Source organism: Acidovorax sp. A1169, assembly GCF_030704685.1.
In the GTDB taxonomy this organism is placed as follows: domain Bacteria; phylum Pseudomonadota; class Gammaproteobacteria; order Burkholderiales; family Burkholderiaceae_C; genus Acidovorax.
The window spans coordinates 1-57671 of sequence record NZ_JAUZDX010000017.1 but is presented as its reverse complement, the minus strand read 5'-3'; the positions used below and the strand labels follow the sequence as shown (position 1 = coordinate 57671).

General features: G+C 69.7%; 41 protein-coding genes (1 of these 41 running past the window's edge). 24 read left to right on the top strand and 17 right to left on the bottom strand.

What is annotated here, in order from left to right; genetic code table 11:
• The 4 genes in view from QYL93_RS23405 to QYL93_RS23390 are tightly spaced (at most 13 nt apart) and all read left to right on the top strand, a layout consistent with a single transcriptional unit that may run on beyond the window.
• A protein-coding gene (locus QYL93_RS23405) for a class I adenylate-forming enzyme family protein (RefSeq protein WP_305745905.1) crosses the window boundary here: on the top strand, window positions 1-1018 show its 3' portion. The gene continues 470 nt to the left of window position 1, outside the view; only the last 1018 of its 1488 coding nucleotides appear in the window; the start codon falls outside the window, past its left edge; its stop codon occupies window positions 1016-1018.
• Window positions 1019-1031: 13 nt separating this feature from the next.
• Window positions 1032-1817, top strand: coding sequence for a citryl-CoA lyase (locus tag QYL93_RS23400; protein ID WP_305745904.1), 786 nt, complete (start codon window positions 1032-1034; stop codon window positions 1815-1817).
• Window positions 1814-2545: an SDR family oxidoreductase gene (locus QYL93_RS23395; RefSeq protein WP_305745903.1), complete on the top strand. Its 732-nt coding sequence runs from the start codon at window positions 1814-1816 to the stop codon at window positions 2543-2545. The genes QYL93_RS23400 and QYL93_RS23395 overlap by 4 nt, the downstream gene beginning before the upstream one ends.
• A complete protein-coding gene (locus QYL93_RS23390) occupies window positions 2542-3375 on the top strand; it encodes an SDR family NAD(P)-dependent oxidoreductase (protein WP_305745902.1) in 834 nt (277 codons plus the stop codon). Before QYL93_RS23395 ends, QYL93_RS23390 begins: the two co-directional genes overlap by 4 nt.
• 5 nt (window positions 3376-3380) lie before the next feature.
• On the opposite strand, the gene QYL93_RS23385 is transcribed toward QYL93_RS23390, so the two are convergent.
• The 3 genes from QYL93_RS23385 to QYL93_RS23375 are packed head-to-tail and all read right to left on the bottom strand — an operon-like array spanning window position 3381 to window position 6632.
• Window positions 3381-4466 (bottom strand): porin, encoded by a 1086-nt coding sequence (locus QYL93_RS23385; protein WP_305745901.1) that lies wholly within the window; start codon window positions 4464-4466, stop codon window positions 3381-3383.
• Between the two features lie 36 nt (window positions 4467-4502).
• Window positions 4503-5489, bottom strand: a complete 987-nt coding sequence (locus QYL93_RS23380) for a tripartite tricarboxylate transporter substrate binding protein (RefSeq protein ID WP_305745900.1) — start codon at window positions 5487-5489, stop codon at window positions 4503-4505.
• 48 nt (window positions 5490-5537) lie between these two features.
• Entirely contained in the window at window positions 5538-6632 is a 1095-nt protein-coding gene (locus tag QYL93_RS23375; protein WP_305745899.1) for a 4-oxalomesaconate tautomerase, read from the bottom strand.
• Between the two features lie 199 nt (window positions 6633-6831).
• Between QYL93_RS23375 and QYL93_RS23370 the strand changes: the two genes are divergently transcribed.
• From QYL93_RS23370 to QYL93_RS23340, 7 genes are all read left to right on the top strand, one after another.
• Window positions 6832-7752, top strand: coding sequence for a LysR family transcriptional regulator (locus tag QYL93_RS23370; RefSeq protein WP_305745898.1), 921 nt, complete (start codon window positions 6832-6834; stop codon window positions 7750-7752).
• A gap of 17 nt (window positions 7753-7769) precedes the next feature.
• Window positions 7770-8906 carry a tRNA 2-thiouridine(34) synthase MnmA gene (gene mnmA / locus QYL93_RS23365; protein ID WP_305745897.1) on the top strand — a complete coding sequence of 379 codons (1137 nt, stop codon included), beginning with the start codon at window positions 7770-7772 and terminating at the stop codon, window positions 8904-8906.
• A 247-nt stretch (window positions 8907-9153) separates the two neighbouring features.
• Window positions 9154-9360 carry a cellulose biosynthesis protein BcsP gene (bcsP, locus tag QYL93_RS23360; protein WP_305745896.1) on the top strand — a complete coding sequence of 69 codons (207 nt, stop codon included), beginning with the start codon at window positions 9154-9156 and terminating at the stop codon, window positions 9358-9360.
• Window positions 9357-10154, top strand: coding sequence for a cellulose biosynthesis protein BcsQ (gene bcsQ, locus QYL93_RS23355; protein ID WP_305745895.1), 798 nt, complete (start codon window positions 9357-9359; stop codon window positions 10152-10154). Before bcsP ends, bcsQ begins: the two co-directional genes overlap by 4 nt.
• A complete protein-coding gene (gene bcsA / locus QYL93_RS23350; protein WP_305745894.1) occupies window positions 10151-12376 on the top strand; it encodes a UDP-forming cellulose synthase catalytic subunit in 2226 nt (741 codons plus the stop codon). The genes bcsQ and bcsA overlap by 4 nt, the downstream gene beginning before the upstream one ends.
• A complete protein-coding gene (gene bcsB, locus QYL93_RS23345; RefSeq protein WP_305745893.1) occupies window positions 12373-14682 on the top strand; it encodes a cellulose biosynthesis cyclic di-GMP-binding regulatory protein BcsB in 2310 nt (769 codons plus the stop codon). The genes bcsA and bcsB overlap by 4 nt, the downstream gene beginning before the upstream one ends.
• Window positions 14683-14712: 30 nt before the next feature.
• Complete coding sequence (locus QYL93_RS23340; protein WP_305745892.1) at window positions 14713-18381, top strand: cellulose biosynthesis protein BcsC; 3669 nt, start codon at window positions 14713-14715, stop codon at window positions 18379-18381.
• Window positions 18382-18390: 9 nt separating this feature from the next.
• On the opposite strand, the gene QYL93_RS23335 is transcribed toward QYL93_RS23340, so the two are convergent.
• Window positions 18391-20985 carry a DUF5682 family protein gene (locus QYL93_RS23335; protein WP_305745891.1) on the bottom strand — a complete coding sequence of 865 codons (2595 nt, stop codon included), beginning with the start codon at window positions 20983-20985 and terminating at the stop codon, window positions 18391-18393.
• Window positions 20986-20987: 2 nt separating this feature from the next.
• Window positions 20988-22094, bottom strand: a complete 1107-nt coding sequence (locus tag QYL93_RS23330; protein WP_305745890.1) for an AAA family ATPase — start codon at window positions 22092-22094, stop codon at window positions 20988-20990.
• Between the two features lie 189 nt (window positions 22095-22283).
• Between QYL93_RS23330 and QYL93_RS23325 the strand changes: the two genes are divergently transcribed.
• From QYL93_RS23325 to QYL93_RS23315, 3 genes are read left to right on the top strand one after another with little or no spacing between them, the layout of a single operon-like run.
• A complete protein-coding gene (locus tag QYL93_RS23325; RefSeq protein ID WP_305745889.1) occupies window positions 22284-24710 on the top strand; it encodes a TonB-dependent hemoglobin/transferrin/lactoferrin family receptor in 2427 nt (808 codons plus the stop codon).
• A 51-nt stretch (window positions 24711-24761) separates the two neighbouring features.
• Entirely contained in the window at window positions 24762-25280 is a 519-nt protein-coding gene (locus QYL93_RS23320; protein ID WP_305745888.1) for an EF-hand domain-containing protein, read from the top strand.
• Complete coding sequence (locus QYL93_RS23315; protein WP_305745887.1) at window positions 25270-25806, top strand: DUF2271 domain-containing protein; 537 nt, start codon at window positions 25270-25272, stop codon at window positions 25804-25806. The genes QYL93_RS23320 and QYL93_RS23315 overlap by 11 nt, the downstream gene beginning before the upstream one ends.
• A gap of 102 nt (window positions 25807-25908) precedes the next feature.
• Here the strand turns inward: QYL93_RS23315 and QYL93_RS23310 are convergent, their stop codons facing one another.
• The 8 genes from QYL93_RS23310 to QYL93_RS23275 all read right to left on the bottom strand — a co-directional run bounded on the left by QYL93_RS23310 (window position 25909) and on the right by QYL93_RS23275 (window position 39576).
• Window positions 25909-26622: a Bax inhibitor-1 family protein gene (locus QYL93_RS23310; protein WP_305745886.1), complete on the bottom strand. Its 714-nt coding sequence runs from the start codon at window positions 26620-26622 to the stop codon at window positions 25909-25911.
• A gap of 85 nt (window positions 26623-26707) precedes the next feature.
• Window positions 26708-27271, bottom strand: coding sequence for a DUF3592 domain-containing protein (locus tag QYL93_RS23305; RefSeq protein ID WP_305745885.1), 564 nt, complete (start codon window positions 27269-27271; stop codon window positions 26708-26710).
• Between the two features lie 233 nt (window positions 27272-27504).
• Window positions 27505-31317 (bottom strand): DUF4132 domain-containing protein, encoded by a 3813-nt coding sequence (locus QYL93_RS23300; protein ID WP_305745884.1) that lies wholly within the window; start codon window positions 31315-31317, stop codon window positions 27505-27507.
• A gap of 134 nt (window positions 31318-31451) precedes the next feature.
• Window positions 31452-33542 (bottom strand): SWIM zinc finger family protein, encoded by a 2091-nt coding sequence (locus QYL93_RS23295; protein WP_305745883.1) that lies wholly within the window; start codon window positions 33540-33542, stop codon window positions 31452-31454.
• Window positions 33543-33544: 2 nt separating this feature from the next.
• Window positions 33545-34699 carry a VWA domain-containing protein gene (locus tag QYL93_RS23290; protein WP_305745882.1) on the bottom strand — a complete coding sequence of 385 codons (1155 nt, stop codon included), beginning with the start codon at window positions 34697-34699 and terminating at the stop codon, window positions 33545-33547.
• 125 nt (window positions 34700-34824) lie between these two features.
• Complete coding sequence (gene ssb, locus QYL93_RS23285) at window positions 34825-35397, bottom strand: single-stranded DNA-binding protein (protein WP_305745881.1); 573 nt, start codon at window positions 35395-35397, stop codon at window positions 34825-34827.
• A 133-nt stretch (window positions 35398-35530) separates the two neighbouring features.
• A complete protein-coding gene (locus tag QYL93_RS23280; protein WP_305745982.1) occupies window positions 35531-36712 on the bottom strand; it encodes an MFS transporter in 1182 nt (393 codons plus the stop codon).
• Between the two features lie 173 nt (window positions 36713-36885).
• Window positions 36886-39576 (bottom strand): sulfite reductase flavoprotein subunit alpha, encoded by a 2691-nt coding sequence (locus QYL93_RS23275; RefSeq protein WP_305745880.1) that lies wholly within the window; start codon window positions 39574-39576, stop codon window positions 36886-36888.
• 261 nt (window positions 39577-39837) lie between these two features.
• Between QYL93_RS23275 and uvrA the strand changes: the two genes are divergently transcribed.
• Complete coding sequence (gene uvrA / locus QYL93_RS23270; protein ID WP_370877027.1) at window positions 39838-42882, top strand: excinuclease ABC subunit UvrA; 3045 nt, start codon at window positions 39838-39840, stop codon at window positions 42880-42882.
• Window positions 42883-42885: 3 nt separating this feature from the next.
• Here uvrA and QYL93_RS23265 read toward each other — a convergent pair whose 3' ends face one another.
• Entirely contained in the window at window positions 42886-43854 is a 969-nt protein-coding gene (locus QYL93_RS23265; protein WP_305745879.1) for an alpha/beta hydrolase, read from the bottom strand.
• Between the two features lie 61 nt (window positions 43855-43915).
• Window positions 43916-44239, bottom strand: coding sequence for a hypothetical protein (locus QYL93_RS23260; protein ID WP_305745878.1), 324 nt, complete (start codon window positions 44237-44239; stop codon window positions 43916-43918).
• A gap of 158 nt (window positions 44240-44397) precedes the next feature.
• On the opposite strand from QYL93_RS23260, the gene ompR reads away from it, so the two are divergent.
• The 3 genes from ompR to QYL93_RS23245 all read left to right on the top strand — a co-directional run bounded on the left by ompR (window position 44398) and on the right by QYL93_RS23245 (window position 47085).
• Complete coding sequence (ompR, locus tag QYL93_RS23255) at window positions 44398-45138, top strand: two-component system response regulator OmpR (RefSeq protein ID WP_305745877.1); 741 nt, start codon at window positions 44398-44400, stop codon at window positions 45136-45138.
• Window positions 45135-46484, top strand: coding sequence for an ATP-binding protein (locus tag QYL93_RS23250; protein WP_305745876.1), 1350 nt, complete (start codon window positions 45135-45137; stop codon window positions 46482-46484). Before ompR ends, QYL93_RS23250 begins: the two co-directional genes overlap by 4 nt.
• 148 nt (window positions 46485-46632) lie before the next feature.
• Entirely contained in the window at window positions 46633-47085 is a 453-nt protein-coding gene (locus QYL93_RS23245; protein WP_057266991.1) for an acyl-CoA thioesterase, read from the top strand.
• A gap of 19 nt (window positions 47086-47104) precedes the next feature.
• On the opposite strand, the gene QYL93_RS23240 is transcribed toward QYL93_RS23245, so the two are convergent.
• The gene (locus tag QYL93_RS23240) at window positions 47105-49231 is read right to left on the bottom strand and encodes a hypothetical protein (RefSeq protein WP_305745875.1); all 2127 of its coding nucleotides are present in this window, start codon (window positions 49229-49231) and stop codon (window positions 47105-47107) included.
• A 78-nt stretch (window positions 49232-49309) separates the two neighbouring features.
• Complete coding sequence (locus tag QYL93_RS23235; protein ID WP_057200823.1) at window positions 49310-50101, bottom strand: IclR family transcriptional regulator; 792 nt, start codon at window positions 50099-50101, stop codon at window positions 49310-49312.
• A 166-nt stretch (window positions 50102-50267) separates the two neighbouring features.
• Between QYL93_RS23235 and QYL93_RS23230 the strand changes: the two genes are divergently transcribed.
• The 6 genes from QYL93_RS23230 to QYL93_RS23205 all read left to right on the top strand — a co-directional run bounded on the left by QYL93_RS23230 (window position 50268) and on the right by QYL93_RS23205 (window position 57637).
• Window positions 50268-52028, top strand: a complete 1761-nt coding sequence (locus QYL93_RS23230) for an FAD-dependent oxidoreductase (protein WP_305745874.1) — start codon at window positions 50268-50270, stop codon at window positions 52026-52028.
• 39 nt (window positions 52029-52067) lie between these two features.
• The gene (locus tag QYL93_RS23225; RefSeq protein ID WP_305745873.1) at window positions 52068-52844 is read left to right on the top strand and encodes an SDR family NAD(P)-dependent oxidoreductase; all 777 of its coding nucleotides are present in this window, start codon (window positions 52068-52070) and stop codon (window positions 52842-52844) included.
• Window positions 52845-52915: 71 nt separating this feature from the next.
• Window positions 52916-54115, top strand: coding sequence for an ABC transporter substrate-binding protein (locus QYL93_RS23220; protein ID WP_305745872.1), 1200 nt, complete (start codon window positions 52916-52918; stop codon window positions 54113-54115).
• Between the two features lie 100 nt (window positions 54116-54215).
• A complete protein-coding gene (locus tag QYL93_RS23215; RefSeq protein WP_305745871.1) occupies window positions 54216-55139 on the top strand; it encodes a branched-chain amino acid ABC transporter permease in 924 nt (307 codons plus the stop codon).
• Window positions 55136-56908, top strand: a complete 1773-nt coding sequence (locus QYL93_RS23210) for a branched-chain amino acid ABC transporter ATP-binding protein/permease (RefSeq protein WP_305745870.1) — start codon at window positions 55136-55138, stop codon at window positions 56906-56908. Before QYL93_RS23215 ends, QYL93_RS23210 begins: the two co-directional genes overlap by 4 nt.
• A gap of 15 nt (window positions 56909-56923) precedes the next feature.
• Window positions 56924-57637, top strand: coding sequence for an ABC transporter ATP-binding protein (locus QYL93_RS23205; protein ID WP_305745980.1), 714 nt, complete (start codon window positions 56924-56926; stop codon window positions 57635-57637).
• Window positions 57638-57671: the final 34 nt, after the last annotated feature.

The window sequence follows — 57671 nt, the reverse complement described above, 5'->3', positions numbered from 1 at the left end:
CGGCGCGCCCAAGGGCGTGATGCAGCCCTACCGCGCGTGGATGGCCAACATCACCAACCAGATCCACGCCTGGGGCTTCGACGAGCACGAGCGCTACATCGTCGCGGCGCCCATCACGCACGGCACCTCCACCTACCTGCTGCCCATCCTGGCGCAGGGCGGTTGCCACGTGGTGCTGGGCGGCGCGGGCGCCGAGGCGGTGCGCACGGCCTTCCGCGAGCGCGGCGGCACGGTGTGCTTCATGCCGCCCACGCTGGTCTACATGCTGATGGCGCTGCCCGGCGCCTCGCGCGCCGACTTTCCGCGCCTGCGCCGGTTGATCTATGGCGGCGCGCCCATGCCGCCCGAGAAGATCCGCCAGGTGCGCGACTTTTTCGGCCCGGTGCTGGGCACCACCTACGGCCAGACCGAGGCGCCGCAGATCCTCACCGTGATGCTGCCCGAGGACTTCGAGGACCCGCAGAACTGGGCGGCCGTGGGCCGCACCACCTGGTTCAGCGACGTGGCCATCATGGCGCCTGATGGCGGGCTGCTGCCCACCGGCGAGGTGGGCGAGGTGGTGGCGCGCGGTGACCTGCTGATGAGCGGTTACTGGCGCCTGCCCGAGAAGACCGCCGAGACCCTGGTGGACGGCTGGCTGCACACCGGCGACCGCGGGCTCATCGACGCTCGTGGCTACCTCTACCTCAAGGACCGGCTCAAGGACATGGTGATCACCGGCGGCTTCAACGTCTACCCCGTGGACGTGGAGAACGCGCTGGGCCAGCACCCGGCTGTGCACGAATGCACCGTGTTCGGCCTGCCTGACGACAAGTGGGGCGAGACCGTGCAGGCCGCCGTGCAGCTGCGCCCCGGCGAGCAGGCCAGCGAGGCCGAGCTGATCGCCTTCGTGCGCGAGCGCCTGGGGCCGGTGCAGACGCCCAAGCACATCCATTTTCACGACAGCCTGCCGCGCTCGCCCGTGGGCAAGGTGCTCAAGTCCGCCGTGCGCGATGCCGCGTTGGCAGCAACCGCCTGAAGGAACCCACTCCATGACCGCCCCATCCGCCAAGACCCCCGTCACCAGCCTGTGCACGCACACCCTCACCAGCCTGCATTACCGCGATGCGAACCTGGTGGAGGACCTGATGGGAAAGAAGACCTTTACCGAGGTGATGCTCATGCAGATCCTGGGCCGCGCGCCGCGCGGCGTGGACCTGCGCATCACTGACGTGGTGCTTATCGTGCTCATGGAGCACGGCCTCACGCCCAGCGCCATCGCCACACGGCTGATCTACATGAGCGCGCCCGAGAACCTGCAGGGCGCCGTGTCGGCCGGCCTGCTGGCCGTGGGCAGCTCCTTCGTGGGCACCATGGAGAACTGCGCCGGTCTGCTCGACCGCATCGCGGCCGCAGCCGACCCCGCTGCCGAGGCACTGGCCATCGCGCGCCACTACAAGGGCCTCAAGTCCCCCGTGCCGGGCTTTGGCCACCACCTGCACAAACCCGTGGACCCGCGCGCCTACAAGCTGCTGGAGATGGGCCGCGCCGAGGCCGAACTCAAGGGCGACAAGATCCGTGCGCTGCAGAGTCTGTCCCAGGCCGTGGACGAGGTGGCCGGCCGTCCCATCACCATCAACGCCACGGGCGCGGTGGCCGCGCTGCTGGGCGAGATCGGCGTGCCCACGGCGGTGATGCGCGGCTTTGCCGTGATATCGCGCGCGGCCGGCCTGGTGGCACACATCGTCGAAGAGCAGAACAGCCCCTCGGGCCGCTTCATCTGGGACACCATCGAGCACGCGATTCCCTTCGTCGGCGGCAAGGATGGCCAGGCATGAGCGGCGGCCAGGAAGGCACGGTGCTCGTCACCGGCGCCAGCCGCGGCATCGGCCGCGCCGTGGCCACGCGGTTGATGGCCGACGGCCTGCAGGTCGTGAACTTCGACATCGCGGCGCCGGAAAGCCTCGGCGCGCATGAAACCTTCGTGCAGGTGGATCTGGCCGACGAGGCCGCCCTGCGCGACGCGCTGGCTCGCACCGTGGCCGAGCGTGCCATCACCCGGCTGGTGAACAACGCGGGCATCGTGCGCCCGGCCGGCATCGATGCGGCCACCAGTGCCGACCTGCAGGCCGTGATGGCCGTCAACCTGGCGGCCGCCATCGCCTGCGTGCAGGCGCTGCTGCCCGCCATGCGCGCGGCGTGCTTCGGCCGCATCGTCAACATCTCCAGCCGCGCCGCACTGGGCAAGGGCGAGCGCATCGCCTACTCGGCCAGCAAGGCAGCGGTGCACGGCTTCACGCGCACCCTGGCGCTGGAGCTGGGCGCCGACGGCATCACCGCCAACGCCATCGGCCCCGGGCCGATTGCCACCGAACTCTTCGAACGCGTGAACCCGCCCGGCGCACCGGCCACGCAGCGCATCCTGGACACCATCCCCGTGCGCCGCATGGGGCAGCCCGACGAGGTGGCGCACCTCGTGGCATCGCTGCTCGATGCGCGCGCGGGCTTCATCACCGGCCAGGTGGTCTACGTGTGCGGCGGCATGACTGTGGGGCTGGCACCATGAGCGCGCAGAAGACCATTCCACCTGCCCTGCCGCTGGACCTGTCTGGCCGCGTGGTCTTCGTGGCCGGCGGTGGCTCGGCCGGCCCGGGCTGGAGCATCGGCCGGGCCGCCTGCGTGACCTATGCGCGCCTGGGTGCCAGCGTCTGCGTGGCCGACCGCGACGCGGCCTCGGCCGAAGAGACCACGGCGCTCATCAAGGCCGAGGGCGGTACGGCCGCCACCTTCGTGGGCGACGTGGCCGAGGCAGCGGACGTGAAGCGCCTGTTCTCCGAGGCGCGCGAGCGCTTCGGCGGCGCCATCGACGTGCTTCACCACAACGTGGGCATCGGCAAGACCGGCGGCCCGCTGGAGACCAGCGCCGAAGATTTCGAGCGCATCCACGGCGTGAACGTGGGCAGCCTGCTGCTGGCCTGCCAGGAGGTGCTGCCCGGCATGGTGGAGCGCGGGCGCGGCTCCATCATCACCATCTCGTCCATCGCGGGCATGCGCTACCTGGGCTACCCGCACCTGGCCTATGGGGTCACCAAGGCCGCGGTCACGCATTTCACGCGCCTGGTGGCGCAGCAGTACGCGGGCCAGGGCGTGCGCGCCAACACCGTGGTGCCGGGGCTGATCGACACGCCGCGCATCGCCAACACGGTGGCCAGGATGTTCTCGGACACCAGCCTCGACGAAGCCCGCGCCGCACGCGCCCGCCAGGTGCCCATGGGCCGCATGGGCACGGCCTGGGACGTGGCCCACGCCTGCGCCTTCCTCGCCAGCGATGCCTCGGCCTATGTGACCGGTACGGAACTGGTGGTGGACGGCGGCATCACGGGCAAGTTCGTTTAGCGGCTTCAAAAGCTGTGCGTGACCCCGGCAGAGGCGCCGGTGGCCACGCGCTTGTTGGCTGCGCCCTGGTAGCCGTTGCGCCAGCGTGTGTGGTCCAGCTCGACGTAGACCCGCGTGCGGCGCGACAGTTTGTATTCGGCGAAGGCCACCATGCGGCCATAGCCGTCGTCGGCTGCGGCGGTGCGTGTGCGGTCGATCTTGTAGTAGGTGGCCGTGAGGTCCAGCAGCGGCAGCGCCGCCCAGGTGGCGCCAGCCGAAAGCACGCGCTGTTCGGTGTGTGTGGCCGCGCCCGTCTGCGCCTTGCTGCGCCCGGCATTCGCGGCCAGGCGCACGCTGCCCCACTGCCAGGCCGCGCCGAGCGTGGCAGCATCGAGCGGGCGCAGGTTGGCGTCCTTGAAGGTCTGCCATGCGCCCGAAACGGTGAAGCCGCCATCCGCATACGCCAGGCCCAGGCCGTGCGAGGACAGGGCCGACGATTGCGATGCCACCTCGCCCACCCCCAGCATGGCCCGCGCCGTGAGGCCGCCAAAGCGGCCCGTGAGCTTGACGGCATTGTCCAGCCGGTAGGAGCCGGTATTGGCGCCCGCGCTGCCGTACTCGATGCCCAGGCCGTGCTGGCTCAGCGCCGAGACGCCGATGTTGGGGTTGAAGCTGGCGAAGCGCATGGAGAGCGGGTCCACGGGCGAGATCGCATCGGCCAGCAGCGTGGTCTGGCGGCCGAGCGCCACGGTGGCCCAGCCCGCCTGCAGGCCCACCCACGAGGCGCGGTCGAAGTATTTGGCGCTGTTGGCGGGCGCACCGGTATCGGCGTTGAGGCCGCTTTCCAGGTTGAACAGCGCACGGGCGCCGCCACCCAGGTCCTCGCTGCCGCGCACGCCCCAGCGGCTGGTGGTATGAATGCCGCTGCCCAGGCTGTGGTGCGAGCCCGGTGCGGGGGCGTTGGCGGCCGTGAGCCCGCTCGCGTGGCGCAAGCCCAGGTCCACCACGCCGTAGAGCGTGAGGCTGCTGGCGGATGGGCTGGTCGATGCGGTCTGGGCGAACGCCGGCGCGCAGGCCAGCAGGGCGCAGATGGCGCCGTTTGTCTTCTTCATGCCGTCTCCTCGGATCAAATGTTCTTGTGAGCGGGTTCAATCCGCCGTCAACTGGGCCTTCTGCACCACGCCGCGCCACTTGGCCAGTTCCTGGCGCACGGTCAGGGCCAGGGCCTCGGACGTGCTGCTGTCCACCACGGCGCCCTGTTCTTCGATGCGCCGGGCCACGTCTTTGTCAGCCAGGGCGGTGTTGAGCGCCTTGTTGAGCTGGTCCACCACGGCCTTGGGTGTCTTGCCTGGGGCGAACAGCGCGTACCACTGCGTGATCTCCACGCCCTTGATGCCGGCTTCTTCCAGCGTGGGCACATCGGGCATCAGCGAGGAGCGCTTGGGTCCGGCCAGCGCCAGCGCGCGCAGCTTGCCGTTCTTCACATGCGAAGAGGCCGAGAACAGGCTGGGGAACATCACCTGCGTCTGGTTGGCCATGGTGTCGTTCATTGCCGGGGCCGAGCCGCGGTAGGGCACATGCGCCATCTGCGCGCCGCTCTCGAGCTTGAACATCTCGGCCGAGAAGTGCGGCGCCGTGCCGTTGCCGGCCGAGGCGTAGTTGTAGGCGCTGGGGTTGGCCCGGGTCAGCGCCACGAACTCGGCCACCGTCTTCGCGGGCACCTTGGGGTTGACCACCATCAGCGTGGGCGAGTAGCAGACCATGCCGATGGGCTCGAACTGGGTGACGGGGTCGTAGCGCAGCTTTTGCAGCGCCGGGCTCATGCCGTGCGTGCCGATGTAGCCGAACAGGAGGGTGTGGCCGTCCGGCGTGGCGCGCGCCACGTACTCGGCGGCAATGGCGCCGTTGGCGCCGGCCTTGTTCTCCACGATCACCGACTGGCCCAGGAGCTGCGACATCTTCTGCGCCACCACGCGCGCCATGCCGTCGTTGCCGCCCCCGGCGGCCGTGGGCACGACCAGGGTGATGGAGCGCTCGGGAAAGGCGGCGTGCGCCACTAGAGGTGCGCCGGCCAGCGTGGCGAGGGCCAGTGCGGCGGCCAGGGTGCGGCGGCGCGATGGGGATGGGTGTGTCATGGTCTTGTCTCCTGTCATGTCGTTGTGAGTGGATGAGAAAAAGGGAAGTCAGGCGTGTTGTGCCGCGGTCTCTGCGACGAACAAGGTGCCTTCCAGGATCTTTCGGGCCGTGCGCACCAGCGCGGCCTGCACCAGCGTGGATTGACCGTCCACCAGGGCGAGTTCGACATCCACGTGGATGCGGCCGGCCGGGTGCAGCACCTCCACGCGGCGCGTGCCGGCGCTGGGTGCGCTGCGCGCGTCGCTGGCCACGGTGCCGGGCAGCACCAGGGCGGCGGCCACGCCGATGGCGCCGGTCACGGCATGCGAGCGGTGGCAGCGCCGGGGCGTGAAGTAGCGCGAGACGATGCTGCCGGGCGCCGGTCCGTCGGAGACGATCACCGGCTTGGGCAGCACGCTGCCCGAGACGTCGCCCATGCCCATGCGCAGCCCGGCCTCGCAGCGCAGGGCTTCGAGCCGGGCGAGCAGTGCGCTGTCGGCATCGAGTTCGGCGGGGCTCTCGTCGCCGCGCAGGCCCAGGTCGGCCGCACGCACCAGCACCATCACCTGGGCGGCGTCGATGCAGGTCACCGGCAGGCCCTGGATAGTGTCGATGCGCTGCCCGGTGGGGAAGATCTGCCCTGTGACGGCGCCCCAGGCGTCGAGGAAGTTCATCAGCACCGGGGCGGCCGTGCCCTGCACGCCGTCGATGCGCACATCGCCCTCGTAGTGCACGCGGCCGCCGCGGGTCTGCACCTGCACGTCGATGCGCGAGCGGGTGTTCACGTTGTAGACCCGCACCCGCGTCACGTCGCCGGTGCGGCTGGCGGGCACCAGGCCCTGTTCGATCGCGAAGGGGCCCACGCCGGCCAGCATGTTGCCGCAGTTGGGCCGCGTGTCCACGCGGGCCTCGTCCACGCTGACCTGGGCGAACAGGTAGTCCACGTCGCAGCCGGCATGCGCCGAGCGCGAGACGATGGCCACCTTGCTGGTCAGCGAGTTGCCTCCGCCCAGGCCGTCGATCTGCAGCTCGTGCGGCGAACCCAGGGCCGCGATCAACGTGCGGTCACGCTCTGCCGGGTCTTGCGGCAGCCAGTCGGCCAGGAAGAAGGGGCCCCTGGAGGTGCCGCCACGCATCAGAACGCAAGGAAGGTTGTAGCTCATGCGTCTGCATGGTGCGGCTCTCCGGTTTGTTTGTGAATTGCATTGTTGGCAACTATTGATGCATACGACGCAATAAATGCCAGGCGCTTTTACGTGCTGAAATGGGGCCTGTAAATTGCAATTTTGCGAAGCATTGATGCACGGCGCGCAACGCCCTGCGCCCCATTGCCTCCCACTTTCGTTCCTGCCAGGACATGCCATGCACAACAAGTTCGACCTTGCCGACATCCAGGCCTTTGCTGCGGTGGCCGAGCTGCACAGCTTTCGCGCTGCGGCCGAATCCATCCACCTGTCGCAACCGGCCTTCAGCCGCCGCATCGACAAGCTCGAAGAGGCCCTGGGCGTGCGCCTGCTCGACCGCACCACGCGCCGCGTGACGCTCACGGCCGTGGGCCGCGACTTCGCGCGCAAGACGCGGCTGTGGCTCGACGATCTCGACGGCATGCTCATGGGCCTGGGCGACGTGGCGGCGCGGCGCATGGGCGAGGTGACGATCGCCTGCGTGCCATCGGCCGTTTATTACTTTTTGCCGCAGGTGGTCAAGCGCTACCACGAGCGTTTTCCGAAGATCCGCGTCAAGGTGCACGACGCCAGCGCCAACGAGGTGCTGGTGGCCGTGGCCCAGGGCGACGCCGACTTTGGCCTGAATTTCATCGGCAGCCAGGAGGCCGAGATCGAGTTCAAGCCCGTGCTGGCCGAGCGCTTCGTGGCCGCCTGCCGGCGCGACCACGTGCTGGCGCGGCGCAAGAAGGTGACCTGGGCAGAGCTGGGCCAGCACGATTTCATGTCGGTGGGCAAGACCTCGGGCAACCGCCTGCTGATGGACCTGGCGCTGGCCAACGTGCCCGACCGCCCGCAGTGCCTGTACGAGGCCAAGCATGTGACCACCCTGCTCGGCCTGGTGGAGGCGGGGCTGGGCGTGGCCGCCGTGCCGCGCCTGGCCATGCCGGGCAAGGACCACCCCACGCTGGTCAGCATTCCCCTGGTGGACCCGGTGGTCACGCGGCAGATGGGGCTCATCAAGCGCCGCGGGCGCTCCCTGTCGCCGGCGGCCCAGCAGCTGTATGACCTGCTGGTGGCTACGCGTTCTTCGCGCCCGCGCAGCGTGCCCGCAGCATAAAAAATACAATCTGGGCAATGACAGCACCAACCAAGCACCGCGTCGTCGTCGGCCTATCGGGCGGCGTGGACTCGGCCGTCACCGCCCACCTGCTCAAGCAGCAGGGCCACGAGGTGGTCGGCATCTTCATGAAGAACTGGGAAGACGACGACGACAGCGAGTTCTGCTCGTCCAACATCGACTTCGTGGACGCGGCCGCCGTAGCCGACGTGCTCGGCATCGAGATCGAGCACGTGAACTTCGCGGCCGACTACAAGGACCGGGTGTTCGCCGAGTTCCTGCGCGAATACCAGGCCGGCCGCACGCCCAACCCCGATGTGCTGTGCAACGCCGAGATCAAATTCAAGGCCTTCCTCGACCACGCCATGCGCCTGGGCGCCGAGAAGATCGCCACCGGGCATTACGCACGTGTTCGCCAGAACCCGGCCTCGGGCCTGTTCGAGCTGCTCAAGGGGCTCGATCCGTCCAAGGACCAGAGCTACTTTTTGCACCGCCTGAACCAGGCGCAGCTGTCCAAGACCCTGTTCCCGGTGGGCGAGCTGCACAAGACTGAGGTGCGCCGCATCGCTGAGGAGATCGGCCTGCCCAACGCCAAGAAGAAGGACTCCACCGGCATCTGCTTCATCGGCGAACGGCCGTTCCGTGAGTTCCTGAACCGCTACATCAGCCATGCCCCCGGCCCCATCCAGGACGACCGGGGGCGCACCCTGGGCAAGCACGTGGGCCTGTCTTTCTACACCCTCGGCCAGCGCCAGGGCCTGGGCATCGGCGGCATCAAGGAAAAGGGCGCCCAGCGCGGCGGCGGCGAGCACGAGCCCTGGTTCGTGGCGCGCAAGGATCTGGCGAAGAACACGCTGCGCGTGGTGCAGGGGCACGACCACCCCTGGCTGCTGTCGCACGCGCTGACCGCGCAGGACGTGAGCTGGACGGCCGGCCACGCGCCGGCCCCGGGCGTCTATGGCTCCAAGACGCGTTACCGCCAGCAGGATGCAGCCTGCACCGTGCTCGCGGCCGACGGCGCCGGCCTGAGCCTGCAGTTCCCGGACGCGCAGTGGGCCGTCACGCCCGGCCAATCGGCCGTGCTCTACGACGGTGAGGTCTGCCTGGGCGGCGGCGTGATCGCCAGCGCGGCAGACAGCCTGGCCACGGCCTGAGCGACCCGTCTTCTGCCGCGATCTGGGTTCAAGCGCTTGTAACAGTGCACAAAGGCACGAACGTTCGTAGCTGCGAACGCTCTGCATGGGCACGCTTGTTGCGTAGGGCACACACTGAAGAGGCAAAGCCTTCTGGTTGACAATGGTTAACAAGGGGCTTTTTGTTGCAGTGCCGCATGATCGGCGCTGCAACAGGCCCGCCGTGACAGGCTGGGCACTTCCAGACCTCTCCTGACCCCCTGTGCCCATGCCCGCGTCCACCGACATCGTGAACCTGTTCCAGCAATTCGGCGGCAAGCCTGCGGGCTACCAGGAACTGGCCCGCGCCCAGGCCAGCCACCAGGCACGCGAGCGCTGGCCGCTGGTGCGTGCCCTTCGCGGGCTGGCGCAGGCCGATATCCCGCCGGTGGTGCGAGCCGTATTCCCTGACGCCGGGCCTGCCACGCCCGCATGAGGGTCATTGCCGTCGTCTCCGCCAAGGGCGGCGTGGGCAAGACCACGGTCACCGCCAACCTGGCCGCTGCGCTGGCCCAGGCGGGCGCACCGGCCGTGCTCGCGGTGGACCTCGACCCGCAGAACGCGCTGGCGCTGCACTTTGGCGCCGACCCGCACACCCTGTCGGGCGTGGCGCGCGCCAGCCTGGCGGGCAATGCCTGGCTGGGTACCCGCTTGCCCGGGGTGGTGCCAGACCATGGCGCACAGGCCCCGCAGGTGCTGCCCCACGGCCTCGTGAACGAGGAAGACCGCCTGGCTTTCGAGCAGCAGCTGGCCGCCCACCCGCAGTGGCTGGCCGGGCAGCTAAAGGGGCTCAACCTGCCGGCCGATGCCCTGGTGCTGGTCGACACGCCCCCCGGCCCCTCGGCCGCCACGCTGCAGGCGCTGGCGGCGGCCGACCACACGCTGGTGGTCACCCTGCCCGATGCGGCCTCCTACGCGGCCCTGCCCTTCATGCAGCGGCTGGCCCAGGCCTACGGGTCCTCGCATGCGGTGGCAGAAGGGCCGGTGTACCTGGTCAACCAGATGGATGGCGCGCGCGCCCTGTCGCGCGACCTCTCCCGCGTGCTGCACGAGCAGTTCGGCGAGCGCCTGGTGGGCCGCATCCACAGCGACGAATCGGTGCGCGAGGCGCTGGCCCATGGCCGCACGGTGCTCGACCACGATGCAGCCTGCGAGGCGGCGCACGACTACCGCCAGTGCGCACAGCGCCTGCTGGCCTGGCTGCAACCCTCGGCCGGGATGCCGCGGTGAGCCTGGACCACCGCCCACGCGCCGACGAGGTGGCCGATGCCGATGCGCACAGCCTCCAGGCGCGCTGGCGCTCGGTGGTGCACCGCATCACCGCCTGGGCGCTCTGGCAGCACCCCATGGCACGGGTTGCGGCGGTGCTGTGCAGTGCCGCACTGTTCGGCCTGGTGGTCAGCGTGCCGCTGGACCTGCAATCCCAGTGGCTGTTTTCGGCGGGGTCGTTCGCGGCGGCGCTGCTGCTCGGCCGCACGCCGGGGCGGCTGTCCACCCTGGCGATGATCGTGCTGTCCATCACCGCCTCCACGCGCTACATCTACTGGCGGCTGACGGACACGGTGGGCTTCGAGAACCTGCTCGACGCGTTCTTCGGCTTCGGCCTGGTGATGGCCGAGCTCTACGCCTTCCTGGTGCTGCTGATCGGCTACTTCCAGACCGCCTGGCCGCTGCAGCGCCGCCCCGTGCCGCTGCCGGCAGACAGCAGCCTGTGGCCCAGCGTGGACGTGTTCATACCTAGCTACAACGAGCCGCTGGACGTGGTCAAGCAGACCGTGTTCTCGGCCATGAGCATGGACTGGCCAGCCGACCGTCTGCATGTCTACGTGCTCGACGACGGGCGCCGCGCGGACTTTCGCGACTTCTGCGCCGGCGCCGGCGTGGGTTACCTGGTGCGCGACAACAACCACCATGCCAAGGCGGGCAACATCAACGCCGCGCTGGCGGTCACGCATTCCGAGTACGTGGCCATCTTCGACTGCGACCACATCCCCACGCGCTCCTTCCTGCAGGTCTGCATGGGCTGGTTCTTCAAGGACGAGAAGCTGGCCATGCTTCAGACGCCGCATGTCTTCTTCTCGCCCGACCCGTTCGAGCGCAACCTGGACACCTTCCACGCCATGCCCAACGAGGGCGAGCTGTTCTACGGCATCGTGCAGGACGGCAACGACCTGTGGAACGCCGCGTTCTTCTGCGGCTCGTGCGCCATCATCAAGCGCGGGCCGCTGCTGGAGGTGGGCGGCATCGCGGTGGAGACGGTGACCGAGGACGCGCACACCGCGCTCAAGCTGGCGCGCCGGGGCTACGGCACGGCCTACCTCGAAGTGCCGCAGGCCGCGGGTCTGGCGACCGAGAGCCTGTCGGGCCACGTGGGCCAGCGCATCCGCTGGGCGCGCGGCATGGCGCAGATCGCCCGGGTGGACAACCCGCTCTTCGGCCCCGGCCTGGGCCTGGGGCAGCGGCTGTGCTACCTCAACGCGATGTTGCACTTCTTCTACGGCCTGCCGCGCCTGGTGTTCCTCACCGCGCCGCTGGCCTATCTGCTGTTCGGCGCCCAGGTGTTCCAGGCCACGGCGCTCATGATCACGGCCTACGCGCTGCCGCACCTGGCGCATGCCAGCACCACCAACTCGCGCATCCAGGGGCGGTTTCGCTACTCGTTCTGGAACGAGGTGTACGAATCGGTGCTGGCCTGGTACATCATGCGGCCGGTCATCGTGGCCTTCATCAACCCGCGCCTGGGAAAGTTCAACGTCACAGCCAAGGGCGGCGTGATCGAAAAGGCGTACTTCGACTGGACCATGGCCCGGCCTTACGTTGTGCTGCTGGCCATCAACCTGGTGGGCTTCATGGTGGGCATCGCGCGCATGTTCTCGGCGACCGACGAGGCCATGACCACGCTGGTCATCAACATGGTCTGGACCACCTACAACGTCATTTTGCTGGGCGCCAGCGTGGCCGTGGCCAGCGAGACGCGCCAGATCCGCAGCACGCCGCGCGTGGCGGCCAGCCTGCCGGCGGTGATCCGCCTGGACAGCGGGCACACCCTGGTCTGCCGCACGGAAGATTTTTCCCAGCACGGCCTCGGGCTGGTGGTGCCGCCCGGCACGCAGATCCCCGTGGGCAGCACGCTGTCGGTATCGCTCTCGCGTGCCGACGAGGAAGGCGTCTTCCCCGCCGTGGTCACCTTCTGCGGCCCCGGCCGCCTGGGCTTGCGCTTCGACCAGTTGAGCCTGCCGCAGCAGGCCGAGCTGGCCGCCATGACCTTCGCACGCGCCGATGCCTGGGTCTCCACCTGGGGCACGGGGCAGCGTGACCGGCCACTGGCTTCGCTCAAGGGTGTGCTGGCCATCGGCGTGCACGGCATCGGCCTGCTGGCCTCCCATACCTTTCAGAGCCTGCGCCAGCGCCGCGCTGCCTCCCCTGTTCCTGCCGACGACCCCGCACCATGACCGCACGACACCCTTCCCTCCACACCCCCCACCGCCTGCGCCTGCTGCCTACCGTGGTGGCGCTGGTCCTGGCCAGTGCGGCCCTGCCCACCGCGCGCAACGCAGTGGCGGCGCCCGGTGTGGCCGAGCCTGCGGTCGCCCCCGTGCCAGGCGGGCGCACCTACCAGACCAGCTTCAAGCAGCTTGGTGCGCTGTTCCCGCTGCAGCTGCGCGGTGTGCAGGGCACGAGCGGCGTGGCCTTCAGCATCCGCAGCGACGAGGTCGTTACCCAGGCGCGCTTGCGGCTCAACTATGCCTACTCGCCCGCGCTGCTGGCCGACATCTCGCACATCAAGGTGGTGGTCAACGAGCAGGTGGCCGCCACCATCCCCGTGCCGCCGCAGGAGGCCGGGCGCAACCTGCAGCGCGACATCCCCATCCCCGCGCGGCTGCTGACCGAGTTCAACCGCATCAACCTGGAGCTGATCGGCCACTACACGCGCGAGTGCGAAGACCCCATGCACACCAGCCTGTGGGCCAACATTGGGAACGACAGCGCGCTGGAGCTCACCGTCGCCCCGGTGGCCCAGGCCAATGACCTAGCCCTGCTGCCCCAGCCCTTCTTCGACCGGCGCGACGTGCGCCAGCTGAACCTGCCCCTGGTGTTCGGCACCGCGCCCGAATCCGGCGCGCTGGAGGCGGCGGGCACGCTGTCGTCCTGGTTCGGCGCGCTCGCGGGCTTCCGCGGGGCGCAGTTCCCTGCCCGTGTCGGCACGCTGCCCGAGCGTGGCAATGCTGTGGTCATGGTCTCCGGCTCGCGGCAGATCCCCGGACTGTCCCTGCCCGAGGCCAAGGGCCCGACGGTGGCGCTGGTGCCGCACCCGGGCGACCCGCATGGCAAGCTGCTGCTGGTGATGGGGCGCGACGATGCCGAGCTGGCCACCGCCGCGCGCGCCCTGGCTGTGGGCGGCACGGCGCTGTCGGGCCCGCTGGCGACCATCACCGAGGTCACCGAACTCAAGCCTCGCAAGCCCTACGACGCGCCGCACTGGCTGTCGTCCGAGCGCCCGGTGAAGTTCGGCGAGCTGGCCGAGCAGCGCACGCTCAATGTGGCGGGCTACTCGCCCGACCTGATCCGCATCAACTTCGTGCTGCCGCCCGACCTGTTCGCCTGGCGCGACAAGGGCATCCCGGTGGACCTGCGCTACCGCTACACGCCCCGGCCCACGGCGGACAAGTCCACGCTCAACATCAACGCCAACCAGCAGTTCCTGCGTGCGCTGCCGCTGCGCACCGTCTCGCATGAGGAGCCCGGCGTGCTGGACCGCCTGGCAGCCGCCACCCTGCCGACGGGCGAGACGGTGCCCGCGCGCGAGCAGTTTCGCCTGCCGCTGTTCAAGCTGCCTGCGCAGACGCAGCTGCAGTTCCACTACTTCCAAGACGTGGTCAAAGTGGGGGCCTGCCGCGATGTGCCGCTGGACAACGTGCGCGGCACGGTGGAGCCCGATTCGACCATCGACATCTCGGGCTTTGCGCACTTCATCGCCATGCCGGACCTGGCGGCCTTTGGCAATGCCGGCTTTCCGTTCACGCGCATGGCCGACCTGTCGCAGACCGCCGTGGTGCTGCCCGACCAGCCCGTCGCTGGCGACTACACCGCCTACCTCTCCCTCATGGGCCTGATGGGCCGTGCCACCGGCTACCCGGCCACGGGCGTGCGCGTGGCTGCGGCCAGCCAGGTGGACATGCTGGCCGACAAGGACCTGCTGGTGCTGGCCTCGGGCAGCAACCAGCCCCTGCTCACGCGCTGGGCCGATGCCATCCCGGTGGCGCTGGGCGGCAGCGAGCGGCGCTTTCAGCTGTCGGACTTCGCCAACCGCCTGCTCACCTGGTGGGACCCGGGCCAGCACGATGGCGCCCAGCCGCGCCAGGCGCAGGTGGCCTTCAGCAGCCAGAGCACCGATGCGGTGATCGCCGGCTTCGAGTCGCCCCTGCGCAAAGGCCGCAGCGTGGTGCTGGTGGCCAGCAACCAGGCCGCCGGCCTGACCCAGGCCATCGAGGCCCTGCTCGACCCCGAGCGCCTGCAGCTCGTGCAGGGCAGCACGGCCGTGGTACGCGGCAAGCAGGTGGACAGCCTGGTGGCCGAGAAGACCTACCACGTGGGCCGGCTCAACCCCTTCCTGTTCGCGCAGTGGTACCTCTCGCGCAACCCGCTGCTGCTCACGCTGCTGGGCTTGGCCTCGGCCGTGCTGATCGCGCTGGTGGCCTACCTGTCGCTGCGCGCCCGGGCACGCTCACGCCTGCTGCTTCAGCAGAAAAAGGCCTGACCCGTGGCGGTGCGCGGCGCCCCCTCCCTCATGACTGGTGCCCTGCTGTGTGCGCTGGCCGCCCCGGGCAGCACCCTGGCGCAGGACGCGGCGGCGCAGGCGCTGGTCAACCAGGCCCGCTACTGGCAGGAGCTCGGCGATGCCGAGCGTGCGGGCGAGGCATGGCAGAAGCTGCTGCGCACCGACCCCGCGCACCCCGACGCGCTCTACGGCATGGCCCAGGCCGAGCTGGCCGCGCGCCGGCCCGAGGGCGCGCAGCGCTACCTGGCCCAGCTGCAGCGCGCCCACCCGGCGAGCCCGCTGGTGGCCCGGCTGCAGCAGGCCCTGCGTGCCGGCGGCGTTGGCGCATCGCCCATCGAGGCGGCGCGCGCCCTGGCACGCAAGGGCCAGGGCCGCGAAGCACTGGCCGCCTACCAAGTGGCCCTGGGCGGGCGGGCCCCTACCGGGCCGCTGGCCCTGGAGTACTACCAGACCCTGGGCGGCACGCCCGATGGCTGGGACGAGGCGCGCAAGGGCCTGGCATCGCTGGCCCAGGCATCACCCGGCGATTCGCGCGTGGCCCTGGCCTATGCCCAGCACCTGAGCTACCGCGACGCCACGCGGCGCGAGGGTATCGCCGGGCTGGCCCGCCTGGCCAGCCAGCCCGGCGTGGGGCCCGCCGCCACCGAGAGCTGGCGCAAGGCCCTGGGCTGGGTGGGTACCCGCCCGGCAGACGCCGGGCTGTACCGCGACTACCTGCGTGCCCACCCAGGCGAGGCCCAGGTGCAGGCCTGGCTGGTCGAGGCGCAGGGCGCGCAACGCCGGGCTGCGGCCAGCCCCGCGCGCCCCGCAGACCCCCTGCGCCAGCGCAGCGCCGCGGGCTTTCGTGCGCTGCAGGCCGACGATCTGTCCGCAGCGGACGCCGCCTTCACGCGTGTGCTGGCCGCCCGTGCGCGCGATGCCGATGCGCTGGGCGGCCTGGGCATCGTGCGCCTGCGCCAGGGGCAGTTCGCTGCTGCACGCGAACTGCTCACGCAGGCCTCGCAGGCCGGCACGCCCGCGCGCTGGGCCGAAGCCCTGGCCAGCGCCAGCTACTGGGCGCTGGTGGCGGATGCCACCGCGGCCCGCGAGCGTGGCGACAACGATGCGGCGCGCGCCACGCTGCAGCAGGCGGTGCAGTTGAAACCGGGGGAGGCGACGGCCCAGGTGGCGCTGGCGGACCTGATTTCGCAAACCGGCCAGCCCGATGCGGCCGAGGCCCTCTACCGGCAGGTCCTCGCCCGCCAGGGCGACCACCCTGACGCACTGCGCGGCCTGGTGGGCCTGCTCGAACGCGGCCAGCGCAGCGCCGAGGCCCTGGAACTCATGGAGCGGCTGCCCGCCGCTCTGCAGGACAAGCTGGGCGCCCTCGGGCGCCTGCGCGCCACACAGGCCCTGGGCCAGGCCCGCGCTGCCGTGGCGCGGGGCGACGAGGCCGCGGTCCGTGCGGCGCTCGACAACGCCCTGGCCAGCGATCCGGCCAACCCCTGGGTGCGGCTGGACCTGGCGCGCCTGGCGCTGCGCGTGGGCAGTGCGGCCGAGGCCCGGGCCGTCATGCAGGGCCTGCTGCAGGCGGCCGGCAATCCGCCCCCGCCCGAAGCCCTGTATGCCAGCGCCTTGCTGGCCTCCGAAGCCACCGACTGGCAGGCCGCTCTCGATCTGCTGGCCCGCATCCCTGCGCCGCAGCGCACGGCCGACATGGCTGCTCTGCAGCAGCGGGCCGCCCTGCAGTTGCAGGTGGATGCTGCCGTGGCCCTGGCTGCTGCCGGCCGTGCAGACGATGCGCGCGCTTCGCTGGCCCAGGCTGCGCCAATGGCCGGCCAGAACCCCGTGCTGCTGGGCGTACTGGCCCAGGGCCATGCCGATGCCGGCGACACGGTGCGCGCGCTGGAACTGGCACGCCAGATGGTGGCCCTGAGCCCCCGGCCCGATGCGGCCATGCAATTGCAATACGCCCTGGTGCTGTTCGCAGCGCGCGAGGATGCCGCGTTGCAGGACACCCTAGGCGCCCTGCACAGCAGGCCCTTGGCGGCGCGCGAGCGTGCCAGCCTGGCCGACATCGAACGCGCCTTCACCGTCCGCCGGGCCGACGCCTTGCGCGAGGCCGGCGACCGGGCGGGCGCCCTGGCCCTGCTGGCCCCCTTGCTGCAGGCCCAGCCCGGCGAGCCGCAGCTACTGGCCGCGCAGGCACGCTTGCTGGCGGCCAGCGGCGACTACGCCGGGGCGCGGGCTTTGTACGGGCGCCTGCTGCAGGCCTGGCCGGGCGACGTGCCGCTGCTGGTACAGGCGCTCGACGCCGCCACCGATGCGCGCGACGACGCGCATGCCGACACCCTTGCCAGCAGGGCCCTGGCCGCCGCGCCGGCCGATACCCAGGTGCTGGCTGCCGCAGGCCGGCTGGCCCGCGTGCAGGGCCGCACCCAGCGCGCGTTGGAGCTGCTGGCCGCTGCCCAGGCCACAGGGCGTGCGCCTGCCGCTGCGCGCGATGCCCTGCGCGACATCCGTGAAAGCCGTGCCACGGCCTTCACGGTCGGCGTGGTCGGGCGGGTGCGCACCGGCGAGGCCGGGTTGAACCAGTTGACCGAGGTCGAGGCCCCGATCCAGGTGCAGTGGGCCGCGGGCGATGGCCTGCTGTCGCTGCGCATCACCCCGGCCGATGCGCGCGCCGGCACCGTCGGCAGCGGCTATGGCAGCGCAAGCCGCTTCGGTGGCGGGCCGGTGGCCGCGCTGGAAGGTACGGGTGTCCGCACGCCCGGCCGCCAGGGTGACACCGGCGTGGGCGTGGGTGTGGCCTATGAGGTGGGCGGCCTGCGCCTGGACCTGGGCACCGCGCCGCTGCGCCTGGGGCATGTAGACCTGACCGGCGGTGTGCGCTACCGCACGCCGCTGGATTCGCGCGGCCTGCTCGGCCCGCACTGGACGGCCACGGTGGAGGCATCGCGCCGCGTGGTCACCGAGAGCCTGCTGTCCCTGGCCGGCGCCCGCGATGCCCGCACCGGCGAGCGCTGGGGCGGCGTGCTCGCCACTGGCCTGCGCGCGCAGCTGGGCTGGGACGACGGTCGGCGCGGCGGCTACGGCTACGGTGCCTGGCACACCCTGACAGGCGAGGGCGTGCGCAGCAACACCCGCACCGAACTCGGCGGTGGCCTGTACTGGCACCTGCACCGCACGCCCGACGCCGACCTCACGGCCGGGGTGAGCGCCACGCTGCTCGCCTACGAGCACAACCTGCGCTACCACACGGCCGGCCACGGTGGCTACTTCAGTCCGCAGCGCTTTGCATCGCTGGCCCTGCCGGTCGAGTGGATGGAGCGCAGCGGCCGCCTGTCCTACCAGCTGCGCGGCTCTCTGGGCGTGCAGAACTTCAGCGAAGACGCCGCGCCCTACTTCCCGGGCAACGGGGTGCGCCAAGCCCAGGCGGCACTGGCCGCATCGGGCCAGGGCGCCACCGCCAGCTACGCCGGCCAGTCGCGCACCGGCCTGGGTTACAGCCTGGGCGGCGCCTTTGAGTACCAGTGGCAGCCCCAGGTCTTCGTCGGTGCCCACCTGGCGGTGGACAACGCACGCAACTTCCGCGAGGTGGCGGGCGGGCTGTATGTGCGCTATGCGCTGCAGCCCATCACCGGCCCCATTGCGCTGCCGGTGCAGCCGCTGCGCTCGCCGTACAGCCCGCCTTACTGAGCCAGCCCGTCAGCGTATCCAGTGCGCCAGCCCGTCGCGCTGCAGGCTGGCTTCCAGCAAGGCCTGCAGGCGCAGGCCGGCGTGCAGATCCTCTTCGGTGGTCTCGTAGTGCATGCCGGCGAGCGTCGCAGCCGTGGCCTCGTCCGTTGCGTGCAGCTGCGCCACCTTGGTGGCCAGGTCCGCCGTTTCCTGTGGGCGCAGCCCGGTGAAGGCCTGGCGCAGGTCCGGCAGGTGGGCCACGAAGGCCTCGTCGTCCCACTGGCGCACCAGCGTGTCCAGCCCCTGCAGCAGGGCCGGCAGGCGCAGCAGCAGCTCGGGCGCTGCGGTCATCATGCCGTTCAGGAACTGCACCGCCTCCTGCGGCTGTGCGCCGGGGCCGAAGCGCTGGCGCACCACGGCGTCCAGCGCCGCATCGTCCCAGTGGCCATCCAGGTAGAGCAGCGCCGTTGCGGCGCCGGCCACGCCCGGTGCAACGCCGGCACCGGTGGCAAAACGTTGCAGGTGCTCCGTGAGCAGGCTGGCATCGATGGCACTGGCGTCTTCTCTTTCGTCCAGGCTGGCGAGCAGGCGCCCCAGTTCGCGCAGTGAGAGCAGCAGGCGCACGGCCTGCTCCTGCCCGTCCGCTGGCGTCTGCGCCAGCGGCGGAAGCAGGTACAGGGCGGCGGGCCACACGCGCTGCAGCAGGCCCGCCAGCTGCGGGTTCTGCTGCACGCCCAGCGGCTCGCGCGCCCGCCACAGGGTGACCAGGCGATGTCCGCATTCCACGACGGAGCCGAGCGAGGCGTCCTCGTCGAGGTGGGCCGAGAGCATGGCCAGCAGCTGTGGCAGCCGCGCGTGCAGGCCCACCAGGCAGGCGCGCTGCAGCAAGGCCACGGCGGCGCTGGCGCTGCGCCCGCGGCCCTGTTCCGACAGGGCCGCCTCTTCGCGCAGGAGGCGCGCCAGGCACACCGCCTCCACGCTCGCGCCGTCACCGGCCAGCGCGATCAGGCGCGCCTCGACCATGGGCGACCAGGCGGCGCGCCATTCCTCGAACAGCATGTTCAGCCGGCTGCCGGCAATGAAATCGGGCCCAGCCACCCACTGCGCCAGGTCCGCATCGAGGTAGGCCATGGCATGCAGGAAGCGGCTGCGCTCGCGGTGCGAGGGCTTGCGGTACAGGTCCAGCCGCACCGTGCGCGAGGTGCTGTCGTCCAGGCGCACGCCAGCGGCGCGGGCCAGGCGGCGCGCGTCCTCGATCAGCGGCGGCGAGCCGGCCGAGGGCGGCACATCCCCGATGCGCGTGCCGCCCAGGAAGGCGCGCAGGTCGGCGGTGAAGCCGCGCGTGCCCTCGTCCATCGCGCCCTTGACAAAGCACGAGCGGATCGCGTCCAGCAGGTCCTGCCGGCCCGGCCCGGCATTGCCACGCAGCTCGGCCAGGCGCACCGCCTGCAGCGCGGCGGCCTGCACCAGCGCGGTGGAAACGGCGTCGGCCTGGTCCTGTGCGCGCGTCTGCTGCGCAAAGCGGGTCAGCAGGTCCAGCGCCACCACCGTGAGGGGGTGTACCGCCGCGGCTGCGGGGGCGTCGCGCTGTGGCCGGGCTTCCAATGCCTCCCACACCTGCTGGTAGTAGCCCGGCGAGGGCATGCCGGCGCCATAGCCGTTGAGCGCATCGAGCTGCTCGAAACTGTAGCGGATCAGCCAGGCATCGGGCTCGGTGGCCTTGCCTTTTTTCGTCGAAGCCTTGGCGGGCGCCGCCATGGGCGGGGCGGTCTTCCAGCTGCGCAGCAGCTCGGCGGTGTGAAAGCCCCCGGTCACCACCACGATGGGGCCGCTCACCGCGCTGCGCCAGCGGCGGATGTGCGCGGCCATGTGGCGCTCGCGCGGCAGGCTCAGCTCGGCTTCCAGCACCTCGGGCTCGTAGTCCTGCCGGGCCATGGCGCACCAGCTGAACACGTCGGCGAACAGCGTGCGCCAGTCGGCCAGCGCCTCGGGCGTGCGCAGCTCGAAGAGACGGTCCCACAGGTCGTGGTGGTCCACGCAGCCGAGCTGGCGCGCCATGGCGTTCAGGTAGCGGCTGTGGGCGAAGTGGCGCTCCTCCATCTGGCTGCGTGCGGTGTCGGGGGCCTGCGTTTCCTCCCCGTCGTCGCCGCCGCCGTAGCGGCGCTCCCAGGCCTTGAGGCGCCAGGGCAGGTCGATGAGTGCGACCTGCGCGCCGAGGGCCGCACCCTCGCGCACGGCGATCCATTCGGGGCTGTAGTCGCACAGGGGGTAGAAGGAGCTGCTGGTCACGGTGCGCGGCCCGGTGGGCTCTGGTTCGGCCTCGGCGCCTTCCTCGCCGGGGTCAGGCGGCTCGGCCTTGGCCTCTCGCGTGGCCTGGCACAGCCAGGCCACCGGGGTGCGGGTCAGCGGGTCCTGCAGCAGGGGCAGCAGGGCGTCGAGGTCATCCGGGCCCTCGATCAGCACGGCCGCCGGGCGCATCTCGCGCAGCAGGTGGCGCAGCGCCCAGGCGCAGGCCGGGCTGTGGTGGCGCACGGGCACGAAGAAGATGCCCTCGTCACCGAGCAGCTGAGGCAGCAGGGCCGCGATCTCCGGCGGCAGGCCCGGGGGCTGCGGTACAGCGCTCATCGCTATTGCCACAGCGAGCGGGCCGCGTCGTGAAACGCCTTCCACTGCGGGTCGCGCCGCGCGCGCTCGCGCACCACGGTGTCGAAGTAGTGGCGCACGCGCTTGGCATCCTCGGTGCTGTCCTTGAGCACCACGCCCTGCAGCTGGCCGGCGATTTCGCGTGGCGTCAGCTCGCCGTCGTTGAAGTGGCGCGCCTGCAGTGCGGCCGCATAGGCCACGTTCACCGCCTCGGCGGTGGACATCACGGCATCAAGCCCCTTGATGGCCGTGCCCTCCTGCGTCTGGCCCGCGCGCAGCTCCTGGAAGGTGGTGACCAGCAGCGACACCACGTCGCGTGGTACGTTCACCGGCGCCTCGCTGCCTGCCAGCTCGCGCGTGAGCTGGGCCATCACCAGGTCTACCTCGAACTGGTGGTCGCGGATCGGGCGCACGGTCTCGAAGTTGAAGCGGCGTTTCAGCGCCGACGACATCTCGTGCACGCCCCGGTCGCGCAGGTTGGCCGTGGCAATGATGTTGAAGCCGCGCTGGGCGAAGAGCCGCGCGTCGTCGCCGAGCTCGGGGATCATCAGCTGCTTGTCACTCATCAGCGAGATCAGCACGTCCTGGATCTCGGGTGGGCAGCGCGTGATTTCCTCGAAGCGCACCAGCTTGCCCGCGCGCATGGCCTGGTACAGCGGCGAGGGCACCAGCGCGCGCTGGCTCGGGCCCTCGGCCAGCAGCAGGGCGTAGTTCCAGCTGTACTTGATGTGGTCTTCGGTGGTGCCGGCCGTGCCCTGCACCGTGAGGCCCGAGTCGCCGCTGATGGCCGCCGAGAGCAGCTCCGACAGCAGCGACTTGGCCGTGCCCGGCTCGCCCACCAGCATCAGCCCCTGGTGGCCCATGAGCGTGACGATGGCGCGGTCCACCAGCGGGTCGTCGCCGAAGAACTTCTGCGTCACCTGCAGCTTGGCATCGCCCAGGATGAACTGGCGCACCGCACGCGGCGAGAGCTTCCAGCCCGGCGGCCGGGCGTGGGTGTCTGCCGCAGCCAGGCGGGTCAGCTCATCGGCCCAGCGTTGTTCGGGCGCCAGGCGCACGGATTGGTTCGCAGAAGGGGGGGTGGTGCTCATGGATGGCCGTGGAGTGGATGGCGGGGGCGCAGCTATTTTGGACCAGCTTTACACAGCATCCGTGGCAAGGGTGCAACTTATCTATAAATGCGTATCAATCGCATTGATACAATTGGGTACTTCACAGCCAGATGTTTCTTTGAGTGCAAAGGGGTCCAGCAAGCAACCCCTTGAATCCCGAGGAAACCCATGACCCAGTCCGGCCGCAAGGCCCCTGCCAGGCACGCGCCTGGCGATAACGCCCATGCGCTCGCTTCCTCCTGCACCGCTGCCTTCTTCGCCACCTCGCCATGGCGCGCCAGCCTGATCGCACTGGCCATCCAGGCCCTGCTGTGGCCGATGTCATCCGCCATGGCGCAGGCACCTGCCGACAGCACCCTGGTGGCCCAGGCGCGCGACCACGAATCGCTGCCCGAGGTCAAGGTCAGGGCCGAGGCCCTGCGCCGCGAGGCCGGTGCCAAGACCGTGATCACGCAGGACGAGGTCGAGAAGACCGGTGCTACGGGCATCGCCGACGTGATCCGCTACCAGCCCCTGGTGGAAGCCCCCGGTACGGTGACCGGCTCCACACGCGGTGCCAGCCGCTATGACCGTGGCGGCACCACGGGCTACAACATCCGCGGCATCGAAGGCAACCGCGTGGGCCTGGACGTGGACGGCATCGAAATGCCCGACGCCGTGAGCCGGGCCCCGCTGACCAACCGCGCGCAGGACGGAACCTTCGGCATGGGCCGCGACTTCATCGACCCCGACATCTACTCAGCGGTGGAGATCCAGTCAGGCACCACCAATTCGCAGCGTACGGCCGGCGGCATCGGCGGCGCGGTGAGCTTTCGCAGCAAGTCGCCCGAAGACTACGTGAGCGCCAGCAAGCCCCTGTACCTGGGTGCCAGGCTCGGCTACAGCGGTGCCAACAGCGCCTGGACCAAGGGCATGACGGCCGCAGGCCTGTCGGGCGATTTCAGAGCGCTGGTGAGCTACGTGCGCCGCGATGGCAAGGAGACGAAGAACAACAGCCTGGGCGTGCCCAGCTACCCGGACGATTGGCACTCGGACGCCCTGCTGCTCAAGGGCAGCCTGCGTGTGAACTCCGAGCACAGGCTGGAGCTGGGCGCGGACCTGTACCGCCGCGAGAGCGACACCCGCTTCGAGGCCTGGAACACGGCGGCCACCGCCGTCACCGGCAACTCGCACCAGTTGGCCAAGACCGAGCGCAGCACCCTGCATGCCGCGCACACCTGGGCGCCCATCGGCGGGGGCCTGGTGGACCAGCTGAACACGCGCATTTATTTCCAGGACACGGAGATGAACGACGTTACCGACACGGTGACCCTGGCCACGCGGGCGAACGAACGCGACATCTCGCGCAACACCACGCGGCAGGTGGGCTTCTCCAGCGTGGCCGACAAGCGCGTGGGTAACCACGCGCTCAAGTTCGGGGTGAACCACTCCACAGCGGACAACGCGCACCCGTTCAGCTCCACCGACCCGCAGGCGGCCCGCCAGCCCTTTCCGGACACCACCACGGTGCGCAGCGGCCTGTTCATGGAGGACACCATCGAGTTCCAGGTGGCCGGCAGGCGCCTGGCCCTGGTGCCCGGCCTGCGCGTGGACCGCGTCAAGCCCCGCATCGAGAACGTGGCCAGCTTCGCCAACGAGCGCATCTCGGCGGCGGAGCTCGAACGCATGTACGGCAGCACCGCAGCCACCACCATCGCCAGCCCGAGCTTCGCCGTGCTCTACGACGTGGCGCCCGCGCTCACGGCCTATGCCCAGTACAAGCGCAGTGGCCGCGCTCCCACCAACAGCGAGGTCTTCGGCTACTGGAACGGCGGCGGCGGCACCTATGCGCTGGTCGGCAACAAGGACCTGGGCAAGGAAACCAGCAACGCCTTCGACCTGGGCCTCAAGGGCTCGCCCGCCGAGGGCGTGGTGTTCAACGGCTCGGTGTTCCACACCCGCTACAAGGACTTCATCTCGTACACGCGCTTCACGCGGGCCAACAACCCCGAGATGTTCACGAACATCCAGCAAAGCCTGAGCATCCTCTACCAAGCCAACAACCGCGACGAGGCCACCATCTCGGGCGCCGAGTTCAGCGCCCGGCTGGACCACGGCACCTGGACACCGGCCGCGAAGGGCCTGTACAGCACCTGGGCCTTCGGCTACAGCCAGGGCAGCTCCAAATCCAAACTCGCAGGCGACAAGAAGGTGGACCTCGACTCGGTGCAGCCAGGCAAGGCCATCATCGGCCTGGGCTTCGATGCACCGCAGAAGGCCTGGGGCCTGAACTTCACCGGCACCTTCGTGAAGGGCAAGCAGGCCGTCTCGACCAACCGCCTGGCCTTCAGCAACGACCCCGGCGTCACGCTCACGGATTCCACCACCGAGCTGTTTCGCGTGCCGGGCTTCGCACGCTTCGATCTGGCCGGCTACTACCGCGTCAGCAAGAACGTGCGCCTGACTGCCGGCATCTTCAACATCGCCGACAAGAAGTACTGGGCCTACAGCAGCACCCGCAACCTGCAGCCGCAGTCCGCCCAGGACCGGCGCCAGATCGCGTTGTCCACGGCACCCGGGCGCACCTATGCGCTGAGCATGAACGTGGACTTCTGATGATGACAACGACGACTCTCCTCTCCACCCGATAGAAAGAAGGCAACGACCATGAGCATCCGAAATCTTTCCCTGCTGAGCGCTCTCGCCGCTGCGGCACTGTTGTCGGCCTGCGCCAGCGCGCCAGCCACCACGCCAGCTCCAGGCACCGCCGCACGGCCCGCCGGTGGGCACGGCCTGCAGGCCTTTCTGGGCAGCTACGACACCAACCGCGACGGCCAGGTTATGCGCGCCGAGTTCGACGCCGTGCGCCTGCAGCGCTTTCGTGCCGCCGACACCAATGGCGACGGTGTGCTGAGCGAGGCCGAGTACGTGGCCGAGTTCGAAGGCCGGCTCAAGCGCCAGTATTTCGACGACGGAAAGCAGCCCGACAAGGCCTACGAGAACAGCATCAAGCAGGCGCACGTGCGCTTTGCCATCGTCAACCGCGCGCGCGACGGCCAATTCACGGCGGCCGAAGACGCCGCCATTGCCGACAAGACCTTCAAGAACCTGGATACCAATGGCGACGGCACCGTCTCCAAGGAGGATCCACCGCGCCCACCCCAGGCACGTGCCAATGACGACTGAGGTCAAGGGCGGATACCAGCGCAGTTGCCTGGCGGTTGCGCTGGCCCTGGCTGCCGGGCCGGCGGCTGCGGCGTCGCTGACGCTGCAGATCACGCTGCCCGAGATCCCGACCGCCTCTTACTACCGGCCCTACCTTGCGGCCTGGGTGGAAAAGGCCGACGAGAAGGCGGTGGTGGGCACGCTGGCCGTCTGGTACGACATGCGCCTCAAGGACGGCCTGGGCAAGGGCTGGCTGCGCAATCTGCGCTCATGGTGGCGCACGGGAGGCGAGCAGCTCCCGCTGCCCGTGGACGGCGTCACGGGGGCCACGCGGCCTGTGGGCACGCACGTCCTGCACTTCGCCGGCGGCAAGGGGCCGCTCGCCCAGCTGCCTCCGGGGCGCTACCAGATAGTGGTGGAGGCCGTGCGTGAGCAGGGCGAACGCGAGCTGGTGCGCGTGCCCTTCGAGTGGGGCCGCGCGGCCAACACGGCGCGCGTGCAGGGCAGCAAGGAGCTGGGGCAGGTCACGGTGGACGTGGCTGACTGAGCCTGCTGCGGGCTCTACAAAAGCAAACACCGGGTGCATGCGGTGGCATGGCCCGGTGTTCCTGCTTCTGGTGGGTGCCCTTCGCAGGGCACCGGCTTCAGCTCAATCGTCGCTGGATGCCAGGCTGATCAGGATGCGCAGCACATACCAGAGCATCAGCGCGATCGACGCGAACAGGTGCAGCGCGGCACCGGCAGGGCGGTCGGTGGGATAGTCGTGGATGATGCGCGAGGTGTCGTACAGCACGCAGGCGCCAGCGAACAGCACCATGATGCCGGAGAACCAGATACCGAGCTTGAAGCCGAAGATCGCGCCGGCCACGATGGTGCCCAGCGCCACCAGGCCACCCACCTTGAGGATGCCGCCCAGGAACGAGAAGTCCGACTTGCTGGTGAAGGCCGTCCAGGTCAGCGCCGCCACCATCAAGAGCGTGATGAAGCCTGCCGCGCCGATGGCGCCGGGCGCCACGATCTGGGCGATGCCGAACAAGGGCGCGAAGATCAGGCCCTCGGCCAGCACGTAGATCGCTAGACCCATGAGCTGGGTCTGGGGCTTCTCGGCGTTGTCGGCCAGGTAGGAAGCCAGCCAGCCCACGAGCATGAAGGCGCCCATCACGCCCAGCCAGATGAACTTGTTGCCGCTGGCCATCAGCATCTTGGCCGTGGTGGTGGAAAAGCCGCTCATCATCAGCACGGCCGACAGCACGACGAATGCCAGGATGGCCGCGCCCAGGTGCTTGTAGGTGGAGACGATGAACTCGCGGCGCTCCATGGGGGAGCCGGACGGGTCCTCAGGGGTCAGTACATTGGTGTTCACAAGGGTGTTCCTCGGTTGTGGTTGCTACTTCTCACACAGGAAGCGGCCTTGTGGGCCGCTTCCTGCCTCTCTCTTCGGGTAGGGGTCAGGCGGCAGCCAGCTCGTCGGCGCGGCGCAGCTTGCGGTTGGACCACACGCCGGCGGCGCCCAGCAGCGTCAGCACGACGGCCAGCACCCAGATGCCGGCCCCGCTGAAGGACTGGGCCGTGGACGCGGCCTCGGCCTGCATGCGGGTGCGCGTGGCCTCATAGCTGATCACGGGCTTGCCGGCCATCACCACCTCGTAGACGATGTCGCTGTCGCTGCTGTCGTACAGCGCGGTGACCTTCTCGTCGATGATGTCGCTCACGACCGCCTTGGGCTCGCTGTGCGCGATGCGCAGCTTGCGCTCTTCGCCACCCGCTTCGGGCTTGAGGGTGATCTCGTAGTACTGCTTGGTGGAGCGGCGCTTGCGCTTGACCGTCACCTCGCTGGCGCCGGTGACCGTGCCGGCCACCGTCTGCAACTGCTCGCGCGCCGTGTAGGCGTGGTCGCCATCGGCCTTCCAGTTGCTCCAGATGGCCAGGCCGGCCAGGCCCGGGCCCGCCAGCAGGATGAGCCATGCATAGCCCGTGATGAAAATCAGTATTTTTCGGACAAAACCCGGCATGAAAATTCCTCCCTCAATCATTCACATTCAATGAAATCCCGCACAGCTCATGGGCTGTTGTGCGGTGCAAGGGCTGGATCATCGCGGCAGTTTTCGCGGCAAGATGTCGCAAATTGTGAGATCCGAGAGACCTCACCAAAAAAACGTGAATTCCTTCCGGTTTTCGTCGTGCGATTCAAACAGTTACGGCTTGAAATCCTGCTGCGGGCCCTCTTCAGGAGCCCGCAGGCAGCCTACCAAGGCATCTTCTTTTCCCATTCGGCATCGAAACCGGTGCAGGCTTGGGCGACTGCCAGGTAGTCGGAGTAGGCCTCCGCCAGCAGCACGGGCGGCACGCTGGTCAGGGGCAGGGTGTTGTCGCCCCAGCTGCGTGCCTTGCTGTCCTCGAAGCTGAGCGTCTTGAGGGCGGCGGCCACGTTCTCCTCGGGCAGCGTGTTGCCCGAGAAATCGATGGCCACGCGCACGCCCACGCTCGAAAAGTCCTTGGTGTACTGGTAGAAGAAGCCGCCGTCCTCGGCCTGGGCGCGCTGGTAGCCGAGCTTGGTGAAGGCGCCGCGCAGGGTGAAGCTGTCGCTCACCCAGCCCTGGCGGTCATTGATCTCGGTGACGGCCAGGCCCTTGTCGTCGGTGAAGGCCAGGGTGGGCGACTGGCGCGACATTTGCGGGAACAGGGGCGTTGTCTTGTAGTCCTTGAAGTGCTTCGTCCACGCGCTGGCGCTGGCCTTGTCCACCAGCGAGGCGTGGGCCAGGCGCACTTGGGCGCCTTCGGCGAGGTCCACCTCGTCGTCCTCGGTGTTGATCAGGCTGCCGTCCTCCGTGGGGCGAAAGCTCTGCAGCGCGGCGCCATCGGCATCCACCTCCAGCCACACCAGCCGCTGGATCAGCCGGCCGGCCACCGGGTGGCGGTGCAGGTACTCGCGCCACTCGGCCACGGGCCACTGGCGGCCGGTGCACATGGCCTCGAACAGGCGGGCGGTCTGCAGGTCGATCACCTGCTTGAGCTCCTTCTTGCTGGTGGAGAGCAGCGCCTTGGTCTCCTTGGTCTGCGCCGGGTCGTCGTTCTGGCGCGGCTCGGGCAGGGTCTTGATGGCCTTGCCCTCGGGGTTGCGCAGCTCGGGCTTCATCGCCGCGTCAAGCACCATGGTGAAGACGCGGTCGCCATAGGGCAGCGCCAGGGTGCCGGTGTCGTCCAGCCCTGCCGTGGGGATGGTGCGGTCGGCCAACTGGTCCTGCGTCCAGCCGTTGCGGTCGGCGATCTCCTGTACCAGGGTGCGGGCCTTGGTCTGCACCGAGGCCGTGCGGTAGCGGCGCGACAGGCCCAGCATCAGCTGGATCACCACCGGGTCGTTGCCCGGGGCCACGCCTTCGAGCATGGCCTCGATCTGCGAGCGGCGCTGGTAGTGGTCGCGCATGTACTGCTGCAGCAGGGTCACGATCTCGTGGCCCGGCGCAAAGGCCGCCAGCGCCAGGATGCCCTTCTCGCCGATGGCGCTGCCCAGGTACTCGGCCATCTTCTCGCGCTTGCATTCCTCGAACACCTGGTCCTCTGACTTGGCGTAGTCGGCCTCGTAGTACTGGCGGTACTCGGGTTTGGCATTCTGGTAGCCCTTCTGGTAGGACTGGTAGCGCTGCGGCGCATGCGCCTGGGCGTAGGCGATGCCTTCCTCCAGCGGCGGGTGGCGCGTGTCCTGGGCGATGAACTGGCGCAGCACGCTGCTGCCCAGCGCCTGGCGGCTGGCGGCATCGAGCAGGCCCATGTAGCGCGTGAGCAGGGCGTTGCCGCCGGGCTCCTTGAGCTTGCAGGCCAGCACCACCCACCAGCGCAGGATTTCGGGCTCCACGGCCGTGCCGTCGGCCCAGCGTGCGGCCGGCAGCGCATCCAGCGCGAACCAGGCCAGGCCCGCAGGGGGCTTGGCCTTGAGGCCCTTCTTCGCCTCGGCCAGCAGGATGGCGGGGGCCAGGCGGGGCGAGATGTCATCGCCCAGGCCTTCCAGTGCGGTCAGGAAGGCGGCGCGCACCGTCTCACGGCTTTCCTTTTCGAGCGCCTTGGTCAGGGCGGGCACGGCGTCGGCGTATTTCAGCCCGGCCAGCCAGTTCGCGGCCTCGATGCGCACTTCGCTCTTGGTGTGGGTGAGCGATTCCACCACCTGGCGGCCGATGCTCGGCAGCGTGGACAAGGCCTTCTGCGCCATGGGGCGGTGGGTCTTGCCCTCGCCCAGGGCCAGCTCCATCACGCGCGGCAGCCAGCGCGCGGGAATGCTCGGAAAGGTGGCCAGCGTGCGCAAGGCCGGCCCGAGCTCCAGCGTGCTCGCATACCGGTCCCCATTGTTCTGCTGCGCCGCCAGCCCCAGGGCCTGGTCGATGAACTCGGGGTGCTCGGCGAAGAAGGGCCACACGCGCTCGGGTGGCAGCAGGTCGGTGGCACTGGGCGTGTTCCAGTAGTCGAACAGGGCCGTGCGGGCCACTTCGATCAGCGGGGTTCCAGAGCGTTGCAGCAGGTCGGCCAGGGCGCGCAGGTCCACGCTGCCTTGCGGCTGGCCGCCCAGCCACTTGTGGAAGCCGTCGTCGAACCAGAAGCTGCGGTTGTAGCGCGACACGCCCAGCCAGCGGATCAGGTGCGAGGGCCCGAAGGACGGCAGCGTAAACAGGCGGTTGCCATGCGTCACGGCCTGCGCCACCTCGCTGTTGCGCAGCTTCTCCATCTGCTTCTTGTCGAGCTGGCCGTTGAGCAGCGCCAGCGCCTGGCGCATGTCGTCCTCGGTCAGCTTGGCCAGTTTGGCATAGCTCTTCTGGCGCCAGTTGTACTTGTGCTTCTGGGTCTTGTTTTCCTCGGCCTCTTCTTCGGCGGCGCGGCGTGCACGTTCGATCACCTCGGTGCGGTTGGCCAGCAGCAGGGCCAGCGCATCCTCGCCCAGCGGGCTGTCGGCAAACGGCGTCCAGGGCGGGGGCTCGGGCAGGTCCTGCTCCTGGGCGCCACCGGCGGCATCGATGCGGTTGAGCGCCGCGCGGATGGCCTGCTGCACGGGCTTGCTGGCCTCGCTGGCCAGCGCGGCTTCGAGCAGGCCGCGCGTGGATTCGGCGGGCAGGCGCGCGAGCAGCTCGGCCGCCTGGGTGCGCTGGCTGGTATCACCGTCGTTCAGCAGTGCGGCCAGCAGGCGCAGGCGTTCGGCCTCGGCGATGCCCTCGATGTGCGGCACGGCCTCGGCGCGCACGGTCTTGCTGCCATCAGCGGCCAGTGCCACCAGCAGCGGGGCGAAGGCGGCGCGCAGTTCCTTGTCCGGCCCGATGCGCGATGCCAGCTGCACGCGGCCGGATGCCGAGAGCTGCAGCAGCAGGGCCTGTGCGGCCTCGGGGCGCGCGCGCATGAAATCGGCGACGGCGGGGTTCTTCACCAGATGGTCCAGGCGGTCCTGGTAGTAGCTGTCCAGGCCCTTGCGCTCGAACACCAGCTGCAGCGCCAGCGCCTCGTCCAGCCCTTCCTCGGCCAGCAAGCGGGCGACGAGGTCGACCGTCCAGGCCGCACGCTCCTTGGCCGGCTCGTGCTTGTTGCTGTTGCCATCCTTGAAGCTGGCATGCACCGCATCGTTGACCAGGTACTGCAGCCAGTCAGGCACGGGCGCACCAGGGTGCTCCAGCGACTTGCCGGCATCGGCCGCGGCCAGCAGCTTGCCCAGGCGCACCAGCAGGGCCAGCGGTGGTGGGTCCGCAGGCATGCTGGCGTAGAAGCCCGAGCGGCCCGCCAGGCTCTTCTTGCCCGCAGCCTCCAGGGGCTTGTCGTTCCACAGGTTGAAGCCCCAGCGCAGCCGGCCGGGCGAGCCGAGCAACTGGCCGGGTTCGAGGGCGTGGGGTGCCTGCAAGTCCAGCAGCACAGACTCCTGGGTGCCTTCGGTCACGAAGGCCAGGGCCTTGTCCGCCAGGCCAGGGGCCGCCTTGTCCAGGGGCTCCACGGCCTGGCGAAGCAGGTTGTTCTGCGAGGTGCTCAGCCCATTGCCGCCATTGCCCGAGCGGCCTGTCACCGCCCCCACGATCTTGTCCAGCAGTCCCATGCACATCCCCTGTGGTCTGAATAGAGCCTCGCATTTTGTCAGCGGGCCGTGGCGCCACCGTGGCGCCAGGCCACGCCAGCGTGCAATTTGCCCGCTTTCAAGGTAATGGCTTGTAACACCACGCAGTCGAAAGACTACGCAGCGATGGAGGGCAGGCCGTCGAGCTCCACCGTGCGCTGGCATAGCTGCTGCAGGCGCAGCATGCCGGCTGGCTGCGATGTGGCCAGGTGGTGTTGCAGGGCCGATGCCACGGTGTGCAGCCCCACCGAGGCGATGCCGGGCAACGCAGCGCCCAGGCGCTGCGATTGCGTTTCGGTGAGCGGCATGCGCCCAGTGGCGGCCTGGGTCTCCAGCACGTCGAGCACCGGGCCCAGCAGGCGCAGGGCGCGCGTGGGCTGGGTGGCCGCCGGCGTGGCCTGATCCTTGCGCCATTGCACCAGGCGCAGGATGCGCTGGGCCAGCGGCGTGGGGCGTGCGGCCTCGTTGGCGTAGTCGAGCGACACGGCATGCACCTGGCCTTTGGCGTCGCTGCTCAGCAGCGACAGCGGCACCAGCAAGGTGGTGGCAGAGGTGCGCTCCACCCGCACCAGCACGGCGTGCACCGGGGCGCCGCGTGCGGCCAGCCGGTCCAGGTTGTCCACGCGCTGCATGCTGGCGTCGCCCACGGGCACGGTCAGGTGCAGCCACAGGCCATCGGCATCCTGCACGGGCCACAGCAGTTGCTGGTGCGCCTCATCGAGGATGGGGGTGCGCGTGGCGGCAGGGCGCAGCAGCACCAGTTCGGCGCCATCGCCCGAAAGACCCGTGGCTGCACTCAGCTGTGCCGTGAGTTCGGCCCAGCGGCCACAGCCCAGTGTGCTCAGGTGCGCGTCGCCCGCGTGCCAGGGTGCCAGGGCCTGCGCCCGGGCCGTGCCGGCAAGGGCCAGCCGGTCGTCGTCGGCCAGCCGGGGGTTGTCGAGCTGCAGCGGTGCCTGGCACAGGGACTGCGCGGCGCCCACGCCGGGCCACACGGCATGGATGGCCCAGGCGCTGTGCTGCGTGAAGCCCGTGTCGCTGCCGTCGGGGCGCGCCAGCACGGCCTGCAGCAGCCGCTGGCCGGCCAGGTCCCAGAAGGCCAGCGTCAGGCCACGCGCGCCGCCCAGTGTCTGCCACCAGTGGGCGCCCAGGGGCAGCAATTGCAATGCCGCTGTCTCGTCGAAGCTGCGGCGCAGCTTGCCGCGCAGGGCGGCGGTGCGTTCTGCCGCGCCGGGCCCTTCGGCCGGCGCGCGCAGGGCATCGCACAGCGCCTGGATGCTGGACATCAGCGCCAGCGCATCGCGCTCCTGCAAGCGGTGGTCGCGCCGCACCAGGCCGTCCACCATGCCGCCCAGGTTGCGCAGCAGCGCGGCCAGGCGCGGCAGGCCTTCGCCGCGGGCCGACATGTTCAGCGCCAGCAGGCGTGCCGAGGCCTGCTCGCTCACGTGCGACAGGCCACCGGTCAGCAGTTCGTGCAGCATGGCCTCCACCTGGGCGAGGAAGGCGCGCTCGCGCTCACCCAACGCGGCCGTGGGCTGCGCTGCTGTCGCAGCGGGCGCCATGCCCTCGGGCCAGGGCAGCGGCTCGCCCAGCGCCTGGCGCAGGGCCGCCAGCGCGATCAGGTGCACGGCCTTGCGCTCGCGCACGGGCACTTCGGACACCATGCCCTCATAGCCCGCACCCGCCACATAGCGGCAGGTGGCGGCGAGATCGGGCAGGTCGATCACCAAGGTGCCGCCCTGCACGCGCCACTCGATGCCGCAGGGCAGCGCCTGCACCGCGCGGCGCACGGCGGCCACGCCGGCTTGCTTGAACAGCGCGGGCGCTTGCAGGGCACGGACCTCGGCCAGTGGGTCAGCGTTGGGGCCGGCCGCAGGCGGCGACGTTGCGTCCGCCTCGGATTCTGGCGACGCAGTGGCGTCACCGGTGGCCGCGCCAGGCTCCATGGCCCGCAGCCACAGCGCTGCGCCCAGGATGTGCTTGCAGATGCCGGGCGCAGGGCAGTCGCACTGCGCCTTTTGCGGGCCCCGGGAGTCGAGCTGCACGCGCTGGCCATCGGCCTCGACCACGCCGCCATCGGCGCCCTGCTCTGCCCATTGCACCTTGCCGGCCTCCACGTCCTTGGCCGCGCGGCGCAGCAGGCCCGCATTGGCCAGGGCCGCCAGAGTGTCGTCGTCGTAGGCGCGGTAGCCCTCGAACCAGGCGGGCATCGTCACTCCATCACTTCCGCAAGCCACTGGGCGAAGTGCGTGGGCGTGAGCGCCGCCACGTGCATGCCCTTGTTCGCCAGGCGCTGCGCCATCTGGCGGTCGTAGACCGGGTTGGCACCCTCGTCGAGCGCGGCCAGGCCGAGCAGCTTCACCCGCGCCTCGGCCATGCGCGCCACGGCCGACAGCAGCGGGCCAGGTGCGGCGCCTTCCTCGAAGTCGCTGATCAGCGTGAACACCGTGCGCTGCGGGTTGCCGATCAGCGACTCGCAGTAGTGCACGGCGCGCCCGATGTCGGTGCCGCCACCGAGCTGCACCGTGAGCAGCACCTCCACCGGGTCGTGCGCCAGGTGGGTCAGGTCGACCACGGCGGTGTCGAACACCACCAGCTTCACGCGCACGGCGGGCAGCGAGCTCATGATGCCCGCGATCACGGCGCTGTAGATCACCGAGTCCATCATCGATCCGCTCTGGTCCACGCACAGCACCACGTCCCAGGGCAGGTTGCGCTTGACGCGGGCGTTGAACAGCGGGCGCTGGATGACCAGCTGGCGCCGCTCGGCGCTGTAGTTCTTGAGGTTGGCCGCGATGGTGGCGCGTGCATCGAAGTTCTGCGCGTTCTTGATCAGCGAGCGCCGCTGGCGGTTGCGCCGGCCCACCAGGGCGTTGACGAAGTCGTTCTTCAGGCGCCGGGTGATCTCGTCCACCGTCTTCTGGATCACCTCGCGCACGGCATCGCGCATGGCACCCGACAGGCGCCCGCGCATGCCCAGCAGCGCCTTGGCCAGGCCCGGCGTGGGGTCCATGGAGCGCAGCACGGCCGGGTCCTTGAGCAGGTCGGTGAGCTGGTAGCGGTCGATGGCCTGCGTCTGCATGCGCTCGAACACCTCCTGCGGAAACAGTTCTCGCGAGCGGCTGAGCCAGTCGATGGCGCGCAGCTGGCTCGGGTCGAGCGAGCCGGCTCCGCCGCCCGCAGGGCGCGCCAGGCCCCGGCCATCGTACTCGCGGCCATAGAGGTATTCGAGGGCCTGATCGAGCTTCCAGTCGCCCGCATCGAACTGCGCATGCGACAGCGGCTGCGCGGCATAGCGGCCCAGGATCAGGCGCCAGCGGCGCAGGGCCTCGTCGGGGCGGGTGTGGTCGGACTCAGGGCTTTCCATGGCCATTCGTGCCCATGCGGGCAAAAAAAGGGCCCGCAACATGGGCGGGCCTGGACAGGAGCCATGGGGCTGCGAAGGGCTGCCGGGTTCCAGCGGTCATGCGCAAAACGCCCTTGTGCGCCCGATCAGAACGGAATGTCGTCGTCCATGTCGTCGAAGCCCGAGGCCGCGCGGGGTGCAGGTGCAGGGGCCGGGCGCGCGGCAGGCGCAGCGGGGCGCTGCTGTGCCGGAGGAGCTGGGCGGCGCTGTTGCTGGGGCGGGGCCTGGTCGTAGCCACCACCCTGGTCGCCGCCGTAGCCGCCGCCGTCGTCATAGCCGCCGCCCTGCTGGCCACCACCGCCCTGGCCGCCGCCGCCCATGCCCTGGCGGCTGCCCAGCATCTGCATCTGGTCGGCACGGATTTCGGTGCTGTACTTTTCCACGCCTGCCTGGTCGGTCCACTTGCGGGTGCGCAGGCTGCCTTCCACATAGACCTGCGAGCCCTTGCGCAGGTACTGGCCGGCGATCTCGGCCAGGCGGCCGTTGAAGACCACGCGGTGCCACTCGGTGGCTTCCTTCATTTCGCCGCTTTGCTTGTCTTTCCACTTGTCGGTGGTGGCAATCGTCACGTTGGCCACCTGGTCGCCACTGGGGAAGGTGCGCATTTCAGGGTCGCGGCCGAGGTTGCCGACGATGATGACTTTGTTCACGGATGCCATGGTGCTGCTCTACCTACTTGATGTTGGGGGGCGCTCGTGTGCTCTCCGGTCCGTGGAGAGTCTGCGCGCCTAACGCGCCATTGTGCCGCAAGCCGGGGTGGCCGGGGCGGGCGGGAATCTGATACAGGAACGCTCAGTGCACCTGGCCCCGCCCTGTGGGGCGCAGAGGCCAGGTCAGCACCAGCCACAGGGCGGTGAGCACGGCCGTGGTGGCAAAGAGGCCCGGTGCGCCCGCCCATTTGACCAGGGCGCCACCCAGGGCACCTCCGGCAAACAGCCCCAGGGACTGCAGGGTGTTGTAGCTGCCCAGGGCCGCGCCGCGCAGGGCGGCGGGTGCCATGCGCGAGACCAGACTGGGCTGGCTGGCCTCCAGCGCGTTGAAGCCGCAGAAGAACACGAACAGCAGCGGCCCCAGCACCCACAGCGTGGGCGTGGCGCCACTGGCCGCCAGGCCGCCAAGGCCCAGCTGCACCACCAGCACCAGTGCGATGGAGCCCAGCAGGGCGGCGCGCAGGTGCCCGGCGCGCTCCAGCGCGAACAGGCCCCCCATTGCGGCGAATGACAGCAACACTGCCGGCAGGTAGGCCTGCCAGTGGTGGTCCTTGGGCAGGCCGGCCTGCACCAGCATGGCCGGCACGGCCACCCACATGGACAGTTGCACCGTGTGCAGCACGAAGACGCCCAGGTTCAGGCGCAGCAGGTCGGGGTGGGCCCAGACGTCGGCCAGACGGCCCCGGGGGGCATTGCGGTGCTCCGTGGGCTCGGGGGGAACCAGCCACAGCACCACGGCCACGCCGGCCAGTGCCAGCGCGCAGGTCAGCCCGAACAGGCCCGACAGGCCGATGTGGGCTGTGAGCAGGGGCGCGGCCACCAGGGCCACGGCGAACATCAGGCCGATGCTACCGCCCACCAGGGCCATGGCCTTGGTGCGCACCGCATCGCGGGTCTGGTCGGCCAGCAAGGCCGTGACGGCGGCCGATACGGCGCCCGCGCCCTGCAGCGCCCGGCCCAGCAGCAGCCCGGTGAGCGAATCGGCCAGCGCCGCCAGCAGGCTGCCGCCGGCAAACACCAAGAGGCCGAGCACGATCACGCGCTTGCGGCCGAACCGGTCCGAGGCCATGCCCAGCGGCAGCTGCAGCAGCGCCTGCGTGAGCCCGTAGATGCCCATGGCCAAGCCCACCAGGGCTGGGTCATCGCCCCCGGGGTACTTGCGCGCCTCCAGCGCGAACACCGGCAGCACCAGGAACAGGCCGAGCATGCGGAGCGCGAAGATCAGCGCCAGGCTGACGCTGGCGCGGCGCTCCAGCGGCGTCATGGCGTGCGCTGCCGTCGGCGGCAGGGGGGCAGAGGGGGAAGGTGCGGCACTCGGGGCCGGGGAAGGCATGAACAAGGAAGGGGGCTCGGTGGACGGCTGGCGCAAACCCCGATTCTCGCCCATCGCCCCGTCCATTGACTTTGATCAAGAACAAACCGGCCATCCGTTCCGGTTCAATACACGTCCCGTCGATAGCGTCCGTCCTCGATCAGCGCGTCGAGTGCATCGGTGCCCAGCACCTCGGCCAGCACCGCATCCACGCCCGAGCCCATGCCCTGGGCACTGCCGCAGACATAGAGGATGGCACCCTGGGCCACCCATGCGCGCAACTCGTCGGAGGCGGCGCGCAGGCGGTCCTGCACGTACCGGTGCTCGCCGCCATCGCGCGAGAACACGCGGCCCAGCCGCGCCAGGAAGCCAGCCGCCTGCCAGCCCTCGATCTCGGCGGCGCACAGGGTGTCGTGTGCGCTGTGGCGCTCGCCGAACAGCAGCCAGTTGCGCCGGTGCCCGGTACGCACGCGCTCGCGCAGGTGCGCGCGCAGCCCGGCCAGGCCCGAGCCATTGCCGATGAACAGGCAGGGCACGTCGCCCGGCGCGGCGTCGAAGCGCGGGTTGGCCATCAGGCGCACGGGAACCAGGGTGCCGAGCGGCGCATGTACGGTGAGCCAGCCCGAGGCCAGTCCCAGTCCGCCCGCATGCCGCTCCTGGCGTACCAGCAGCTGCAGCGCGCCGTCCTGCGGCAGCGAGGCCACGGAGTAGGTGCGCGGCGCCAGCGTCACCAGGGTATCGGCACAGGCCTGGGCATCGGCGAAAGGCAGTGGCGGCACCGGCAGCACGCTTTGCGCCAGGGCCTCGGCCAGGGTGCAGCGCTGTCCGTCCAGGTGCACGTTCTGCCCGCCCGGCAGGCCGGCCGCCTGCAACCAGGCATCCACTGCTTCGGCGGAGTGCCGGGGTCGTACCTCTACCAGGGCACCGGGGTGCCAGTCCGCAGGGGTATCACAGGTCAATGCCAGCTCGAACAGCGGCCCGCCCTCGCTGCCGGGGTTCAGGTGCTCACGGCTGGCCAGGCGCCAGGGGGTGTTGGGCAGCTCGGGGCCGGCGTCGGCCAGGGCACCGTCCAGCACCAGGTGCTCGGCCCCCTCCAGGGTGGCCAGGGTCTGCATCCAGCGGGCCAGGGCGGCCGCATCGCCGCTGTCCACTTCGATCAGCGGGAACAGGGGCTCGGCACTGCCTTTGCGCAGGGCTTCGTCGAGTGCATGGCCGTAGCCGCAAAAGCGTGCGTAGTTGCGGTCGCCCTGCGCCAGCAGGCCGTAGCGCACGCCGGCCAGGGCGCCCGTGCCCTGCTGCGCCAGCAGGCGGGTGAAGCGCCGGGCGCTGTCGGGCGGCTCGCCCTCGCCGAAACTGCTGGCCACCAGCAGCACGCGGCGGTGCGCGTGCAGCGCCTCGGGGGTGAGCTGCGCCACCGACTGCACGGCCACACGCAGCCCGGCGCGCTGCAGGGTCGTGGCGCTTTGCAGCGCGATGCGCTCGGCCTGCCCGGCCTGGCTGGCGTAGGCCACCAGCAGGGTGTCTGCGGCGCTGCCGGCCGCCGTGGCGGGTACTCCCTGGCCGTGTGCGGCGCGCGCGGCCTCGGTGGCGCGGCGCTGGCGCCGGCGGTCCAGGTAGAGCATCCAGCCGGTGATGGCGAACAGCGGCAGGCCCAGGCTGGCCAGCAGCATGGCCACCCGCCCCGGCAGGCCGAAATAGGTGCCCATGTGCACCGGGTAGATGGTGCTCAGCGCGCGGGCGACCATGCTGCGGTCGGCATAGCGGTCCTCGGCGCTGACCTTGCCGGTCAGCGGCTCGATGGACAGGCGGCTGCGTGCGCGCTCGTGCGGGGCATTGGCTGCGAGCCAGGTGATCTGTACCGGTTGCCCGGCCTTGGCTGGCATGCGCAGGCTGGCCTCGGCCCAGTCGCCGGCCTGCTGCTGGAACACCGCCCAGGTGCGGGCCAGGTCCGGCGGCGCGGGCTCGGGCGCCTTGGGTTCGGCGCTGGCGGATGCCGGTGGTCGGGCCGGTGCGGCCACCCGCGGCGGGCGTTTCTGGCCGGCCCAGCCGTCCACCGTGTCGCGCACGGCATCGAAGCACCAGTAGATGCCCGTGGCCGTGAGCGCCACGTACATCACCAGCGCCCAGGTGCCGATGACCGAGTGCAGTCCCCACAGAAAGGAGCGGCCCTTGAGCGCCGAGTCGAACGTCAGCCAGGTGCGCCAGCGCAGCGGGTTGCGCGGCCAGCGCAGGTACAGGCCCGAAAGCGCCATCCCAAGCAGGCAGATGGCCAGCACGCCGGCCACCACCCGGCCGGGCTCGCGCGGCAGCAGCAGCCAGCGGTGCAGCGACTCGATCCACTCGAAGAAGCCGTGCCCCTGCAGCTCGCCCAGCACGGTACCGCTGTAGGGGTGCACGTAGACCACATCGCCGCGCCGCTCGCCGAGGCGCGCCACGAAGGTCACACGCGCCGAGCTGCCCGGCTCGGCCTGCACGGCCACGCTGCTGATGCGCTCGCTGCGGCCGGCGCGCTGCACCGCGTCGATGGTCTGCTGCGGTGTGAGCATAGGCCCCGCCGAGGGCGCCACCTGCCGCACCCCGGGGTTGATCACGTCCAGGATCTCTTCGTGGAAGGCCAGCAGCGCCCCGGTGAGCCCGATCACCACCAGCACCGTGCCGGCGGTGATGCCGATGAACCAGTGCACCTGGAACCAGGCCTGGCGCAGCGTGGGCAGGGCCGGCAGGCGCCAGCGGCGGCCAGCCCATCCAGCGGTGGGCGTGGCGCCAGAGGCGGAGGCATCGGGGGATGCGTCGGGAAGGGTCTGTTCGGAGGCCATGCTGCGGCGAGTGGGTGGCCAATGGGGGCATGCCCCATCGGATGGCCATCAAATGAGAATGATTGTCATTTTATTGGATTTGCCGCTGTCCCTTGCGCGGTGGCCGGAAACATCCGTCACTTTCGCCGGGGTTGGCAGGGCCCTGCAGGGCGGCTTCGATACAGACGGTTTCCACGGCCTTCGGCGGGCCGCAGGCAACGGGCTGCGCGGGGCATGCCGGTGGCCTATCATGGTGGGTTGTCCTGCATTGAGCCCGCCCCCGTGAAAAACGACCCTGTTGCCGCCGACGACGACCGATCTTCCGACGGCGCCTACCTGGCCCGCGTACTGCGGGAGCAGCGCATCAGCATCCGCGGGGCGCGCACGCACAACCTCAAGAACATCGACCTCGACATCCCGCGCAACCAGCTGGTGGTGATCACCGGGCTGTCGGGCTCGGGCAAATCGAGCCTGGCCTTCGACACGCTGTATGCCGAGGGCCAGCGCCGCTATGTGGAAAGCCTGTCGGCCTATGCGCGCCAGTTCCTCGGGCGGCTGGACAAGCCCGACGTCGACCTGATCGAGGGCCTCTCGCCCGCCATCAGCATCGAGCAGAAAGCCACCAGCCACAACCCGCGCTCCACCGTGGGCACGGTGACCGAGATCCACGACTACCTGCGCCTGCTGTACGCACGCGCCGGCACGCCCTTCTGCCCCGACCACGGCCTGCCGCTGGCGGCCCAGACCGTGAGCCAGATGGTGGACGCCGTGCTGGCCTTGCCCGAGGACACGCGCCTGATGCTGCTGGCCCCCGTGGCCCGCGAGAAGAAGGGCGAGTTCATCGAGGTCTTCGCGCAGATGCAGGCGCTGGGCTACATCCGCTTCCGGGTGGACGGCACGATTTACGAATACGAGAACCTGCCAGCCCTCAAGAAGACCGAGAAGCACAGCATCGACGTGGTGATCGACCGCCTCAAGGTGCGCCCCGAGATGCAGCAGCGGCTGGCCGAGAGCATCGAGGCCGTGCTGCGCGTGGGTGGCAACGAGGGCAATGGCCGCGTGCTGGTGCTGGAGATGGATTCGGGCCAGGAGCACCTGTTCAGCTCCAAGTTCTCATGCCCGGTGTGCAGCTATTCGCTGGCCGAGCTGGAGCCGCGCCTGTTCTCCTTCAACTCGCCCATGGGCGCCTGCCCGGCCTGCGACGGCATCGGCCAGCGCGAGGTGTTCGACCCGCTGCGCGTGGTGGCCTTCCCCACGCTGAGCCTGGCCAGCGGCGCCATCAAGGGCTGGGACCGGCGCAACGGCTACTACTTCGCCATGCTCGAGAGCCTGGGCCGGCACTACGGCTTCGATGTCGAGGCACCCTTCGAGTCGCTGCCCGCCAAGGTGCAGCACGCGGTGCTGCACGGCTCGGGCGACGAAGAGATCTCCTTCAGCTACATCATGGACAGCGGCCCCTCCAAGGGCAAGGTGCTGAGCCGCAAGCACAGCTTCGAAGGCATCCTGCCCAACATGGCGCGCCGCTATCGCGAAACCGATTCGGTGGTGGTGCGCGAGGACCTGGCGCGCTACCGCAGCACCCAGCCCTGCCCTGAATGCCATGGCACGCGCCTGCGCCGCGAAGCACGCCACGTGAAGGTGGGCGAAGGCGAGCAGGCCCGCGCCATCTTCGAGGTGAGCCACGCCACGCTCAATGACGCGCATGGCTGGTTCCGCTCCCTGTCGCTCACAGGGTCCAAGGCCGAGATCGCCGACAAGGTGGTGCGCGAAATCACCACGCGGCTGCAGTTCCTCAACGACGTGGGCCTGAACTACCTGAGCCTGGACCGCAGCGCCGAGACGCTGTCGGGCGGCGAGGCCCAGCGCATCCGCCTGGCCAGCCAGATCGGCTCGGGCCTCACGGGCGTGATGTACGTGCTCGACGAGCCCAGCATCGGCCTGCACCAGCGCGACAACGACCGCCTCATCGCCACCTTGCAGCACCTGCGCGACATCGGCAACAGCGTGATCGTGGTCGAACACGACGAGGACATGATGCGCGCCGCCGACCATGTGATCGACATGGGGCCGGGCGCTGGCGTGCATGGCGGCCGCGTGATGGCCCAGGGCAGCTACGACACAGTGCGCAACCACCCCGAATCGCTCACCGGCAAGTACCTGTCGGGCACGCTGGCCATCGCCGTGCCGAAACGCCGCACACCCTGGCTGCCGGTGGTGGAGGTGGGCGCGCAGGCCCCTGCGCCGGCCAAGGGCAAGTCGCGCTTTCCCGAGACCGAGGCCAGCAAGCGCCGCGCCGAGCGCATGGCCGCCCACCATGCGCGCCAGGGCGCCGTGCAGGCCCTGCGCGTGGCCGGCGCCACGGGCAACAACCTCCAAAACGTGACGGTGGACTTCCCTGTGGGCCTGCTGACCTGCGTGACCGGCGTCTCGGGCTCGGGTAAGAGCACGCTGGTCAACGACACGCTGTACGCGGCCGTGGCGCGCCAGATTTACCGCGCCCACGAAGAGCCGGCCGCGCACGACGAGATCGTGGGCATCGAGTACTTCGACAAGGTCATCAACGTCGACCAGTCGCCCATCGGCCGCACGCCGCGCAGCAACCCGGCTACCTACACGGGCCTGTTCACGCCCATCCGCGAGCTCATGGCGGAAGTCAACACCGCCAAGGAACGGGGTTACGGCCCGGGGCGCTTCTCCTTCAACGTGGCCGGCGGCCGCTGCGAGGCCTGCCAGGGCGACGGCGTGGTGAAGGTGGAGATGCACTTTTTGCCCGACGTCTACGTGCCCTGCGATGTCTGCCACGGCCAGCGCTACAACCGCGAGACGCTGGAGGTGCTCTGGAAGGGCCGCAACATCGCACAGATCCTGGAGCTCACGGTGGAGGATGCCTTCGCCTTCTTCAAGGACGTGCCGGCCCTGGCGCGCAAGCTGCAGACCCTGCTCGACGTGGGCCTGTCCTACATCCGCCTGGGCCAGGCGGCCACCACGCTCTCGGGCGGCGAGGCGCAGCGCGTGAAGCTGGCGCAGGAACTCTCCAAGCGCGACACCGGGCGCACGCTCTACATCCTGGACGAGCCCACCACCGGCCTGCACTTCGCCGACATCGACCTCTTGCTCAAGGTGCTGCACCAGCTGCGTGACGCGGGCAACACCATCGTCATCATCGAGCACAACCTGGACGTGATCAAGACGGCCGACTGGCTCATCGACATGGGGCCTGAAGGCGGTGCCGGCGGCGGCACCGTGGTGGGGGTGGGCACGCCCGAGGACCTGGCGGCCAACCCCGCCAGCCATACGGGCAAGTACCTGGCGCGCTACCTCGCCTGAAGCTCAGCGCAGGCGCTGCGCGACGACCGGATCGAGCGAGCCCATGAAGGCTTCGACAGCCTGCGTGTAGCCGCTCTCCAGGCCCAGGTTGGCATTGATCTCGCCGTGCGTGAGGTCCTGCGGCAGCACCTCGGCGCGGCCGCCCAGGGCCTGCACATGGGCTGCCATGCCCTGCGCCTGCAGGCAGGGGCGGTCGGGCCGGCTGGTGGAGCACACGAACTGGTAAGGCGGTTGAGCCCCGGTCACGGCATGGTAGGGCGAGATTGCAAACCAGAAGGCCGGGTCGCTGCCCAGCACCTCGTCGTAGAACGGGTAGTGCGGCAGCGACATCACGACGGGCGCGTTGAGCAGCGCACTGTCGAGCGACACCGTGCCCAGCCAGGGCGTGACGCCCAACTGCTGCAGGAGCGGCGCATGCGCGTTGACGAACGACACCAGGTGCGCCCCGGCCGAGTGGCCCATGAGGATGAACTTCGTGGGATCGGCGCCCCACTGCGTGGCCTGCTTCTGCGCCGTGTCGAGCGCCACGGCCACGTCGATGGCCTCCTGCAGCACGATGACTGCCGGGTGCAGCCGGTAATTGACCGAGATGAAGACAAAGCCGCGCGGCACCCAGCGCGCCGCCTTTTCCTGCACCACGCCGGACATGGCCTTGTCGCCCCTGCGCCAGCCACCGCCATGCACCATGAAGATGACCGGTGCCGGGCCTTCCACGCTGCTGCGCGGGGTGCTGGGCAGGTAGATGTCCATGCGCTGCAGCGGGTCGGGGCCATAGGGTACGTCGGCGATGCGCTGCACGCCGGCCGGCAGCGTGGTGGTGGTGCCGCCGCCCGCATCGTCGAAGAAGCTACCGGGATCCGTCGGCTGCGCGCGGGCCGGCGCCACGGCGGCGAGCGAGGCCAATGCCAGACCCAGGGGCAATGAGGCCCGACTGGCCCAGGTGCGAAGGCGGAAAGCGAGGGGGGTGGTCATGCGGGTTTTCTCCTGCAATGGTAGTGAAATGGACGAAAACGGGGGTGGGGCTGGCTAGTGGTTACTGCGGCGTGCCCTTGCGGCTGGCCAGGCGCGCTGCGATGGCGGCGGTGATCTCGGCCTCGGTCACGAAGCCCTTGCGCTGGGTGTCGATCTGGTCGAACGCGCTGTACACGCGCGGCATGCCGGCCTGGGCCTCGGCACGGGTGAGCTGGCCGTTGCCGTCCTTGTCGGCGGCCATGAGGCGCTGGTGCAACTGCTCGCGCGCCTCCCGCATCTGCTGGGTGCGTTGGCCGGACGGCGCGGCCTGGGCGCTGGCACCAGCCACCAGGCCAGCGGCGAGAATGCCGGCCACGGCCAGCGTTCGGGTGGAGGAAGAGGTCACGGGTCGGCTCCTGGGGTTGCGGATGCCCCGACTGTGGCGCCCAGGTGTGAGCCATTTGTGGCGTGGATCGGTCGATGTATGACAAAGCATGACGAAGTGGCCTGCTGCAGGGCCTTGCGCCCTACCATTGCCCCATCCTGAGTTGCACGCCCTCCCCTATGACCGAAGCCCTGGCCCGTATTCTGGTGGCCGATGACGAGCCCGACCTGCGCGCCCTGCTGCAGCGCTACCTCAGCGACCAGGGCTATGCCGTGCGCACGGTCGATGGTGCCGGCCCGCTCGATGCACTGCTGGCGCGCGAGCGTTTCGACGTGCTGGTGCTCGATGTGATGATGCCGGGCGAGGACGGCCTGTCCATCTGCAGGCGCCTGCGCGCGCAGGGCGAGACCATTCCCATCCTCATGCTCACGGCGCGCGGCGACCCGGTGGACCGCATCATCGGCCTGGAGATGGGTGCCGACGACTACCTGCCCAAGCCCTTCAACCCGCGCGAGTTGCTGGCCCGCGTGCAGGCCATGGTGCGCCGCCAGCGCATGCTGGGCGCGCACACCGGCCCGCTGCAGGCCGGCGGCTGCATCCGGTTTGGCGACTTCACTCTGTGGGTGGACGAGCGCCGGTTGACCCGCGACGGGCAGGATGTGCCCCTGACCAGCGGCGAATTCGCGTTGCTGCAGGCCCTGGCGCAGCAGCCGCGCCGCCCCCTCGGGCGCGACCGGCTGATGGCCCTGGCCTACGGGCCCGACCACGAGGCCGCCGACCGCAGCATCGACGTGCAGGTGATGCGCCTGCGCAAGCTCATCGAGGCCGACCCCGCGCAGCCGCGCCATATCCGCACCGTATGGGGGGTGGGCTATGTCTTCATGCCGGACGGCTTGGCACCCGCCGGGGGCAGTGCATGACCGCCTCGGCGCCTGCGCGGGGCTGGTGGCCGCGCAGCCTGCTGGGGCGCAACCTGCTGCTAATCACGGCGCTGGTGGTGGCGAGCCAGCTGTGCGCCGTGGTGCTGGTGCGCCAGATGATTCTGCAGCCGCGCGTGGCCCAGGTGGCCGACGGTGTGGCGCGCAATGTGGCCGCCTTGCGTGCCGGGCTGGACGTGCTGCCGCCCGCACAGCGCGCCGCCTTCGTCGAGGCCTTCAACCGCCAGGCGGCCCTGGCTGCGCTGGAATCCGACGATCCGCCGCCGCCGCGCCGGCGCGCCCTGCTGTCGCCGCTGGAGCAGCGCTTCGTGCAGGCGGTCGCCCGGCGATTGGACCAGGCCGAGGCCACTATTGCCGGTGGGCCGCGCTGGCGCCGCGATGGCGCGGGCACGCTGGCGCTGCGTGTGGCGCATGGTGGCACCGACTACTGGCTGAATCTGCCCAGCGTGTTTCCCACGCGCGAGTTCACGGGCGCGTGGCTCATGGCCACCCTGGCTGGCGTGCTGCTCGCCCTGCTCGGCGCCTGGTGGCTGCAGCGCCACCTGAACCGGCCGCTGGCCCGCGTGGTCGCTGCCGCGCAGCACCTGGCACAGGGCCAGGCGCCCGCCCCCCTGCCCGAGGATGGGCCCCAGGAGATCGCCACCGTGGCGCGCAGCTTCAACCAGATGGCGCGCAGCCTGGCCGAGGCCGACCGCGAGCGCGCGCTGATGCTGGCCGGTGTATCGCACGACCTGCGCACCCCTTTGACCAAACTGCGCCTGGGGGTCGAGATCGCCCAGGCGCATGTGGACGCGCCGCTGGCCGCCAGCATGGCCCGCAGCATCGAGGAGATGGATGCCATCGTCGGCCAGTTCCTCGACTTTGCGCGCCTGGGCGACGGCGAGGCCCCCGTGGCCGCCTCGCTCGATGAACTGGCCCGGGCCGTGGCCGAGGCGCAGGCCGACCATGGCCGCGCGGTGCGGCTGGAGCTGGGATCAACGCCAGCGGTGCCCGTGCATGCACAAGCGCTGCGGCGTGCCGTGGACAACCTGGTCGAGAACGCCTGGCGCCATGGCGCTGCGCCCGTGGTGCTGAGAACGGGCGCCGGTGCGGCTGGCCTGTGGATCGAGGTTGCGGACCATGGCCCCGGCATCCCTCCCGCCGAGCTGGAGCGCATGCGCCAGCCTTTCGTGCGCGGCGGTGGTAATGCCCGTGCAGGTGCCCCGGGGGCCGGGCTGGGTTTGTCCATTGCGGACCGCGTGGCGCGCGCGCACGGTGGCGTGCTGGAGTTGCACAGCACACCGGGCACCGGCCTGCGCGCGCGGCTGGTGCTGCCGCGCCCGGGCTGACCAGAAGGGGCTGTGCGGGCCCCAGGGGTGGTACCACACGCTGCCGCAGGTCGCCCCAGCATGCCCGTTCGGTGGTTGGCGACGCCTTCCTACAGAGCACCTCGCGGTAAATGGGATATACCGGTGCACCTTCCGAGGAGAGTTCCGCATGCATTCCATCACCCTGCGTTTTCTGGCGTCGCACACCGCCCCGTCGGCATCCGGCCGCATCCACGGCGGTACCGTGCTGCGCTGGATGGACGAGGCCGGCTTCGCCTGCGCCTGTTCCTGGGCCGGTGGGACTTGCGTGACGGCATTCATGGGCAGTGCCAGCTTCGACCGGCCCATCCACCCGGGAGACCTGGTGGAGGTGCAGGCCAGCCTGGCCCACACGGGCGAAACCAGCATGAACATGCTGATCGAGGTGCGCAGCGGCGGCATCCAGGAAAAGGAGCTGCGCCAGGTCACCCATTGCGTGGCCGTCTATGCTGCGCTCGATGAAGACAGCGCACCCCGCGCCGTGGACAAGTTCTCGCCCGAGACCCCGGGCGACATGGCCCTGGCCGAACGCGTGAATGCGCAGGTCGATGCGGCGCGGCTGCACCTCGCGCCGGCGCACTGAGATGCGATAGAACAGGTTGTCAGGTCGGCGCGTTGACGGCCTGCAGGAACTCCGCGTCCTGCCGGTAGCGGTCGAAATCCGTGTCCCGCAGGAACTGCGCGGGCGGCTTGCCCAGGCGGCGGGCGTTGGCGATGGCCTCCAGCATGCGCGCCTTGTCGCCGGTGAGTGCGTAGTAGCACGACAGGTTGTACATCAGCGTGCCGTTGGTCTGCACCGCCGGGTCGAAGCCCGGCCCGACCAGGGTTGCCATCACGGCTTCGGCCAGGTCGCGTTCGTTGGTGCGCATGGCGAAGGCCAGGGTCTGGCTGGCGATCACACCGACGTTGTAGACCTGCTTGTCATCGCGCTGGTACTTGCCCATGGATGGGTAGACCTGGGCCAGGTAGTGGCGCACCAGTTGCGAGGACGCGGCGAAATCCTCCCGGCCATTGAAGTGGTTGATCAGCTGCGCATACGCATGGGTGATGTCCGAGGCATCGCCCTGCACTCGCTGCAGGTCCTGCGCCAGGTCCTGCGCGATCTGCAGGAACGCGGGCAGTGCGCCGGGTGCGCGCTGGGCGGCGGCGTTCGCATCCCTGAGCGCCTGCACCGATGACCTGCGCGCGGATGCGGGCCGTGCCGGATTGCCCACGTAGGCCATGCGGGCGCCGGGCAGCGCCTGCTGCAGGTTGCCGCTGCGCAGCAGCACCGACATCCCCGACGTGGGGCCTTCAAGGTCGGGCACCTGCACCACCAGCTCCAGCGGGCCCTTGCCGCCTTGCAGCCGCTCGAAGGCAGCGCGGGTCTCGCCCGCAGGCAGGTCGATGCGCAGCTGCGTGTCTTCCTCCTCGGAGGACGTGCGCCAATGCAGCGACAGTGCCGAAGGCACGGCCTGCAGGGCGGGCCACAGCGCCTGCACGGGGATCTGCGGCCCCATGCCAGCGTGGCGCTTGCGCGCGTCGGGGCTGCGCAGCCAGGTGTGCACGGCCGGGGCCGCCGCTTCGCCGGGCCGCGCGGCAGCCAACTCCACATTGGCGCTCACTGCGTACGAATGGGTCGACGGCCCGGTGAACACCGGGCGCCACGCGCCGGTCTCTCGACCCGTGGCCTGGCCTGGCACCGCGCCGCGCGGGCGCACCACGTACAGGCCGATATCCTTCTCGTAGTGCCGCAGCAGCGCCTCTTCGCCGGGGTGGTGCAGGTAGCTGCGCGGGTGCACGGTGAACCAGGGGTTTGTGCCCGGCAGCACGGGCGACGGATCCCACCACGCCATGTTGGGAAAGCGGAACTGCCCATCTTCCTTGGGAATGAAGGCCTTGAACTTGAGCACCTCCCTGCCCACGCGCAGCTGGGTATGGGCATCGCCGAACCAGTAGCGGCTGGGCAGGTTGCCAGGCACGCCCAGGGCCTTGAGGGCCACGCCCACGGTGGCCCCGAGCAACTGCCCGCTCAGGCCCTCTTCCAGGTGCAGGCGGCGGCGGTCGAAGTCCACCACCTTCACGCGCGAAATGTCTTGCCCGGTGCTGTCGAAGTCCCCGGGTTCGATCTCCGTCCAACCCTTGCGGGCAGGGTGGTAGCCGCCGAGGCAGGTGGCGTCCCAGCCCAGCTTCTCGGCGAAATGGGTGCGCTGGCGGCAATAGGTGTCCACCTTGTCGCGCTGGCGCGTGATGTCCAGCACCCATGCCTTGCCGCCCGACAGCAGGTAGGCCCAGGCGCTGGTGTCGTTGCGGCCGAACTCCACGTGATCGGCGCGGTCGAGCTCTGCGAACAGCTCGGCCTGCGAGAGGCGGTTGCCATCCACGGTGGGGGCATACGGTTTGCGCCGCCGGTCGCCGCTGTACACCCAGTCGCTGTAGTAGTGGGGCGTGAAGACGATGCCGGAGGTGTGGATCCCGCTGGGCACGCGCAGCGTGTCCTGCAGCTCCCCTTGCGCATTGAACTTCCACAGATAGCCGCCGGCCACCGCGACCAGTTGCTGCGTGCGCGGCAGCGCGAACAGGCCTTCCACCTCGCCATGCAGTACCTTGCGGGCTTCCAGGTTCGGTGAGGCCGCGAGGTTCTCGGACAGGCGTGGGTACTCCTGGGGCGAGGGTTTGGCGCCAGCGGCGCAGGACAGCAATGCGTACGCGGCGCAGACTCCGAAGCGGCGGAGCGAGGAAAGGTGCATGGAAGGGGCCGGTCTGGAGGAGCGGCTATTCTGACCCACGCTGTGCACAGGCCCCGCGGGGCAGGTGCCTGTCGCGAATCAGCCCGGGGCTGGCGGCGCGGTGCGCCCGATGCGTTGCGAGACCTGAAGCGCGCACTGGCGCAGCGGCGTGGCCACCGAGCCATCCCAGCTGCTGTCGAAACTGGCCGATGGGCCCATGGCCAGGATGCCCAGCACCAGGTGACCGGCCGAGTCGAACACCGGTGCGCACAGGGCGTCGATGCCGGGAATCGGCTGCCCCAGCGAGCGCGACAGGCCGTGCTTGCGCGTCTCGGCCAGGGCGGCGTCGAGTTCCGCGTGGGCGGGTTCGCCCTTGGCGTCCTTGCGCGTGCCCAGGCGCTGCAGTTCATCGTTCAGGATGCGCTCCACCACCTTGGGCGGCATGTAGGCCGCGAACAGCCGGCCCGTGGCCGTATTGGTCAGCGACATCACGGTGCCCGTGCGCAGGTTCACGTGCAGGGGCTCGATGGGCTCTTCGAGCCGCACGATGGTGGGCCCCAGGTTGCCCCAGACGGCCACCGCAATGCTTTGGCCCGAGTCATTGGCCAGCGCCTCGATGAGTTGCGAGGCCTCCTTGACCGGGTCCATGCGCTGCAGGCGCGTCAGGCCCAGTTGCAGCGCCAGCGGCCCCAGTTCGTAGTGCCCGGCCTCGGTCTGGGTGACGAAGCCCACCTTCAGAAAACTCACCATGTACGGATGCGCCTTGCCCGCCGTCATGCCGCTGGCCTTCGCCAGGTCCTTGAGCGCCAGCGGGCGCACGTGCAGGGCGAGTTGCAACAGCAGGGCACTTCCGATCTCGATCGATTGGATGCCACGGCGACTTTTTTCCATGATGGGGAGTTCCAGACGGGGGGTGGCCAGTGTATCCATAAGGGTTTTCCATGACATAGACAGATTCATCCGACTGAATCGCATGATTTGATATTAACGGATCAATTGACAATAGTCATACGCTCGATAGAATCCGCCAAAACACTTCGAACGTTGGAGACAAGGCATGACGCAGGACAGCATCTCGGTGGATGTATTGGTGGTGGGCACGGGCGCCTCGGGCATGGCGACGGCCATCACGGCGGCATCGCAGGGCCTGAAGGTGCTGGTGGTGGAAAAGGAAACGCGCTTCGGCGGCACCACCGCGCGCTCGGGCGGCTGGCTGTGGATTCCGGGCACGCGCCTGGCCACGGAACAAGGTATTCAAGAGCCGGCCGGTGCCGCCCGCGCCTACCTGCAGCACGAGGCCACCACCCATTTCGACGCCGCGCGCGTCGACGCCTTCCTGGAGTACGGCCCCAAGGCCATCGACTTCTTCACCCAGAACACCTGCGTGCAGTTCGACATGCCCGCCGTGTTCCCCGACTACCACGCCGAGGCCACGGGCGGCCAGCCCGGCGGGCGCTCGATGGTCACGCGCCCCTTCAATGGCCGCGAACTCGGCCCGCGCATCAAGCACCTGGCGCCGCCCCTGCCCGAGCTCACGGTGTTCGGGATGATGTTGGGCTCGGGCCCCGAGATCAAGCACTTCATGCGGGCCTTCAAGTCGCCCACCTCGTTCGCCTACGTGGTGCGGCGCCTGAGCAAGCACGCCATGGATGTGATGGGCAACGGCCGCGGCATGACGCTGACCAACGGCAACGCCCTGGCCGGCCGCCTGGCCAAGGCCGCGATGGACCTGGACATCCCCGTGTGGCTGTCCTCCCCGGTCACGAAACTGGTGGTGGAATACGACGGCGTCAGTGGCGCGCTGGTGCAGCATGAAGGCAAGACCGTGAAGGTGATCGCCACGCGCGGCGTGGTTCTGGCGTGTGGCGGGTTCCCGCACGACGTGGAGCGGCGCAAGCAGCTCTTTCCCCACGCGCCAACCGGCAAGGAGCACTACTCGCCTTCGCCCGCATCCAACACCGGCGACGGCCTCAAGCTTGCCGAGGCCGTGGGCGGCTATGTGGACGGCACCATCCCCCATGCGGCGGCCTGGGTGCCGGCATCGGTCACCACGCGGGCCGATGGCAGCAAGGGCGTGATGCCGCACTTCATCGACCGCGCCAAGCCCGGCGTGATCGCCGTGACGCCCAAGGGCGTGCGCTTTGCCAACGAGGGCAATTCGTACCACGACTTCGTGCAGGCCATGGTCTCCGCCTGCCAGGGCGAGAAGGAAGTCTCCGCCTGGCTGCTGTGCGACCACAAGGCGCTGCGCGCCTACGGCCTGGGCTGCGTGGCCCCCGCACCGCTGCCCATCGGGCGCCACCTGCGCAGCGGCTACCTGCAAAGCGGCGATACCGTGGCCGAGTTGGCAGCACGCATCGGTGTGGAGCCGTCGGTGCTGGAGGCCACCGTCAGCGCATTCAACGACGCCGCGCGCCGTGGCGAAGACCCGGCGTTCGGCAAGGGCAGCAAGGCCTACAACCGCTACCAGGGGGATGCGCTGGTCACCCCCAACCCCTGCCTGGCCCCGCTGGAGAACGGGCCGTACTACGCGATCAGGCTCGTGATCGGCGATATCGGCACCTTTGCCGGCCTGCAGACCGACGACAGGACCCGCGTGCTCAACGCCGCAGGCCAGCCGATCAAGGGCCTGTACGCCGTGGGCAATGACGCGGCCAGCATCATGGGCGGCAACTACCCCGGTGCCGGAATCACCCTGGGCCCGGCGCTCACCTTCGGCTACGTGGCTGGGATGGAACTGGCGCAGGCCCTGGTGCCGGTGCGTGAATCGGTGACGCTGCAGGACCGAGCTGCCGTGCCCGTGGCCCGCACGGCCTGAGCCCGCCCCCAAAAAGACCAGAGAAGAAGGAGCAGACATATGGTGTATCCAGAAACAGTGGCCCCGCGCCTGCTGAGCGGACGGCTGGCGCTGGTCACGGGCGCTGGTCAGGGCAATGGCCGCGCGATCGCGCTGGGCCTGGCCCAGGCCGGCGCACGCGTGGTGGTGACCGACATGAACACGGCAGCCGTGAAGGAAACGGCACGCCTGGTCAAGGCCGAAGGCGGCGACGCCTTCGCCTACACGCTGGACGTGACCGTGCCAGAGGCTTGCAACGCGCTGGCCGCGCAGGTGGGCAGCGAGGTGGGTGCCATCGACATCCTGGTGAACAACGCCGGCATCATCATTCGCGAAGGCACGGGCAGCGAACGCGCCGCCGCCAACTGGAAGAAGACCATCGATGTCAACGTGCACGGCACCTTCAATGTGAGCCTGGCCTGGCTGCCGGCCATCCAGTCCACCCGGGGCTCCATCATCAACATCGCCTCCATCGCCGCCTATGCCGGCCAGGGCGGCAGCCTGGGCTACTCGCCCTCCAAGGGTGCGATCAAGATGTTCACGCAGTCGCTCGCGGCCGAACAAGCCCCCAAGGGAGTGCGCGTGAATGCGCTGGCGCCCGGCGTCATCGCCACGCCCATGACCGCCGCCACGCGCGAGAACCCCGAGCGGCTCGAATCGTTCATGACCCGCATCCCCATGGGCCGCGTGGGGGAGACCGAGGACCTCGTCGGCCCGGTGATCTTCCTCGCGTCCGACATGTCGCGCTATGTCACGGGCATCACGCTGCCCGTGGACGGCGGCTTCCTCGCCGTCTGACCGAGTTCCCCCCGGCCCGGCCCGGCAATGGGTGCGAGGCAGCTTTCAACCATAAAGAAGGAGACAACACCATGCAACTCAAACGCCTTTGCGCAGGCCTGCTGGCCGCAGCCGCCGTCACTGCGATCTCGACCGGCGTGTCCGCCCAGGACATCAAGCTCGGCTACAACGGCGATCTTTCCGCCTCGCCCTCGGCCCAGAGCGGCCAGGCTGCCGTGATCGGCATGGAAGCGGCCATCGCCGACATCAACGCCGCAGGTGGCGTGCTGGGTCGCAAGCTCACGCTCACCACGCGCGATGACGTCTCGGCACCGCCCAAGTCCATCCAGAACATGAGCGAGCTGATCGACAACGAGAAGGTGGTTGCCGTGTTCGGCCCCACCAACTCGGGCAACGCCATGGCCTGGAAGCACATCGCCAACCAGAAGAAGATCCCCGTGCTGGGCAACGTGGGCTCGGGCACCGACATCACCAAGCCCATGAGCCCTGGGGCCGACAACTACATGTTCCGCGTCTCCATGGTGGACCGCGAGCAGGTCGCTGCCCTCATGGCCTACGTCAAGAAGAACTCCGCCACCTCGAAGGTGGTGGGTCTGATGGCCGAGACCACGGGCTACGGCCAGGGCGGCTTGAAGGACATGCAGGAGATCGCCGAGGTGCAGGGCATCAAGGCCGCTGCCACCGAGCGTTTCGGCGTGGGCGACACGGACATGACCTCGCAGCTGAGCAAGATGAAGGCCGCCGGCGTGGACACTGTGGTCGTCTGGGCCCAGGGCACGCCGATTGCCCAACTGGTGCGCAGCATGGAAAAACTCAACTACTTCCCGCTCACGCTGACCTCCTGGGCCGCAGACAACATCACCTTCTACGACGCGGCCGGCAAGGCCCTGGCCGAAAAGCCGCTGTTCATGCGCACCGTGAGCGAGACGCGCACCCCTGCGCAGCAAAAGCTGTTCGACCGCATCGGTGCCAAGCTCAAGGCGCCCGGCTCGTTCTCGTTCGCGCTGCATGGCTACGACTCGGTGCTGCTGTACGCCGAGGCCGTCAAGCAGGCCAAGACCACCGAAGGCTCGGCCGTGCGTCTGGCGCTCGAAGACCTCAAGACCCCCGTGCAGGGCGTGCTCAAGGCCTACGACAAGCCCTTCACCAAGACCAACCACGACGCACTGACCGCCAAGGACTTGGTCTGGATCCGCTGGAAGGACGGCAAGCTGCTGCCCTACACCGATGCGCTGATCGGCTCGCTGACGCCGGCCGACTTCAAGCAGTAAGCCGGTCTCACGGCCTTCATCGAAACGACGCACGACGACGACAACAACGGCCGGGCGTGACGGACATCCGTGTCCATAGCGCCCGGCCGAGGAACAGAACATGACAGAAGCGCTCTTGCAGGCGATCATCAGCGGGCTGGCGGTAGGCGGTGCCTACGCGCTGGTGGCGCTGGGGTTCAGCATCACATTCACGACCACCAAGACCCTCAATTTCTCGCACGGGGAGTTTGTCTCGGCGGGCGCCTTCATCGGCATGAGCGCACTCTTCCTGGTGCTGGGCAAGCCGGTGAGCTCCACCACCTTCGGCGATGCCATTCCCGGTGCCGGCGCACAGTTGCTGGCCCTGGTGGCGGCCCTGGGTGCCATGGGCCTGCTGGGCTGGCTGCTGTACGCCATCGGCGTGCGACCCTTTGCCGGGCGGCCCGGCATGGCCTGGGTGATGAGCACGCTGGGCTTCGGTGTCATCCTGCAGAGCATCGGCCTGGCCATCTGGGGCCCCAAGCCCGTGGTGGTGCCCGCACCGGTGGGGGATGCAGTGATTCGTTTCATGGGCGTGGGCGTGCGCCCTCAGGAATTGCTCACGCTGGGTGTCACCGTGGCCATCATGCTGGTGTTCGACCGGGTGATGAACCACACCATGGTCGGCAAGGCCATGCGCGCCGTGGCCGCCAATGGCAGCGTGGCCAGCCTCATGGGGATCAACACCAATGCGGTGATGATCGGCGCCTTCGTCGTCAGCTCGGCGCTGGCCGGGTTGTCGGGTTTTCTGCTCGCGCCCATCGCCCAGGCATCGCTGTTCATGGGGCTCACCGTGGGGCTCAAGGGCTTCTCGGGCGCCATGATCGGCGGCCTGAGCAACCCGCGCGGCTGCGTGATCGGCGGCTTCGTGCTCGGCGTGTTCGAGTCCATGGTCAACCTCTGGCAGGCGCAGTGGCGCGAGGTGGCGGTGTTCGCGCTGGTGATCCTGGTGCTGGCCTTCCGTCCCACGGGCCTGTTCGGCAAGAAGATGGTGGAGAAGGTATGAAGCAGGGCCGTCACTTCGTGGGCGTGGCCCTGGTGGCCGCAGTGCTGATCGGCGCCACGGCGCTGTTCAACAACGACTACTACCTGCGCATCGTGTTCATGATGTGCGTGTACTACCTGTGCGCCGCCGGCATGAACGTGCTGGTGGGCTACGCTGGCCAGAAGTCGCTGGGCCAGGCCGGCCTGTTCGCAGCGGGCGCCTATGCGGCAGCCCTGCTCACCACGCGCACCGAGATGAGCCCCTGGCTGGCGCTGGTGCTGGCCGCCGGCATCTCGGGCGTATGCGGCGTGCTGATCGCGCTGCCCTCGCTGCGCGTGAAGGGGCCGTACCTCGCCATGGTCACGCTGGCCTTTGGCATCGTGGTGGAAAAGCTGGTGGGCGAATGGACCGACGTCTTCGGCGGCGCCCAGGGCATCTACGGCATCAAGCCGCTGACCTGGAATGGCCAGCCCTTCACGTCCGTGCAGTGGGCGTGGTTCGGCATCGTGCTGTGTGCGGCGGCCCACCTGCTGCTGCGCAATCTGATCTGCAGCCGCTTCGGCCGCGCCCTGCTGTCGCTGCAGGCCGACGAAATCGCATCCTCCTCGGTGGGCGTGCGCGTGTACCGCGCCAAGGTCATCGCCTTCGTGGTCGCGGCCGTCACCTGCGGCATCGCAGGCGCCCTGGTGGCGCAGCAGAACCAGTACATCAACTCCGACTTCATCACCTTTCACCTGTCGATCTTCATCCTGCTGCTGGTGCTGTTCGGCGGCGCGGGCTCCATGTACGGCCCGCTGGTGGGCACGGTGATCCTCACGCTGGTGGATGCGCTGCTGGCGCGCTGGCCCTCGGCCCAGCATTTCCTCTACGGCTTCTTGCTGCTGTTCGCGCTGTACGTGATGCCCGGCGGCATCATGGGCCTGGTGTCCCAGTGGTTCCAGAAGGCGAAGAAAGCCGGCCTGGTGGCCGGTGGCAGCGCCGCGCCCACGCGCATCGGGCCCGACGGTAGCGGCGAGCTATTGGTGGTGCAGGGCGTGAGCAAGTCCTACGGTGGCGTCAAGCCCGCACAGGACGTGTCGTTCCGCCTGCAGCGCGGCCACATCCACGCGCTGATCGGGCCCAATGGCGCGGGCAAGAGCACCATGATCAACATGCTCACCGGCGTGGTCGATCCCGACCGGGGTTCCATCCGCTTCCTGGGCCAGGAGATCGTGGGCCGCCAGGTGCACACCATCTGCTGTCTGGGCATGGGCCGCACCTTCCAGAACCTGCGCCTGTTCGCCGACCTCTCGGTGCTGGACAACGTGATGCTGGGGCGGCACAGCCGCATGAGCAACGGCTTCTTCTCCTCGCTGCTGTCGCTGCCCCAGGCGCGCCGCCAGGAGGTGGCCACGCGCGAGCGCTCCATCCAGCTGCTGGACCTGGTTGGCCTGTCGCACCTGGCACACCAGCCCGCCGGCAGCCTGCCCTACGGCCTGCAGCGCCGCGTGGAGCTGGCGCGCGCCCTGGCCACCGAGCCGCAACTGCTGCTGCTCGACGAGCCCGCCGCCGGCCTGAACCCGCAGGAGACGGCCGAGCTGGGCCAGCTGCTGGTGCGCATCGGCAAGTGCGGCGTGAGCATCCTGATGGTGGAGCACCACATGGACCTGGTGATGTCGATCTCGGACCACGTGATCGTGCTGGACTACGGAATCAAGATCGCCGAGGGCAAGCCCGCCGAGGTGCAGGCCAACCCGCGTGTCATCGCCGCATACCTGGGCGTTGACGACGACGCCGTGGCCGCCACCTGAACCGAGAGCATGAGCATGTTGAAAATCGAATCCGTCAAGGTGTCCTACGGCGCCATCGAGGCGGTCAAGGGCGTGAGCCTGGAAGTGCGCCAAGGCGAGGTGGTCACCATCATCGGCGCCAACGGCGCGGGCAAGAGCACGCTGCTCAAGAGCATCTGCGGCCTGGAGCCCGTGGGCGAGGGCCGCATCCTCGTGGACGGCAAGGACTGCACCCAGGTGCCCGCTCACCAGCGCGTGGGCCTGGGCGTGGCCATGTCGCCCGAGGGGCGCGGCGTGTTCGCCGACCAGACGGTGCGCGAGAACCTGATGCTGGGCGCCTACTCGCGCAGGGCCGAGGGCGCTGCGGCGCTGGAGGCCTCGATCCAGCGCGAGTTCGTGCGCTTTCCACGCCTCAAGGAGCGCGAGCACCAGCTGGCCGGCACGCTGTCGGGCGGCGAGCAGCAGATGCTGGCAATTGCCCGCGCCCTGATGAGCGGGCCGCGCCTGCTGCTGCTCGACGAGCCCTCGCTGGGCCTGGCGCCACTGATCATCAAGGACATCTTCGACGCTATCCGCCAGCTGCGCGATGCCGGCCTGACCATCCTGCTCGTCGAGCAGATGGCCAAGCAGGCCCTGGGCGTGGCCGACCGCGCCTACGTGCTCGAAACCGGCCTCATCACGCTCGAGGGCTCAGGCGTGGAGCTGCTCAACAACCCCAAGGTCAAGGCCGCCTACCTGGGCACGCATTGACACCATCTGGAACACCAAGGACCCCCACCATGAT

Coding starts and splice junctions, on each gene's coding strand:
- QYL93_RS23400 (WP_305745904.1), top strand. CDS start 1,032: ATGACCGCCCCATCCGCCAAGACCCCCGTCACCAGCCTGTGCACGCAC.
- QYL93_RS23395 (WP_305745903.1), top strand. CDS start 1,814: ATGAGCGGCGGCCAGGAAGGCACGGTGCTCGTCACCGGCGCCAGCCGC.
- QYL93_RS23390 (WP_305745902.1), top strand. CDS start 2,542: ATGAGCGCGCAGAAGACCATTCCACCTGCCCTGCCGCTGGACCTGTCT.
- QYL93_RS23385 (WP_305745901.1), bottom strand. CDS start 4,466: ATGAAGAAGACAAACGGCGCCATCTGCGCCCTGCTGGCCTGCGCGCCG.
- QYL93_RS23380 (WP_305745900.1), bottom strand. CDS start 5,489: ATGACACACCCATCCCCATCGCGCCGCCGCACCCTGGCCGCCGCACTG.
- QYL93_RS23375 (WP_305745899.1), bottom strand. CDS start 6,632: ATGAGCTACAACCTTCCTTGCGTTCTGATGCGTGGCGGCACCTCCAGG.
- QYL93_RS23370 (WP_305745898.1), top strand. CDS start 6,832: ATGCACAACAAGTTCGACCTTGCCGACATCCAGGCCTTTGCTGCGGTG.
- mnmA (WP_305745897.1), top strand. CDS start 7,770: ATGACAGCACCAACCAAGCACCGCGTCGTCGTCGGCCTATCGGGCGGC.
- bcsP (WP_305745896.1), top strand. CDS start 9,154: ATGCCCGCGTCCACCGACATCGTGAACCTGTTCCAGCAATTCGGCGGC.
- bcsQ (WP_305745895.1), top strand. CDS start 9,357: ATGAGGGTCATTGCCGTCGTCTCCGCCAAGGGCGGCGTGGGCAAGACC.
- bcsB (WP_305745893.1), top strand. CDS start 12,373: ATGACCGCACGACACCCTTCCCTCCACACCCCCCACCGCCTGCGCCTG.
- QYL93_RS23340 (WP_305745892.1), top strand. CDS start 14,713: ATGACTGGTGCCCTGCTGTGTGCGCTGGCCGCCCCGGGCAGCACCCTG.
- QYL93_RS23335 (WP_305745891.1), bottom strand. CDS start 20,985: ATGAGCGCTGTACCGCAGCCCCCGGGCCTGCCGCCGGAGATCGCGGCC.
- QYL93_RS23330 (WP_305745890.1), bottom strand. CDS start 22,094: ATGAGCACCACCCCCCCTTCTGCGAACCAATCCGTGCGCCTGGCGCCC.
- QYL93_RS23325 (WP_305745889.1), top strand. CDS start 22,284: ATGACCCAGTCCGGCCGCAAGGCCCCTGCCAGGCACGCGCCTGGCGAT.
- QYL93_RS23320 (WP_305745888.1), top strand. CDS start 24,762: ATGAGCATCCGAAATCTTTCCCTGCTGAGCGCTCTCGCCGCTGCGGCA.
- QYL93_RS23315 (WP_305745887.1), top strand. CDS start 25,270: ATGACGACTGAGGTCAAGGGCGGATACCAGCGCAGTTGCCTGGCGGTT.
- QYL93_RS23305 (WP_305745885.1), bottom strand. CDS start 27,271: ATGCCGGGTTTTGTCCGAAAAATACTGATTTTCATCACGGGCTATGCA.
- QYL93_RS23300 (WP_305745884.1), bottom strand. CDS start 31,317: ATGGGACTGCTGGACAAGATCGTGGGGGCGGTGACAGGCCGCTCGGGC.
- QYL93_RS23295 (WP_305745883.1), bottom strand. CDS start 33,542: ATGCCCGCCTGGTTCGAGGGCTACCGCGCCTACGACGACGACACTCTG.
- QYL93_RS23290 (WP_305745882.1), bottom strand. CDS start 34,699: ATGGAAAGCCCTGAGTCCGACCACACCCGCCCCGACGAGGCCCTGCGC.
- ssb (WP_305745881.1), bottom strand. CDS start 35,397: ATGGCATCCGTGAACAAAGTCATCATCGTCGGCAACCTCGGCCGCGAC.
- QYL93_RS23280 (WP_305745982.1), bottom strand. CDS start 36,712: ATGACGCCGCTGGAGCGCCGCGCCAGCGTCAGCCTGGCGCTGATCTTC.
- QYL93_RS23275 (WP_305745880.1), bottom strand. CDS start 39,576: ATGGCCTCCGAACAGACCCTTCCCGACGCATCCCCCGATGCCTCCGCC.
- QYL93_RS23265 (WP_305745879.1), bottom strand. CDS start 43,854: ATGACCACCCCCCTCGCTTTCCGCCTTCGCACCTGGGCCAGTCGGGCC.
- ompR (WP_305745877.1), top strand. CDS start 44,398: ATGACCGAAGCCCTGGCCCGTATTCTGGTGGCCGATGACGAGCCCGAC.
- QYL93_RS23250 (WP_305745876.1), top strand. CDS start 45,135: ATGACCGCCTCGGCGCCTGCGCGGGGCTGGTGGCCGCGCAGCCTGCTG.
- QYL93_RS23245 (WP_057266991.1), top strand. CDS start 46,633: ATGCATTCCATCACCCTGCGTTTTCTGGCGTCGCACACCGCCCCGTCG.
- QYL93_RS23240 (WP_305745875.1), bottom strand. CDS start 49,231: ATGCACCTTTCCTCGCTCCGCCGCTTCGGAGTCTGCGCCGCGTACGCA.
- QYL93_RS23235 (WP_057200823.1), bottom strand. CDS start 50,101: ATGGAAAAAAGTCGCCGTGGCATCCAATCGATCGAGATCGGAAGTGCC.
- QYL93_RS23230 (WP_305745874.1), top strand. CDS start 50,268: ATGACGCAGGACAGCATCTCGGTGGATGTATTGGTGGTGGGCACGGGC.
- QYL93_RS23225 (WP_305745873.1), top strand. CDS start 52,068: ATGGTGTATCCAGAAACAGTGGCCCCGCGCCTGCTGAGCGGACGGCTG.
- QYL93_RS23220 (WP_305745872.1), top strand. CDS start 52,916: ATGCAACTCAAACGCCTTTGCGCAGGCCTGCTGGCCGCAGCCGCCGTC.
- QYL93_RS23215 (WP_305745871.1), top strand. CDS start 54,216: ATGACAGAAGCGCTCTTGCAGGCGATCATCAGCGGGCTGGCGGTAGGC.
- QYL93_RS23210 (WP_305745870.1), top strand. CDS start 55,136: ATGAAGCAGGGCCGTCACTTCGTGGGCGTGGCCCTGGTGGCCGCAGTG.
- QYL93_RS23205 (WP_305745980.1), top strand. CDS start 56,924: ATGTTGAAAATCGAATCCGTCAAGGTGTCCTACGGCGCCATCGAGGCG.